Genomic DNA, 57,671 nt, shown 5'->3' on the forward strand with positions numbered 1-57,671 from the left:
GGCCTGACGGCCCGTCAAGGGAACCGTCGTCGTGCCTGACGGCACGACTGTGCATCACGGAACGGGTTGGCCCTGGCGGGCCAACTAGGTTGGCTTCTGTGGGAGTTGGCAGGCCTGACGGCCTGCTGCAACAAGGGAGTGTGTCCTGCCTGGCGGCAGGACTGAATTGAGTTGAGGCCTCTTCCCCTGACGGGGAAGCACCCGGCGCCTGCCGGCGCCGGTGATGTCAAAACTGGGTGGTTGCGCAGATATTTGAGTTGTCTCCACTCCCCTGCCGGGGAGCCTCGGTCCGCCTGGCCAAGGCCGCCGTGCCTGACGGCACGGCTGTGTACTGGGTGAAGGGTTGGCCCTAGCGGGCCAACTTCCTCGGTTTCTGAGGGGGTTAGGCAGGCCCAGCGGCCTGCTGACTTCGCGTGATGTTCATCCTGCCTGACGGGCGGGACTGTGCCCGGCTGCGCCGGACGATGGGTTGGGTATCTGCTTGGTTGATCGCCAGCACGCTTCTACTGGCTCGAGTTTGTCGTGTGTGCCGCTTTTGGTTCGGAGGTTGCCGCTTAGGTGCATGTTTATGACATGAATCAATAATTGACTGTTATATAGGCTTACTTGATGATTGCCTCCTGTTGTCCTTGTGCAGTATTCCCGTCATACCGGCATGGTGACGGGGATCGGGGGCTCACGTGAACGAGTCGGTGCGGGTTGAGATCGATGGCGGGGCTTCGGGCGATCTCTTGCGGTCGCTTCATACTGCCTTGTCCGGGGAACCTGAGTGGCGTGGGCGGGTTCGCCTCGTGGAGGGTTCCTCTCGGCCGGAAGCCTTGGGGAGCCTGCTGGAGGCACTTGCTGTCGCACTGGCGCCTGGCGGGGTGGCGGTGGGCCTGGTGAGTGCGGTGGTGGCATGGGCTCGGCGGCAGTCTGTCGGAGATGTGGTGTGCAAGCTGAGCCGGCCGGACGGGACATCGGTGGAGGTGTCGGCCCCGCTGGCGCGGAGCCTGCGCGGGGCGGATGAAGTTCGCGCCCTGGTGGAGGATCTCACCGAGAGGCTGGAGAGCGGTTCTTCGGGTTCTGATACCCCCTCCGGGGAGTGATGGGGTATGGGCACTCTCAGTGCGGCTGGGACTCGGGTGCTTGTGGCGGGGTGTGGCACGTACGCCGCCGACTCGGGGCTGGAGGATGTGGGGGCAGTTGCCGCCAGTGTCCGCGATCTCGGGCAGATGCTGGTGGAACGGTGCGGACTGGATGAGAGCAACCTGCGCCTGTTGTTGGATCCTGCTGATCCTGGGGAACTGGGCCGAGCAGTGGCTGAGGAGATCGAGCGGGCCACGGGTCTGCTCTGGTTCCACTATGTGGGGCACGGCCTGGTCAGCCCGAGCGGCCATCTGCATCTGGCGACACAAGGAACACGTGCGGAGCCCGGGTGGCTTGCCTATACGGCGCTGCCGTATGCATCAGTGCGTGATTCGCTGCTGCAGAGCGGGCCGAGCGCCATGGTGGTGACGCTTGACTGCTGCTTTTCTGGGCGGGCTGTCGGGTTCCTGGGACCGAGTCCGGAAGGGCTGGAGGCTGAACTCGCCCGGATCCACGGCGGATTCGTGCTGGCAGCCGCAGCGCGGGAGGAGCTCGCGCTGGCGCCGAAGGGAGCCGTGCACACCGCTTTTACCGGTGAGCTGATCCGGCTGCTGCGCCAGGGAGATCCACAGGCCGGGCCGCAGCTGACGTTGCTGGGTGCATCGAGGTATCTGCAGCGGTCGCTGGGCGAGCGGGGACTACCCGTCCCCCGCCAGCACGCCAGCGGGCGGGCCGGCGAGCTGGTGCTGTGCTCCAATCCCGCCTACCGGCCTCCGGCGGCCGCCGAATCCAAGGATGAGATGTGGGAGGCAGCCGAGAGCGCGGCGGCCGTGTGTCCGTATCCCGGGCTGGTGCCGTTCGGGCCTGAACAGGTGCAGTGGTTCTTTGGTCGAACGGCGTTGCTTCACCAGCTTGCTCGTCGGCTGGCACAGCGGATGGATGTTCCGGAGCCTTTGGTCGTCATCGGCCCTTCGGGGGCGGGAAAGTCGTCCTTGCTCGGTGCCGGTCTGCTGCCGGCTCTGGGGCGGGGTGAGCTGGATCTGCCCGGTTCGGCCAGCTGGCCTCATGCCCGGCTCACTCCGACGGGTCGGCCTCTGGCCGCTCTGGCTGCGGCGCTGGCCCGTCTGGGCGCAGGTGAGGACGTGGAAAGGATTGCCGCTGTCCTGGCGGCGCAGCCTGATCGAGTGTGTGGCTTCGTCACGCGGGTGCTCGAGGCCAGGGCGGGCGGGCAGGGCGTTGAGCGGGCGCGTCTGGTGGTGGTCGTTGATCAGTTCGAGGAGGTCTTCGCGCTGTGTGAGGACCGTCGTGAGCGGCAGGCCTTCATCCGGGCGCTGAGTGCGGCCGCGGGTGGTCGTGGTGGTGTGCCGTGTGCGCTGGTGGTCATCGGGGTGCGGGCCGACTTCTACGCCGACTGTCTGGCACAGCCCGACTTGCAGCGAGTGCTGGGGCAGGCCGTGGTCGTCGGGCCGCTGACAGCAGTCGGCCTGGCCGAGGCGATCACCGGGCCTGCGCAGCTGTGCCGCTTGAAGCTGCAGCCGGGGCTGGTCGAGGTCATGTTGCGCGACCTGGGACTGAAGGCGGAGGGTGACGGGGCCGAGGAGGCCGCGGATGCGGGGGCACTTCCTCTGTTGGCTCATGCCCTGCGGGCGGTGTGGGAGCGGCGTGAGGGTCTCACACTCACGCTCGCGGGATATCGGGAGTCCCGGGGGGTTCATGGCGCGATCGCTGCCACGGCGGACGCCTGCTACGTCGGTCTGGGAACAGAAGCTCTTCAGGGGCTGGCACGGACACTGGTGCTGCGGCTGATCCAGGTCGGCGACAAGACCGATACCCGCCGCCGCGTACACCCTGCCGACCTGCTCAAGGACCTGCCCCTGCCTGATGCCTCGATCGTGCTGGAGGCTTTGACGGAAGCGCGGCTGGTCACTCGGGACACCGACTCCGTTGAGATCGCCCATGAGGTCCTCATCCGCGCCTGGCCGCGACTGCGGACCTGGGTGGAGGAAGACCGGGCCGGACTCCTGATCCGCCAGCGCCTAGCAGCTGCTGCTGCGCAGTGGGAGGCAGCCGAGCGCCAGGACATGGATCTGCGGCAACAGACGGCACTGCTGGGCCAAGAGGTTGCCTGGGCGGCGACCGCCCCCGCTCATCTGCGGCCCACCGCTGTCGAGCGGGACTTTCTGGACGCGTCGGTGGCTCTCGGCCTGCGCCGCACCCGCAGGCGGCGCTCGCTACGGGCCGCGATCAGTGTGCTGTCGGTACTGGTTCTCGTGGCCGGCTTGCTGGCCTGGCAACGGTCTCAAGCCCTGACAGCGAACCAGCGGCAAGCCACAGCACGCAACATTGCCGCCCGGGCCGACACCCTGCGGCAGTTCGATCCCCAGACCGCGATGCTGCTGAACATCGCCGCGTGGAAGACCGCGCACGTCCCCGAGGCACACTCCGGGCTGCTGACCGCCACCGTTCAGCAGGACCAGGACACCTTCCCCCTGCCGGATCGGCCCACCGCAGATCGGAACCTGTCTGAAGACGGGAGCACCGTAGTCAGCGTTAGCGGCGACGGCCCAGGCACGGTGCAGGTCTGGGACGTCAGGTCCAAAATGCTCATCAAGAAGTTCAAGGTGCCCGTGCGGCAAAAAGACCAAGAATCGTGGGGTTCAGCGCTCAGCGCCGATGGAACAGCTCTCGCAGTACCGTCCGGGGATGGAGTACGGCTGTGGAAGACGTCAACGGGCCGGCCTGTTTCTGCTGCTGTGGGTGACAGAGGCAGCCGGCCGCTGGCGTTGCGCGGCACAACGCTCGTGCTGGCTATGCCAGACCGTGTCGAGGTGTGGGATATGGAGTCACACCATCGGATGGCCTGGATCGGCCAGACGGCAAGTGCGGCAGAACTCGGCGGAACGGACCGGGTGGCTCTGTGTCACTGGCCGTCTGAAGAGTCCGGCCGCGGGGCCCACTTGGCGTTGTGGGATCTGCGAACCGGGCGCAGGGTCGGGAAGGAGCTGAGCTCTTCCCCGGGCAACGCGGTCTGCGACCAGGGCTCATTACGCTTCAGCCCTGGTGGAAAACTCCTGGCTGCTCCGGTGTTCACCGGCCTGAGCACAGGGACGGTCCGTATATGGGATGCACGGACGGCTAAGCCGTCCCATCAGGACATCCAGGCCCCGTTCACTGTCCAGGCACCCGGTTTTCCTTTCACCACATCCGTCGCCTTCAGCCCCGACGGAGAGAGACTGGCGGTGGCCGACGACACGGCCATCATCCAGTACAGCGTCGGGTCGACAGCGACTGGCACTCTGCTCAACTACCCACTGCAGAACGAGGGTGCGGAGTACCTCAGTTTCACGCCGGACGGACAGACGCTGGAGTTCCTGCGCGGCAGTGATGCCGGCGCTGCCGTACGATCGATCCGCCCGCTTGCCGGCACACCACCTACCTCTACGAGCTCCAATGCGGTGGGCACCATCAGCGGCGACGGAACGGTTGTGGCGGCACAGAGCACAGACGGCGACCGCAACAAGGTGCGGATCATGGACGGGGACACGGGGAAAGCCACCGGTTTCGTCGCAAGGACGCTGCGCTGGCCCGACTCGCCCAGGCCTGATGCCACCTTGGACAGCCCGATGGCGCTGAGCCTCAACGGAGAGATCCTGATCGTCGGCGACCCCCAGGCCTCTACCGCGACGGTCTGGAACACCCGCTCGCATGAGATCGTGCAAGAGCTGGTCTTCTCCGCACCGGTCAGTCAGCTGTCGTTTGCAATGGGCGGGGGCTTGTTGCTGAGCGCCGACGGCAAAGTCGTGGCAGCCACCGTCGGTGACGATAAAGTCGTTGAGGCGCGCAGCGTCACCACCGGTAGATTGATCCGCACTGTCCGAGGCACCTCAGGCCAGCTCCTAGCGATCAGTGCCGACGGGCAACTTCTGGTGAGCGATGACGGGAACATCACTAACCTGAAATCAGGCAAGCGCCGGCACGTCGTCCTTGCCCACTACACCACAGCCACTCAGGCAGCCTTCAGCCCGGACGGACGGTTCCTCGCCGCGACCGACTCTGCAGGCGGCCTGGCCCTGTGGAACGGCAAGGCCACCAGCCGGCTCACCTACCTCGACGGGGGCAGCGGCTACGCCTACGGGCACGGAACACGCAATCGCGGAGGCGTCCTTGCCTTCTCAGGCGATGGCAGCCTGCTGGCCGTTGAGCACCCTCTCGCTCCCAAGGTCCAACTGTGGGATACCCATACCCTGCGTCACATCGGTGCCGCCCTGCCTCTGGCTCCGCACGGTGAGGACTTCCTCGTCTCTCTTCTGGCCTTCGGTCCACAGGAGAAGACTCTGCGAGCGGTCGGAGGTGCTGTTAGTGCTCCGGACGACCACGCATCGGACAGTAGTTCGGCCTTCTACACCCAGTCGCCGCTGGACCCCGCCACTCTCATCGAGGGTCTGTGCACACGCGTGGGACGGAATCTCACCAGAGCAGAGTGGGCGCTGTACATCCCGGAACTCTCCTACCGGCTTGTGTGCGCATGAACGGGTGGTGGGCGGGACATTGCCGTGAGGCGAGCGTCGTGGGGTCTGGGTGCCCGAGAGCTGCGTGAGGCCAGGCCAGCGCTGCCGGGCTTGTTCAGAACAGTGCGCCAAAGAACATCCGGGGTGGTCAGGGCAGAGACGCCCATGGCCGAGAGCGGCTCCCGGCCGGGGCGTCACCATCAAGACGCGTCGTTCCCTTCTGGCGCGGTGTGTCTCGCCAATGACGGTGAGGCTTGGACCTCGCTCAGCGTGCGACCGCAGGGCCTGAGGGCTCTGACCGTTGGTGCAGCGACGGTGCGTCACGCCGCTGGGTAGCTGGCCAGTGTCTCCAGGAGTCCTCAACCTTGTTCCTGATCTGGTTGCTGGGGCAAAGCCATCTCGAACCAGACGAGTTTTCCGGTGGCGAGCCGACTGGCGCCCCACCTCATGGAAATCTTGTCGACCAGGAAGATCCCTCGTCCGCCCTCGTCGAGGAAGCGTGAACGGCGCAGCCGGGGCAGTTGCGGCGCATCGTCGGTGACCTCGCAACGCAGCACGTCCGAGCGCAGTAGCCGCACCGTGACCTGCCACGTTGCGTAACGCACGGCGTTGGTCACCAGCTCGCTGACAAGTAGTTCCACAGAGTCCGTGAGCTCCTCGAGATCCCAGCGGGACAGTGCCTCGCGAGCCAGCCGGCGGGCCCGGCCCGGCGCCTTGTCCTCCGGGTCGAGGGACCAGGACACCACGTCGCTGGAGGCGATCCCCTCGAAGCGGGCGGCCAGCAAGGCGACGTCGTCGTCCCGGTCACCGGGGCCGAGTATGTCGAGTACCTGATCGCACAACGCCTCCAGCGGCGGCGGACGATCGGGGCCGGTCAGATGTGCGATGGTGCCCAACTCCTCACGCAGCTGCTCCATCCCGGTCCACACGTCACGCAGCCGCGACTCGACCAGACCGTCGGTGTAGAGCAGCAGGGTGGCACCGGCGGGCGCGTCCAGCTCGACCGCCTCGAAGTCCACCCCGCCCACACCGATCGGGGCACCCGGCGGTACGCGCAGGACCTCGGCCCGGCCGCCCAGGTGGAGCAGGACGGGCGGCGGATGGCCCGCGTTGGCAATGGTGATGCGGTGCGCGACCGGGTCGTACACCGCGTACAGGCAGGTCGCCATCCGGTTGCTGCCCAGCCGCTGGGCCTGCTCGTCCAGATTGTGCAGGACCTCCTGCGGCGGCAGGTCGAGCCCGGCGAGGGTCTGCGCGGTCGTCCGCAGCTGGCCCATGATCGCCGCCGCCGTCATGGAGTGGCCCATGACGTCACCGACGACCAGCGCGACCCGGCTGCCGGGCAGCGGGATCGCGTCGTACCAGTCGCCGCCGACCCGGGCCGTCTCCGCGGCGGGCAGATAGCGGGACGCCAGCCGCACACCGGTCGGCCGGGGCAGCGTCTCGGGCAGCATCGTGCGCTGTAACTCGCCCGCGATGTACAACTGGCTTCGTTCCAGCAGGGCCCGGTCGATACCCAGCGCGCTGTGCGTGGCCATCTGCGCTGCGACCAGCACGTCCGCGTCGTCGTAAGGCTCGTGTTGATAGCGGATGAGGACGGCGAACCCGAACAGTTGCCTCTTACGTTGGAGAGGAGCAATGATCGCGCTGAACTGCCCGGGAAGCGGCCCTTCAGTGATCTCCGCGAGCGCGGCCTGGGACAGAACGTCATTGATGGCGACGGGGCGGACGTTGGCGAGGATTTCTGCCAGTGCACCGTCTGCCGTAAAGGCGAGGTTCTCTTCGGGGGTCAGCAGGATCAGCGGAGCCTCGGCGGCGGATTCTGCTGGAATGTGCGTGCGGTGGGCGAGGCGCAGGTTGTGCGGGCGCAGCGTTTCGTAGTCCTGCAGCGGCGTCCTGAGGTAAACGAGGATTCCGTCGGCGAACTGTGGCACCGCGGCGTCTGCGAGGGCGGTGACCACTTCGTCGACGGTGGTTCCGGAGGCGATGCGCTCGGTGGCGGCGCCGGCCAGTCTCATGCGGTCCAGTGACAGCGCTACAGCGTCCGCACGCCCAACCGGTGTGGTGGAGTCGCTGGTCACGGGGTTGTTCGTAGTTGTTGCAAAGTATTGTCCGTCAGGTTGCGTCCGGGCCGATTCGCTGTCCGCAGGGGGCGTTGGCGGTACCGTCTCGCCGGGGATGGTCCGGCTGTCTGAGTTCTCCCCCTGCGGCACGGTGACGTTCAGGCCGAGGTCCTCGGCGGCCTCCTGTACCGCGCTGTGCTCCCGGTCCAGTGCAAAGCGCACCTTCTCCAGGGTCTCGTCGACGGCGTCGAGGGTGGCCTCGTCGGGCTCCTGCTGCGTAACAGGAGCGGGCAGTGGGCGGCTGCGGATGTCTTCTCCCCGCTCGCCAGTGGCCGTTTTCGTTCTGAGTTCCTGCAGTTCGGCTTCCAGTTGCTGGATCCGGCGTGCCGCGTGATCGGCGACGGTCTGGGCCGTCTGCCGCTCGCTGTCTGCACGGGTCAGCTGAGTGCGCAGTTGGTGCTCTTGGGCCTTGGCTCGGTGTCTCATCCGCTCGAGGCCGGTGACTTCTTCCGGATCACCCGGCGTGGAATGGTTCAGCGCGTCGATACGCCGGGTGAGTTCCACGACTTTCGCCTGAGCCTGGCCCAGCATGCCGAAGAGGATCGTGGCGATCTGCAGGGCCTGTTGCCGTCCGTGCTCGCTGGCTTCGAAGGCCTGACGGGCACGGTTGAGCTCCTCATAGGCGGTGAGGGCCCGTTGCTGAGCGTGGAGGACTTCCCGCGCAGTCACTTGAGGGCCGCTGCCGTCCGTGGCGGTGGGCGCTTTCTCGGCGGCCTCCCATAACTGCCGCGGTTGCTCCAGTCGCTGCTGTACGGCCTCGTGGTCATCATCCGGGAAGCAGACGTCGGCCACTGCTTCGACCAGGTCCCACGCCAAGCCCTCGCCCGCCAGCTGACTGCGCAGTCTGCGCAGCGTAGGAATCTGACCGTCGCCGAAATGGTCGCTCGTGAGCCGGTGATGCAGCTGTTTCACGGTCACCCCGGCCGTGCCCAGCCATGACCGCAGCATGCCGACGACTTCGTTGGTCTCCGCACACGAACCACGCGCCGGTGACCACGGACGCCCGGCCCGAGTCTGCTCCCCCACGGCTCGGCCCTTTCACGCGAGTTGTTCCGGCATAAACACCGGCTTGTTCCTGTAACAACATCCAACCGCTCGCACTCGTCCGTGCGCCGGGAAACGGTGGGTTCGCTCTCGAACTTGACTACTTCGGCTACAGGCGGTGTTACGTGTGTCTCCTCGCTCCGTGATGGTGCTGGCTCTGCTCGCCACAGTTTTGGCGCTGTCCCTGGCGGCAGGCGCTGCAGCTGCCGCACTCGCGCGTTGGGACGGAGCCACGGTTCCCACCGCCATCACCCGTGCTGCCATGGCTTTTGGCGGAACTCTCTCGCTGGGCATCGCCCTCATAGCCTTGTTTGTATCCGCATGGGGCTGAGACCGTCGCCGGGCAGCCCGAGAGGGCGCAGGCAGGAGTGGCCGCGTCGGGCGGCTGCACGGCGCATCTTTTCCTGCCGCCTTGCCGATCTGATCAGCGAAGCCGCTCCGGTGTGTCCCCACCGGCTGGTGGTAGAGAGCCGCCAGGGCGGCGGCCGGGTGGCGCCGGGCGTCGGTCAGGGGCGTCGCCAGCCGGCATGAGCCAGTGAACGAGGTGCCGTCCCGGCTGGTCACACCGATCTGTGCATCGAGCCCAGCTCATTCTGACCGGCGCGCGGGAGCCGGGGATGCTCCAGATGCCCTCGGGGTGGCCTCTGCACCCGGGTTGCCGCGGACGGCAGATCGTTCGGGTGCCGTCCACGCCAGCTGGCCGTGTTCAGGCGGCGACGCCGAGGTCGGCGCGGGTGCGGTGAATAAACGCGCGGACGGCCGGCTCGCGCCGCCAGGGGGCGAGGGCAGCGTTGAATTCGCGGACGTAGTCCTTGGCGCGGGAGGACTGGACGCGGGCGAGGATGTCGACGGACCGGTTGCCGAGTTCCAAGCCGTGGTCGAGGTCGCGGGCCTGGAGGTGGGCGGTCCCGACGATGGCGAGCCGCATGCCGACGGAGCGGGTGAACACCCCGGTCGGCATCGCGGTGGCCTGCTTGTTCCAGCCGAGGGCAGCCTTGGGGTTCTTCAGGTCCCGGAAGACCTCAGCGGCGTCCGCCGAGAGGCGGGCGTGGTGATAGAAGTCGATCCAGGCGGGCTCGTCGCCGCTGTCGTCCTTCGTCTGACCCAGCAAATCCTCGGAGGCTTTCAGGGCCCGGGAAGCGGCCCGGGGGTCGTTCTCGCGGGCGTGAGCGCGGGCTTCGATCAGCCTGGTGAACGCCAGCACCCTGGGGACGGCCTGCCCCTTGGCCCGCTCGAAGGCGCCCTGGGCCATGTCCACGGCCTCGGACGCGAAGCCCCTCATCAGGGTCTGCATGGCCATAGTGGTCAGTACGTAGCAGCCCAGCTGCACGTCGCCACCCGCGCGGGCGAGGCGGAGGGCCTGGATGAAGTGGCGCTGGGCGGCATCGTGCTGGCCGACGTCGAAGGCTGTCCAGCCAGCGAGCCGGGACAACTGCGCGGTGACGGAGAAGAGTTCACGGCCGATCTCGTCGGAGAAGCTGCCCTGCAGCAGCGGGCTGGCCCGGTGGTCCAGACAGTCGGTGACGGAGTTGGCTTTCCAGTTCCCGCCGCCGTATTTGGAGTCCCAGCGGCGGGCATCGTCGGCGGCCTTGCGCAGTTCGTCGAGGTCGGCCCGGCCGACCTGCTGGCCGCCGCTGTGGTCGGCGGTCTCGTCGGCGGGGGTGACGAGCCATCGGGTGACGGGGGTGGTGAAGGCGGAGGCGGCGAAGCCAGATCCGGCCAGGAAGTCGCGGCGGTTCACAGAGCTCCAGAACGAAGTGGCGACGCGGACAGCGTCGGCGGGGTCCCTGGGGAAATCCAACCCCACGTCCACGTCGGTTGTCTCCGCCTCGCCCATGCCGATCTCGCCCAGGTTGACGGGCCGGCCGAGCCGTTCGCCGATGGCCTGCGCTAACAGCTTTGGGACCGGCCATTTCGGCGTCATCCCACGCCTGCACCAGTTCGCCACCGAAGTATGTGAATAGTCCGTCTCTATCCCGGCGGCATGGGCGAGCTGATTGACGCGCAGGGCCAGGGACTTATGGCTCGCGCCGCTGGCTTCGATGAGCCGGGCCAGGTCCGCGTTCGGCGGACGGGTCCGGCGGGTGGTCGGTGCCACGACCTCTCCCCTTGCCGGTCTCCCGGACCGCGGCCGACTCGAACAGATGGCTGAGAACATTTCTGTACTCGCCTGTGATGAGGAGTCGTACACGTTCCGTGTGTTGGGTCACCGAGGGTATTGCCTTCCGGCCCGCGGTGGACCCCGTCTGCGAGTTGTGAGCCCCCCTGCGAGCCCTCCCTGCTCATCGTCCGGGCGGCTGTGATGAGAGTTCAGGCTGCCGCCGGGACTGGATGGATCTTCTTCTGGCGGCGGCCGCCGCCAAGGCACCACCTGACTCGGGGGTGAACAGAGATGTGCGGAATCGCAGGGCTGGCCGGAGCCGACGCCGTCCGGCACGAGCGCACGGTCGGCGCCATGGGGGCCTCGCAGGCCCACCGGGGCCCGGACGGCACCATGCACGCCGCTTCCAGCGACGGGCGGGCGGTGCTGGCCATGAACACGCTGCTGATCGTCGGCCCGCAGGCGATGCCCGGCCCTTACCTTGAGGATGAGTCGGGGGTGCTGCTGGCGTTCAACGGTGAAATCTACAACTTCCGTCAGCAGGCCGCTGCTTGGGGCATCGCTCTGGCAGCCCGGGAGAGCGACGCACACTTCCTGCTGCGGGCCTGGGCGAAGATCGGACCGTCCTGTCTGGAGGGGCTGGACGGCATGTTCGCCATCGCCGTCTATGACCCGCGCGTTGGCGGGCTGTTCCTTGCCCGCGACCGGCTCGGTGAGAAGCCGCTCTACTGGCGTCTGGACGGCGGCCGGCTCGCGTTCGCCTCCGAGGTCACCACCCTGGCCGGCTACGGCGCCGCCCCGCTCGTCTTGCGGCCCGAGGTGATCGCGATCGAGACGCCAACTGGTGTCGACACTCCCTTCCAGGGCATCCAGCTGCTCGCCCCGGCCACGCTGCTGGCCTTCGACATCGCGAGTGGCTCCCTGGACCAGCACACCTACTGGAAACTCCAGGACTGCCAGCCCTTCACCGGCACCTACAGTGAGGCCCTGGCGAAGTTCTCCGTCGTGCTGGCCGAGCAGATCCCGCTGCGGGCCCCGGGCTGCGACTTTGCGCTCTTACTCTCGGGTGGACTCGATTCGTCGGTGCTGGCCTATCTGCTGCGGCCGCCGGTCTGTGTCACCGTCCGCTACCCGGGACAGGATCGGCTCGACGAGTCGCAGATCGCGGCCCAGATCGCATCCGACATCGGGGCCGAGCTGGTGGTGGTCGAGCCGGACCACGTCGACTTCACCAAAGTGCTGCCGCACATGATGTCCGCTCTGGACTACCCGATGGGCAACGCATCCACGTTCTCCGAGTACATGGCGTACCGAAAGGTCGCCGAGCTGGGGCTGCGGGTCGTGGCCGGCGGGCTGGGCCCGGACGAGTTCCTGATGGGCTACGTCCGTCATTGCCTGGTCCTCTTCGGCCCGGACGCGGTCCTGGCCGCAGGGATGGACGCCTACCGGCCACTGGCCGCGAAGCTCATGCACGCCGCCGGTGAAGTCCTGGATCCGGCAGAGGCGGCGACCCGGCTCGTCCTGCGCGGCCCCGACCCCGAGAGGCGGATCCGCGACCTCATCGCCGCCGCGATGGAGCGGGCCGGCGGGGATCTGGCCCGCGGCCTCACGCTCGCCGACCTGGCCACGGCCTGGCGGCCGCTGGTGATGACCAGCGACAAGCTCGCCTCCGCCTACGCGTTGGAACGCCGCTCCCCCTACCTGGCGCGGGAGCTGGTCGAGCTGTCCTACCGGCTGCCCGTGGAGCACAAGATCTGTCACCCCGCCGAGGGCAAGCGGATTCTGCGGGACGCGGCGAAGGCTCTCGGCCTGCCCCGCGAGGTCTGGGGCAGCCGGGACAAGCTCGGCTTCGCCAGCCCGGTCCCGTCCTGGCTGAACGGGCAGCTGGCAGCCTGGGCGGACGCGCAGATCCATACCGCCCTCACTGAGGCCCCGGCGTCTTGGAGGCCGCTGCTGGAAAGCGGGCTCAAGCCGGGCGGGCGGTTCGACCGCACGAGGATGCAGGCCCTCATGGCGGCCGCCTGGTTTTGCGACCAGACGGTGAGGGCTGCCGCGTGATCCTCAACTTCCTTACTACGGTGTCCGAATGCACCAGATCACCACCGCCGAAAGCCCGGCCACCGCCCGCGGCGCCGTCGCGATCATCGCCAACCGCCGCAGCGAACTCCTCCTCCACCTCCGCGACGACCTGCCCAACATCGCCTGGCCGGATCACTGGAGCGTCCTCGGCGGCGGCTGCGACCCCGGCGAGACCCCGCGCGAGACGATCGTCCGCGAGCTCGACGAAGAAGCCGGCCTGACCATCGACGGTCTGACCGAGCTCTTCGAGATCCGCGACGAGCACGGCTCCGGGCAGCTGATCACGTTCTTCGGCGCCTCCTGGGACGGCGACGAGAGCGCCCTGCCCCTCGCGGAGGGCGTCAAGCTCCAGTTCCTCGCCCCTGAAGACCTCGAATTCCGCACGATCCCGCCGTTCATCCGGGACGGGATCAACCGCTATCTGGCCGCCCGGCCCGCCTGAACACCCGCCCTTCGGGGCGGGGCAGAGGTGAGGGCCGGCCCTCACCTCGTAAAGGAACCCCGTCATGAAGCTCACCGTCGTCGGCTGCGGCTACCTCGGCGCCACCCACGCGGCCTGCATGGCCGAACTCGGCCACGAGGTCCTCGGCATGGACTGCGACATGGACAAGGTCACCGTCCTGGGCTCCGGCAAGGCACCGTTCTTCGAACGCGGCCTCGACGACCTCCTCGCCAAACACACCAAGAGCGGAAGGCTGCGGTTCACCGCCTCCTACGCCGAGGCCGCCGCCTTCGGCGATCTGCACTTCATCGGCGTCGGCACTCCGCAGCAGCCCGGCGAGCACGCCTACGACCTCACCCACCTGTTCACCGCCGTCCGCCAGCTCGCACCCCATCTCAAGGACCCGGCCGTGGTCGCGGTCAAGTCGACCGTCCCGGTCGGCACCGCACCCCGCGTCCGCGATCTCCTGCACGAATACGCGCCCGCCGGGGACGCCATCGAGGTCGCCTGGAACCCGGAGTTCCTGCGCGAGTCGTTCGCCGTCGAGGACACCCTCCGCCCCGACCGCCTCGTCCTCGGCTTCGACACCGAGCACTCCTGGGCCGAGACGGTGCTGCGGCAGTGCTTCGAGAAGATCATCAAGGCGGGGACGCCGACGATCGTCACCGACTTGGCCACCGCCGAACTCGCCAAGGCGTCCGCCAACGCCTTCCTCGCCACGAAGATCTCCTTCATCAACGCCATCGCCGAGGTCTGCGAAGCCTCCGGCGCCGACGTCACCCAGCTCGCCGACATCCTCGGCCACGACGCACGCATCGGCCGCCGCGGCATGCGGCCCGGCCTCGGCTTCGGCGGCGGCTGCCTCCCCAAGGACATCCGCGGCTTCATGGCCCGCGCCGGCGAACTCGGCGTCGACCAGGCACTGACGATCCTCCGCGAGGTCGACACCATCAACAACCGACGCCGCGAGCGCATGATCGACCTCGCCCGCGAACAGGTCGGCGGCAACCTCGGAGGCCAGCGGATCACCGTCTGGGGCGCCTCCTTCAAGCCCAACACCGACGACATCCGCGACTCCCCCGCCCTCGCCGTCGCCCACAAGCTCCACGAACTCGGCGCCAGCGTCACCGTCACCGACCCCCAGGCCCTCGACAACGCCCGCAAGCTCCACCCCGAACTCGACTACGCCGACGACCCCATCGCCGCCGTCCAAGACGCCGACCTACTGCTGCACCTCACCGAATGGCCGCAGTTCTCCCACGTCGACCCGCACCGCCTCGCCGCCCACACCGCAACCCCGAACGTCATCGACGGCCGCGGCACCCTCAACCCCGCCACCTGGCGCGAAGCCGGCTGGACCTTCCGCGCACTCGGCCGCCCCTGAGCCCCTCACCTCCACTGCCGGCACGGCCAGGGAGAACATCCGTTCACAGGCCTTCAGTTGGCCGCGGCAGGCAGTGCCTCAGGGGGCAGCTTCTTGGGGCTTTGAGGGGGAGGCGTTCCTCCCTGGGCATCTTTGTCGTGTAGAGCCGTGCATGAACTGACCCCAGACAGAGCGGCGGCCTCGGCGGATAGTCCGCCTACGCGGCAGAGCGGTCTTCGCCGATCACGGCGTACAGATGCTCGCCCTGCGCCCAACTCTCCAGTGCTGCCCGGTCGATGAGCGTGATGTCGTGACGGGCAGCAAACTCGGTGGCGATTTTGGTGAAGCCGTTCAGGCCGACCATCAAGGCGAGGCTGGCACCATGTTCTGGCCGCGCCGTGCCATTGAAAGTCTGCGCCTCCTTGGAGCCGACCGGCCGACTGTACTGCTTGCACTGCACGACGATCTTGTCTCCGGTTCCGGTCCAGGCGATGACGTCTGCGCCCAGGTCACCGGCCCCACCGATACGCCGAGGCCGAATGAAGCCGTCCCGGGCCAGCAGGTCGGCGCAGGCCTGCTCGAAGCCCGCCGGGCTCATGGCTGCCAGCTGCCCGAGGCTGTAGGTGAGTGCCGTCTCCTCATCCTCGGCAACGTCGTTGCCGCCGTAGTAGACCTCGAAATCCCCAGGAACCGACCTTCGCGCCGCCAGGACGAAAAGAAGGAGGGTGGCGATGATGAGCGAAGACCACCACAGGTGCCCGGTGATCCACCCCCATGCATCCGCGGTGACCCACTGCGCGACATCCTGGGTGAGCCACCGCCAGAGCATCTTGGCCGCGACCACAGCAGCGATCACGCCGAGCACGAACTTCACCAACGGGTCGAGCGATCCATCGTCGTACACCAATCCCCCTTCAGTGGCGCGGTCATCGGATGAGGCGAGCACGTCTCAGGCAGCCCGGCGGAAAGCCGCCCGGCGCACAGGCCGACTGGGCAGACGGAGCAGGTCCTGCAACGGGGTGCCGTGCTCAGCCCACCTGCGCAGCCGGTCACGGTCGACCCAGTACACGTGGTGCCGCTCGCCCCAGGCCTTGGCGTCGCGGGTGAAGGAGCCATTGGTCACCACGACCGCGATGTTCGCGCCGTGAACGGGGCCAGCGGTTCCCTTGACCTGGTACATCACCGACGAGCCCACCTTGCCGGCGACTTTGGTGTGCTTGGCCTGCAGGACGATCCTGCCCCGCTGCCGGTCCTGCCCAATGACGTCCGCGGCCTGGTCACCCTGCTGTCCGACTCTCTCTGCCGTCCAGCCGTCCCGGATGAGCAGATCCCGCAACGCGAACTCGAAAGCCACATCGTCCATGGCGTCGACCTCGGCCAGCGTGAGCCGCAGCCGGGCCAGCGTCTGGGCCCGCACCCGTCGGGCACGTGCCGCCCGCAGCATGCGCCACACCCCGACCACGGCAGCAGCGGCAATGAGGGCGACGAGCCATGGCCAGGCGCGGGTGGCCGCATGCCAGGCGGCCAAGGCCATACGAGCCAGCAGCCACAATGCGGTGCAGGCGACGACCGCTGCCGCGGCCTGCTCGCCGCGGCCTCGGGGTTTGCGCAGCCGGAGTGTACGGCGGGCCATCAGCGCCCCGTGCTCGCGGATACCGACGGCTGCGGCGCGTCCGGCTTAGCCGGGGCAGCCTCGCCGAAACCGATGAGCTGGCTCCATAACCACACCGCCGCGATCAGCGCGGCAATGGTCCAGCCGCTCATCTTCTTTCCACCTGTGCGCGGGTTGCGCCGGATGTGACCGCGGACCGTGTGATACCCCTCAGGCGGCTTCGCCACTGTTTCCTCCCCTGTTCGCCAGACCGCCAACTGCGGTCTGGTCCCTGGGAATTGGTGTAGCAGCGGGCACTGACAAAACCGCCCGGACGATCACCGGCGAGTGCGATCCTTGCTCTGAAACGCGCCGTCGAGCTCGTTCACGTCCTGCGGTGTTCGAATGGTGGCCCGGATTAGCGTCCAGGGCTGCGGTAGTCCTCCCGCTACCGCTGGTCTATCAGCGCCGAGGCAGATACTTATGCTTCACAGCACTGCACCTACGCCTCATCGGACGCCACCTGAAATGGCGGAAAGCAGCAGCATGTTCGATACCGGCTGCCAGGCACCCAGAGGCCGGTTCGCATCAAGGGGGCCCGTGCCCAAGCCAGCCGATCAGCGCCTGCCGGACGGCCGCCTGCATTCACGGCCCTTGGCAGATCGTGGGAAGAAGCGGGCTACTGCAGTCTCGGCGCTGCCGTGGCCGTTGTCCGCCGAGCGCACCGCCACACTGGGCGCGCTTGGGGAACTGACGGTCAGGGCGGCTGATTGCTTCCGACGGACTGTCGCCCTCCTGCCCGTTCGTCGCCATGACTGGCCAGTTGGGAGGCCAGGAGCGGCGCCTCAGGACACCCTGTTCGGGCTGGTCGGCTGCCATGGCGTTCCGGCTCCACCTTGCACTCGCTTTGCCTCCTCGTCCGCTCATAGGCCGAGCTCGGCGAGGGCTGCCTGACGTTGGGGGCCTAGAGCGGAACGGCGGCGTCGCACGTTGCTCAGCCACTGCCCCAGGCGCACGGGGTCGCCTTCGAGGGTCTCGATGTGCCGTTGGGGCACGTTGAGGTGGCCCTCCCGTTCGAGGTAGGACCGTGCGGCGGCCAACCCGCGCTGGAAGGCGCGTTCACGCACGGGCTGCCGGCTGCGCTGTGCTGAGGTGCCGGGCTCACGCGCCCAGTCGCATCCCAGCTGGGTGAGGAGACCGAGCTGGCTGGGGTGCAGGTCGTCGCCGCGGGTCCGCTGGGCGTCGAGCCACTCTTCCGCTTTCGCTGTCCCGGCTCCTTCCAGATTCCGACGCGCATCGTGGTAGGCCCGTTGCCAGGTGAAGGGCCACGGCGGATTCCACCACGGGTCCAGGGCTGTGAGGGCAGCAGTGCGCTCCGCGGCGAGGCGGCCGACACGTGTGCGCTGCGTGGCCAGCCAACGCCCCAGCGGATAGCCGTCGTTGACCTCGTCGACGGGGACGGCGAGGTGGCCGTGGCGGGCGGCATAGGCGGTGGCGTGGGCCAGGCCCCGGTCGAAGGCCTGCTGCCGGGGGTCCCAGATAATGCCGAGACGTTCCAGGGCATGGATGCGGGCCGGGTCGAGTGCGCCGCTGGTGTGCAGGTGGCGCTGCCAGGTCAGCCAGCGGCCCAGGGGGTAGCCGGAGGGGTCTTCGTAGGTCTGGGGGACGTCGAGGTGGTGGTGGGTGCGGTGGTAGCGGCGGGCTGCGGTGAGGCCGCGGCGCCATTCGGCACTCTTGGGCGCCAGCACCCGCAGGGACAGGGCGAGGGCGACTTCCTCGGTCCGGGTGGGGCGGTCGAAGTGCAGCCAGGCGTCGGGGTCCTCGGGCGCCATGGTGGGCCGGTCGGTGCGCGGGTCGGCGAGGCGGGCGTCGAGGCGGTCGTCGTGGGCGCGCAGGGCCTGGACGGTGCGCCACAGCGGGGTGTAGGCGTCCGCGCCGAGGAGATCGTCGGGGTCTTCGCCGGGGGTCAGGTAGACGGGGACGATGAGGGTGGCCTTCTTGCCTGCGCCGGGGTCCTGGCGCAGGGCGCGGCCGACGGCCTGGACGGTGTCGACCGGGCTGTTCTTGGGGTCGGCGAAGACGACGGCGTCGATGGCGGGGACGTCGATGCCCTCCCCCAGGACGCGGGCGTTGGAGAGGACCGCGGGGGTCTGCGGGTCGGTGTGAGAGGCGAATTCCAGGAGCAGGTGGCGGCGTACCTGGGGTGCGTGGCTGCCACTGATCCAGTCCGCCCACAGTTTCTGCGGGCGCAGTTCGGCGGGCAGCGTGGCGGCGGTGTCGGCGAGTGAGGTGGCGAACGCGCGGGCGTCGGCGACGCGATGGTGGAACGTGAGGATGCGGCGCAGCCGGTGGTCGTGAATGGCGCGCAGGACGGCGACCTGACGGCCAGCCAGGCGCAGACCGTCGGCGCCTGCGCCAGGTCCGGTGGCGAGCCAGTCGCGCAGGTCGGTGTTGTCGACGACGGGGACGAGGATCTGGTAGTCGGCGAGCAGGCCAAGATCGATGGCGTCGGAGAGGGTCAGCCGGTAGGCGACGGGGCCGAAGAGGCTCTCGTCGTCCATGGAGGCCACCGCCTCCTCGCCCTGGTCGCTGTCGGGGTCCCAGATCCGGGGGGTGGCAGTCAGGTAGAGGCGGCGCGCGGCGGGAACCTGGTCGTCGTGGTGGATCGCCGCCCAGGCCTTGCCGAGACGGCCGGCCGTGCGGTGCGCCTCGTCGACCACGACCAGGCCCCAGGCGGGCAGTCCGTAGTCGTGGTGCGCGGTGACCACGGCGGGCAGGGAGGCGTAGGTCGCATAGACGGTTACCGGGCTTGGCCCCGTCTCGCGGATGTGGGCGGCCAGTTCACCGGGATCGGTGGTCATGGGCACATCGGCGCTGACCGGTTCGTGGTCGAGGGCCTGCCGGGCCGAACACACCGCTACCGCCAGCCCTTTGCGGCCTGCCGCACGCCAGGAGCGGATCGTCTGCGACAGCAGGTCCAGCGTCGGCAGCAGCACCAGAACCCGTCCGCGTATAGCAATTCGGGCCGCGGTGCGGGCGGCGATCAGGGTCTTGCCGGTGCCGCAGGCCGCGATCACGCTCGCGCGGGAGTGCTGGGTCAGGGTCCGGGTGGCTGCGGCAACCGCGTCCTTCTGGTGAGGGCGCAGCGTCAGCTCGGTGGGTGCCATGGGCAGTGGGCGGCTTCCGGAAGGAGGGGTGGTCAGGCGGCGGGGACGCGGTGCTTGGAGAGGTGGTCGAGGACGTACTGGTGGGCTTCCCAGCCGTCGGGGAACTTGGCGGGGACGCCGAGGGGGACGGGGTCGTTGGAGGGGTGGCGGTCGAGGAGGTCGGTGATGCCGGCGCGGGCGACCATGATGCAGGCGTGGCGGTGGCGTGAGGCCAGCACGCACAGGCGGCCGGCTTCCAGGTGGAAGGCGGAAGCGTCGCGGCGGCCGGAGAGCGGGTGCAGGACGATGGTGACGGCGAATTCGCGGCCCTGCAGGCGGTTGGCGGTGTCGGCGCGCACTCCTCGGGTGTGAGGGGTGCGGTTGATCAGCTGCTGGATGTGGCGGGCCTGTTCGCGGTGAGCGGTGCCGATGGCGATGTCGGCGGGCTTGAGGCGGCGGCCTGCGGGGTGTTTTTCGCACACGGCATCGGCTCCGCGGGCCAGGAGGCGGGATGCCAGGGCGACGGTGGCGTGGGCGGCCTCGGCGTCGATGCGTCCGGTGTGCCGGGGCGGGAGTTCGTGCAGGGCCCAGCCGGTGGTGGCGGCTTCCTCGACGGTCGCGTCGAGGGGGTTGTGCAGGCCCTTGGTGGTGAAGGCGAGTGTGCGGGTGGCGGGGGCTGTGCCGGGGTGGAAGGGGGTGAAGGGGTAGAAGGCCCGGGAGACGAGGCTGGCTGCTGAGGGGGGAAGGCGCCAGGAGACGGGCAGGGTGTGGGTGGTCGCGTCGTTGTGGTTCGTCAGGACGGTGACGGCGTTGTTCAGGGGATCGTGAGGCAGTCCGGTCCACCGGGGGGTGCTGACGACGGAGAACGGGTCGAGCTGTCCGGGGTCGCCCACGAGGAGGGCGCGGTCGAAGAGCTTGGCGATCAGCAGGAGGGCGTCGGAGCGCATCTGGTAGGCCTCGTCGATGATGGCCCACTGCCAGCGGGGTCCGTCGATGTAGGCCCATTTCATGGCGGTTGCAATGATCACGTCGCAGGACAGGACGTCTTTGATGTCCTTGCTGATGATGATGCCGGAAAGGGCCAGGACGTCTTCGGGTGCCTCGTAGTTGCCTCCGGCGAGGCGTCCCAGGCGCAGTTGGGGGGCTGCGGGGTCGGCGAGGCTGATCAGGAGGTCGTCGACCTGGTGGTTGGTCTGGGCGACGATGATGCAGCGTTCACCGGCGGCGGCGAGGGTACGGGCGGCGCGGACGACGAGGGTTGATTTTCCCGCGCCTGGCGGTGAGTCGACGACGAGGGGCTGGGTGGTGCCGCTGGTGAGTGCGGTGAGGATGTCGTTGACGGCGGCGTTGGCCAGTTCCGCGGGCGGGATCGAGGGCTGGGTCATGGCTGGGGTTCCTCGGTGGTCTCCAGGATGGCGGCGGGGTGGTTGTGTTGGGGGCCACCGTGGGTCCAGGGGGTGTTCTCGCGGCTGGGGAACGGGGGTCGTCGGAAGAATTCGGGGGCGAAGGTGAGCTCGAGCAGGTCGTCGACGGCGGGGACGGAGTCGGTTCGGGGTTTTTTCACTGTGCCGGTGAGGGTGGTGATTTCCAGTAGGAGGTCCGTGCCGTGGTCGCGGGGGGTGATGGCGCGTACGGCGAGGTGTACGCGGGGGTTGTGGGGGCCGGCGAGCAGGCTTCCGATGTCCAGGCGTACCGGGTCGGTGGTGTGCAGGGTCAGGCGGGGACGCAGCAGGGGCCCTCTGGCGCCGGGGATGGTGTGGTGGGGGTCGGTGTCGGTGACGGTGCCGGCGAGGGCTTCCCCGGTGGTGCGCCGTTCGGCCATGAAGAAGCGGTCCTCCAGGGCGCGGTGGGCATTGAAGGCGCCTTGGGCCAGTTCCATGCGGGCGAGCCGGCGGGCGGCGGAGACGGGGTCGTCCTTGGCGGGCTGGGGACGTCCGTCGTCGGCGAGGTAGCTGCGGTAGGCGGTGAAGCGGTCGCGGTCTGCGGCCCAGCGGCGCTGGGAGTCCTGGGTCGGGGTCAGGCTGCGCAGCAGGCCGAGGGCGTGCCAGGCGTCGTCCCAGGTGGGCGTGAGGTAGTTGCGGAGGAGGGTGTGCAGCCGGTCGGTGAGCCGGGCCATCACGGCGGTGTTGCCCTCTTTAGCGGCTTCGTCGTAGGCCGTCAGCAGGGGGTCGAGTTCGAGGCTGTCGAAGGACGGGTCGGTGGCCGGGCCGGCGGGTCGGCGCAGTTGCCCGTCGGGGCCGGGTACTTGGGGGTTTTCGGCCTCGATGGCGGCGCTCAGGCCTGTGGTGCCGGGGGGCGGGTCGATCCAGGCGAGGAGAGCGGCCAGGTGTTCGTCCTCCAGGCTGCTCTGTCCGGTGATCCAGCGCGTGGTCAGCAGGTCGGTCAGGGCCAGCAGGAAGGCGGAGCCGGGGTGTTCGGCGTGGTCGGCGAAGAAGGTGAGCCACTGTCCGAGGCGGCCGACGCTGCGGGCCGGGTCGCTGCCCTCGGGCGTGTCGGTGAAGCGCAGGGAACGGCCCAGCCGCTGGATGTAGGGGATCGACTTGCGGTTGGCGACCAGGAGCTGAGGGGCATGGGTGTGACGCTCGCGGGCGGGCTTGCCGCCTTTCGCGGGCAGGCGTTCGGTGTTCTGGAAGCTGTCGATGTGGGTGAGGATGCGGTCGGCCAGTTCTTCCAGGAACGCGGTGGGCCGCCCGTTGGGCGGAGCCACGAGGAGGTGGGGGCGGGCCGGGTCGTCGCCGAACATGACGGCCAGCAAGGTCGCTTCGGTGCCGGAGCGGTTGAGCGGCAGGAAGATCAGTGGCCGCTCGGTGAGGTGGAAGTGGCCGACCAGGCTGGCGTCCTGCACCGTTTGGGTCTCGGCTGCCTCAAGGCGCAGCAGGGTGGACAGCCGACTCATGCGGACTCCCCCAGTTGGGTGCGGACGGCGTGCGCGTGTCTGAGTGCGGCGGCCAGGTCGGCCTGGTCGGCGGCGGGGGCGCGGGTGTTGTCGGCCAGGCGCAGGGCGGTGCCGATGTGGTCGACGCCGCCGAGGTCGTCACGGATGTCGCTGCCCAGGACGTCGATCAGTCCGTCGTCGCGGGCTTCGCCGCGGCATACGTAGGCCAGGTCGCAGAAGTGGCGGCAGGCGGGGGTGTAGCGGGTGGTGGTGGCCTGCAGGGCTGCGGTGAGTTCCTTGGGGTCGCGGGTGGGCCGCTCGTCCTGGTCAAGGGCGAGGTCGAAGGTGGTGTGGGCCGGCAGTGCGTCGAGGAGCGGCTCGATGCGGGTGAGCCGGTCGAACTGGCGGGTGAGGGCGGCGATCTTCTTGCGGGCGTCGACGACGCTGGCGGTGGGCCGGCGGGTGAAGTTGGTGGGCGTGACGAGGATGACGTCGTGGGAGACCCTGTCTGCGTCGATGCCTTCTTTTCCAAGGAGTTCGCGCAGGGCGAGGATGTAGACAGCGGCCTGGGTGACAGCGGCGGCCACCTTCGCCGGACTGGCCTGGTCGTCGACGACGGCGAAGGACTTGATCTCGATGACGTGGAAGACGCCGTCGATCTGGAAGGCGACGACGTCGGGTTCGAGGTAGACGGAGTGGCCGGCGACGGTCAGCTGCAGGATGGGGTGGTCCAGCAGCGTGCGGGCGGGGCTGGTGGAACGGGCTGCTTCCAGGACGGCGTTGCGGGTGTGGGTGTAGCGCACCTGGTGGGAGGCGTCCTGGGTGCCGACAACGGCGAGGTCGGTGTGGGCGGCTTCGGGCAGCGGCAGGCCAAGGACGTCGCGCAGCAGGCGCAACAGTTCGGCGCAGCCGTCGGCCTTGACCTGCTGTTCGAAGATGGCTCCGCTCCTGAGGGCAAGGGAGGATTTGGCGAGCGGACGGGCTTTGCCGAGGTGGACGGCGATGGCGTCCTTGTCGACGCCGGCGGCGTCCAGCAGGGCCCGGCGGTTGCAGCCGGGGTTGGTGGTCAGGGCCGCGAGGGTGCGGGCGTCGTGCCCTTTGGCGGGGGCGGGGCCGCGCAGTGCGTCGAGCCGGTCGTTGAGCAGACTCACGAAGTTTCCTTGGCGGGACGAGGCGCGGGCGGTCAGGGCACGGAGCGCAGGCGGCGGGCGGACTGGAAGGACCCTCCGAACAGCAGTGCCGCGTCGTCGAGTTGGCTGCGCGCCCGGGCGGCAGCCTGAGTGCGGCTGGTGGTGTCGCTCTCGGTGTGCAGGGCGAGTTCGTCCTCGGCGGCGCGGCGCAGCAGTGCCAGGTCGACAGGTGCGCGAGCCGGGTTCGACTGCTGTACGGAGGGCTGGGCGCCGGGGATGTTCTGGGCGTAGCGCACGAGGAGTTGGCGGGCGGGCAGCGGCAGTGCCTCTGCGTCGAGGCGTTCGGCGGCGTCCGCGATGTTCAGGGCGCTGGTGAGGAAGTGGACACGGGCGCTGAGGGGACCGACGATGCGCTGCTCCAGGGACCAGGTGCTGACGGTGAGCAGGCCGCGGGCGGGTGAGAGCAGGTCGGAGGTGAGTGCCGGGCACAGGTAGTAGGGGCGGGCGCCGGGGGCACTGCGGTAGGAGCGTTCCTCGTCGCGGCGCAGGCTGGTCAGCCGGGAGGGAGCCAACGCGCCGGCGAAGAAGGCTTCGTGGACGGTGCTGATGAGTTTGGGGGCGGCGGGTACGGCGAGCAGGGTCAGGACCTGGTGGACCTGTTCGCGGGCGGGCAGCAGGGTCTGCGGCTCCGCGGGGGCGGCCTGCGCGGGAGCGGTGTTCTCGCCGGGGGCGCCGTTCTCCTCGTCCTCTTCGGCCTGCGCGAACAGGGCGTCCCAGGCGCGCTGGATGCGCCGTAGTTCGTCGCGGAGCTGTTTGACCTGGTCGCTGTCACGGGCCAGTTGGGCGCGCCGCATGGCCTGCTGCAGCTGTTGCATGCGTTGTTCGAGTGCGTCCAGATGCTCGTGCATGGCAACCACTCTACCGCATTCCAAGGTTTTCCAGTTTTCTCCTGTGATTCCTGTTGTAGAGTTCCTGGCACTTCGTCAGCTGCCCCTGTGGCAGGTGGCGTCGGGCGGTCCTGTCTGCGCTGAGGAGAGGCGTTCATGAAAGCCCTGCACACATCCGACTGGCATCTGGGCCGCACCCTGGGCCGCCGCTCCCGGGACACGGAGTTCGACGCCGTTCTGGCCGAGATCATCGCCATAGCCGAGACGGTGCAGCCGGATCTGATCGTGCACAGCGGCGACCTTTTCGACACCTACCGGCCGGCGCACAAGGACATCCTGCGCGCGATGCGCTGCCTCGACAGCCTCACGCGCATCGCGCCCACCGTGGTGCTGGGCGGCAACCACGACTCCCCCGAACTGTTCAACCTGTTGGGCTACATGTGCACGCTGCGGCCGGAAGCCGAGCAGGGCCGCCTGCACTTCGTGCACAGCCGGGGCGACACAGAACCGGGCACCGTACTCGACTTCGACAGCCGGGACGGACACGAGCGCATCCGCCTGGCCGCCCTGCCCTATGTGCACCCCAACCGCTACCTGCATCTGTTCCCCGGTTTCGGGACCACCGCGGGCGCTTACGCGGCCGGCCTGCGCGAACTGCAGGAGCAGCTGTTCACCCGGCTCAGCGACGGCTACGACGCCGGCCGTGACGTGCTGCTGTTCACCGCCCACCAGTACGTGGCCGGTGCCGAGCCCGCGAACAGTGAGCGGATGTGGGAGGTCCGCGAGCCCTACGCCACCGCCGCCGACGCTCTGCCGCAGGTCGCCTACTGCGCGCTGGGGCACATCCACAAGCCCCAGTCCGTCGGCATCGGGCGGCGCTTGGCCGGCTACGCCGGCAGCCCCCTGCAGATGGACTTCGGCGAGAGCGAGGAGACCAAGAGCGTCACCGTCATCGAGGCGTGCCCCGGCCGGCGCACGCTCACCACTCCGCACACCCTGCACTCCGGACGGCGCCTGGCCCACTTCCGCGGCACCCTCGAGGAACTCGGCGCCTCAGCAGCCCAGTACACCGGCTCCTACCTCAAGGTGCTCATCCACAGCGGCGAGCCGATCCCCCGGCTCGGGGAGCGGGTCGCCGACCTGGTGCCGGACGCCGTGCTGGTGGACGTCGAGGAAGAGTGCGCAGCCACCCGGGCCGCCGTTTTGACCGGCGCCGACGTGAGCGACGACGGCCAGCTCGACGTCACCGCCACGTTCAGCTCCTATCTCGCCGAGGCCGGCACCCCCGGGCAGAACGCCGACGAGGTCGTGGCCGCCTTCGCCGACCTGCTGAACACCCCCGACACCGAGCTGCCCCACTCCCCCGCCGAGCACCTACTCGCCCAGGCCATCGCCACCCCCTGGACCAGCACCGTACACAGCAAAACGGAGACAACCCCATGAAGATCGTCCGCCTGACCTTCTCCGGGGTCCGCAGCTACCCCGGCACCTGCGAGATCGACTTCACCGGCAAGAACCTCGTCGGCATCCTCGGCGACACCGGCGCGGGCAAGACCAGCATTCTGGAAGCCATCTCCGTCGCCCTGTACGGCAAGTGCTCCTTCACCGACCGGGTGGCCCAGCTGCGCTCCGACGACTGCCAGACCATGACGGTCAACCTCGTCTTCCTCGTGGACGGCCGCGAATGGCAGGTACACCGCGTCTTCCACGTCAACCGGACCCAGGCACGGCTGACGGACCCGGACGGCAACCACACCGACAACACACGCCCCGTCGACCAGGCCGTCCGCGATCTCCTCGGCATCGACTACGCGACCTTCAAATCCTCCGTCCTGGTACCTCAGGGACGCTTCGACGACCTGCTCAACGCCCGCGACGCCGAGCGTTCCCGCATCCTGAAGTCCCTCTTCGGCGTCGACGAGCTGCAGCACGTGCGCCAGCTCGCCGAGAGGGCCGTCGGGCGGATCAAGGACCTCCTCGGCCAGGCGCGGGAGGAAGACGCCCGGCTGCTCGCCGACCCACGTGCACAGGCCGCAGCGGACAGGGAGTGGCACGAACGCGCTTCTCTCGGTGCCACCGACCTCGGCAACCGGCTGGCCGAACTGCGCCGGCTGCAGACCGAGGCCGCACAAACGTCGCAGCACGCCCGACTCAGCGCGAGCGCCACAGCCGAACTCACCGAGCGGCGTGTGAGCAACTACGACCGCGCCACCACCGCGATCCGGCAGGCCCAGGACGAGCTGCGGCACCTGCAGGCCGCCAACGCCGCGGCCGAGACCGACGCCCAGACCAGCCTCAAGGACGTGACCGCGAAGAAGGAAGAAGCCGCCGCAGCAGGCCTGACACCCGACACCCTTGGGGCAGCAGCCCAGGTCCTCAAGGACTTGCCCGGCAGGCTCAACGCCCTCGCCGAAGAGCAGGGTGCACACACTCAGTTCCTGGCCGAGCTCACGGACGAGGAAGACGCCCTGGCCCGGCACGCCGACGACCTGCAGAAAGCCGAGGAACGCCTTGGCGAGCTCCGCGGGCAGGCACAAGACGCCGGTGAAGAGGCGGCCGAGGCCGCCGGAGTCCTGCAGACTCTGACAACTGCCGTGCGGCTCGCCGGGGAAGCAGCCAGCGTACTGGCGCAGCAGCGTGTGGACCGGGCCGCCACCAACAGCAAGATCAGCACGCTCCTCCAGGCGCCTCCGGACAGCGACCTCGAGCAGGTGCGGGTCGAAGTGGCTGTCGCGCAGGGTGTGCTGGAGGGTATCCGGCGCAGGGAGGCGGCCCACTCGGCGGGCGATGGTCTGGCTGCGGGAGACGGCTGCCCCGTCTGCGATCGGCTGCTGCCCCAAGGCTATCGGCCGCCGCAGCCGCAGGACGCCGACGCTCTTGCGCAGGCCGAGGCGGTGTTGCACGAGGCCTCCGCCGTGCTGAGCAGCGCCGAGCGGGAACACGCACGCCATGCCCAGGAGGTCGACGGCCTTCAACAGGCCCTGGAAGAACAGGACCGGCAGGTAGCACAAGCCGTCGCCGGGCTGGAGGCATCCCTGCTCGCGGTGCGTACGCAGACGCTGGAACTCGCCTCACGCACCGCCCATCCCCAGCCGCAGGCGTACGCCAAGGAGCTGGAGAGCACCGCCTCGGCGGCCCTTTCCCGTGTGGCTGAGGCGCTACCGCCGACGGCCGCCGAGCGCGAGGAGCTGACGGATGGTCTGCTGCAGTGCGCCCGTAGCCACGTCGTCCAGCTGCAGGAGACCGCAGCCGCCTGCGCTGACGAACTGACACGCTCACAAGCCCAGCTGGACGCGGAACGCACCTCGCTGGAATCGGCCACACGAGCCGCGCGCAAGGCACGCAAGCAGGCGGACCAGAAGAGCGAAGGTCTACGCAAGGAGCGGCGCGGCCTGCTGACGAGCTGGTCCTCGTTGCCCGCGCCCGTGCGAGTCTCCCTCCCGCTGCCTTCGCAGCTCCCCACGACCGGCCACCTGGAAACCGCAGTCGAGGCGGTACGCAAGGAGCAGGACCGCCACAAGGAGCTGGCCAGCCGACAGGAACAACTGCGTGAGGCTGTGCGGCTACTGCTCACCGAGCGGGGCGAGTTGGCCCAGCGCCACCAGCGCGAGGTCACCGATCCCCTGCACGGTCTTGAAGCACGGCTGCAGCGCTGGGCGGACAGCGCCAACAGCGCAGCAGCCCTGGTCAAGGAGTCCGAACGCCCAGCCCTAACCTCCCCGATCACGACGAAGGACCCTGCGGCTGCCCAGGAGTACGCCGTGGCTCTAGACACTGCCAGCGCCTCGCTGCTGACAGCACTGGACGGACACGGCACCGAGGCGCGTGCGGCCATGTCGAAGCTGACCGCGCAGCTTTCCGCGGATGCCCAAGGGGTGAGCGACCTCTACCCCGGCGCCGTAAACCTGCAAGTGACCGAGGAAACGGATCCACTGGACTCCACTCTCCTGGACAGCCTGGGCAGCCAGGTCGGCACCCTGCGCAGCGAAGCCGCGAACGCTTTGAAGGACGAGGAACGAGCCCTGTCCCAGATCCTCCACAAGGAGCAGTTGGCGGCCGCGCTCACCGCCGGCGAGCGCCAGCTGGCAGCCTGGCAGGCGGTGTGCACGCACCTGACGGACGGGAAGTTCCTCGGCCACCTCACCGACCTGCGTACCCACGCCCTGCTCGCGCACGGCAGCGAGCTGCTGCAGCAGCTCTCCGGCAAGCGGCTGGGCTTCGCCGACAACTTCGACATCATCAGCCTCACCAGCCACACCCGCCGCAGCTCGCGCACCCTCTCCGGCGGGGAGACCTTCCAGGCTTCGCTCGCGCTCTCCCTCGCGCTGATGGAGATGCACGGCCGCAGCGGCACCCGGATGGAAAGCCTCTTCCTCGACGAAGGCTTCGGCACCCTGGACTCCGCGTCCCTCGACAGCGCCCTGCAGGTCCTGCGCACACACGTCGGCGCCGACACGCTCTTGGCCGTCATCAGCCATCTGCGTCCGGTCGCCGAAACCGTCAACGACGTGCTGTGGGTGGAAAAGGACCACCTCGGATCTCAGGCCCGATGGCTCACCGCAGGCGAACGCGACAGCCTCGTCCGCGACGACCTGCACAATCTCACGGACCCGACATGAGCGTGTACCCCAGACTGACCGGCGTACCGCGGCCCGTGCAAGATGGGACTGCCGAGAAGGAAGTGGCATTGACCGGCGGTCGCCTCACTCCAGGTGTCGTCAAAGTCGGCGACACGGTCAGACGGCCGGCAAGCTGTTCTTCCCCGTTCGTTGCAGAACTCCTCTGCCACCTCGACGGTCAGGGGTTCACGGGCGCGCCTCGCTATCTGGGCTCCGACGCTGTTGGGCGCGATGTCTTCAGCTACCTCCCCGGCTGGATACCTGCACGTTTCCAGCGGTGGAGCGACGACCAGGTCGACGCTGCCGGACGGCTGCTGCGAGCACTGCACGAGGCGACCTCCGGCAGCCGCCTATCCGGTCGGTATCCGGTGGTCTGTCATCACGATCCCGGTCCCAACAACGCGGTCTTCTCCGGTGGTATGCCGGTCGCGTTCATCGACTTCGCCATGGCAGCTCCTGGCCACCCGCTCGAGGACCTCGGCTATACGGCATGGACGTGGTGCGTTTCCTCCAAACCCGGTGCTCCGTCCCCCACTGTTCAAGCCGCGCAGGTTCGGGTCCTGGCAGACGCCTACGGACTCAACGCCGCTAGCCGCTCCCAGCTGCCCGACGCCCTACTCGAACGGCAGGCCCGCAACGCCCGTTGGTGGCAGAAACCCCTCGATCAACCGGATCCACCGGTCGGCGAAGCGTCCCGGATCGCGGAGCGCATCCGCTGGTCCGAGCGAGAGCACGCCTATACCGCAGCCCACTTCGAGGTATTTTCTGCCGCCCTCGGCTGATCTCTTTCGGTGAGATCTCCAGCAACCTCGCCTCAACGGCGCAGATTTCTCCCACTGAACACAGGCAGAGTCAACACTCAGGGCTAGCCAGCCACTCCATCGTGCATTCACGGGCCAATCCCTAGCCCTGACGGGTTGATCCACTCCCTCTTCGGGCAACACAACCGCGGGTCACCTCTCGATCCCCTGCCGGGACGATAAGTGCTCGCCGGGCAGATCAATCTTGCCATTTCCCATTGAAGCCGTGGGATCCAGTGCTGCACGGATTGAGAAAGTGCCGACACGAACCGTCCTTCGGGGGGGGGAACCCAAGTGGGCCGCCCTAGGTGCGCAGCACGTCATGCCAGCCATCAGTGAACAACAATGCAATCCAGCGCGCATAAAAGGACTGGCCACCATTCATGCGATGGGTCACCCAAGCAGTGATGAACTATCGAGCACTCCCGCATAGATGATTGCACTCTGCCATCAGCGCGGGGGCGGTTCTCAGAATCTGCAGAATATTTCACCATTCAACAGTCTTGGGCGGGCGGATCGGTGCACAGCCGACTCGCGGGCGAGGAGTACTCCAGGGGCCCGCCGCCACGGTTACGGAACTCCCTGCCCGGCAGTGAACCGGCCACAGGGAGCGCAGGCGCACTCGGCCCGGAGCACTCGCGAAACACGCGCCCCTTTACGCGCCCCTAAGCTCCAGGTTACTTCTTACGGAACGTAGCGACAGCAACTGTGTTCGCATACTGGGAGTAAGAAATATGGCGGTTCATCGTCAAGAATCACCGTCGGGTGATAGATACTTGCACGCTTGATTGCCGACGCTCCACGCGGCAGGACAACGCATAAACGGGGGCCGAGTGACGACAGAGTATTGTCAGCTCACGGCCCGCCGTCAACCGGTAAGGAGGTGCCATGTTCTCTGCCCGCGATCCTACGGATCCAAAGGACGGAGATCAGCTCTAGGCGCTGCCCCCGCGGCAACGGGGAACAGCAGTGCTGTGGAGTGGTCACCAGACGTGGGGTCCCGTGTCGCTTGGAGAGAGATGCGGGGCCTCGCGTCGTTCGGCAGGTCGCTGCCGCCTTGCGTAGGTCCATACCGCCAGCAATGGCTGCCTTGTTGAAGAGGCTACCCAGACAGCTTGCACGGCGCACCTGGTCAAGAGCGTTCGACAGACGGGAAGTTCCCCCCACACGACCCGTTCAGCGGATATAAAATGGACCTCGCCAACGACAGTAGGGGGCGTTGTGGGACGGGGTATGGCTCGGATGTTCAGCGGTCAGCAGCTACGGGAAGCACGCCTCGCCGCCCGCGACGGCCGCGGGATGACGGCCGAGGAGCTCGCCCACCTCACTGGGACCAGGAAGCCCCAGATCCTCGCCTACGAGAACGACCTGCGGATTCCCGAGCCTCCTCGAATCAAGGACTTAGCACAAGCATTAGGAGTTCCGCCTCTTTCACTGGCCGACCAGTCCCAGATTTCCGAATGGACACTGGCTTCCTTACGCCGAGCCAGTGGTCTTCGTATGGCAGACGTGTGTGAAGAGCTGGGAATGAAGCCGCACGTATACCGGCGCCTTGAAACCACAGGGATCTCGGGTCAAGACTGCCATGGCGTCGTCCCTCGCCTGGCCGCCATGCTGAACGTTCGGGTCCAGGACGTAGAGAACGCAATCTCCAATGAACATTCCTTCCACTCCCGGTTGACTGATATCACCGCGCTGGTATCGAAATTGTTGCACAACTTCGTAAAGCCAGGAGCTTCGGATCTCCCCCATGCCGACGACGCCCTGGTACGTAAGATCAGTGCCGGTCTCGGCCGCCACACGCTGGCCGTGTCAAAGATTCTTACGCACGAGATTCTCACACTCAGGGAGACAAACAGACGCGCCATGACGGAAATGGCAACTGCCTATTATGGTGCGACTCCCGAGGAACAGGCGCGCGCTATCCGGCGAATGAACGCCGAACACCGCCATCTGGCCAATGCAGAAGCAATACTCGCACAACGTCTGGACATATTCTTTCGCTCTCAATTGTCCGTAGAAGCATGGCACCTGCTGACAAAGCTTCATCTACTGCAATCGCGAAGGCCTTCCAACCCGACTCTTTTCTGCAGTGCGGCCGACATCCAGGACATCGGCGCGTTCGCCAGAGCTCCCGGAAGAGACGATCAGGAAATCTGCATTACACCGGATGGGCAGCGGCATTTTGCATCCTTCAGGTCGTGGTATGAACTGCAGTATCCATGGGTGCGGAACCAGAATGTGACTTTCGAGCAGTCATTAATGACAGACCGGTCGGAACTGACAACCCAGTTGCAGCAGCGGTTCACAGAGGCAGAGACGGTTCTGTTCAGTTTCGATGGTGTCCTGTGCCGCCTGTTCACCGGTGACGGTCACGCCGTTACAAGTCACCTTGCGCAGGCGGCCCGCAGTCTGCAGCTGTTCACCAGTCCTGCGACCCCGGCTGATCCGGTCGCCCTACTCCGGTCAGTGGTCGATCAAGGGTCGGTTCAGCAGATCCGTGAACTGGACGACATACTGGCTGGCTACGAGCTGGAAGCAGCACGGCGTGCAGTGCCGCTGCCTGGTGTTGTCCAGCTTCTGGACTCGCTCTCCAAGGGACCGTGGCGTATGGCTGTGGTGACCGACCATGCCAGTTCGGCGGTGGAGGCCTTCCTGTCTCCTCTGCAGACGAGGCGCTCTGCCGGGACTCTGGAGGTGTTCGGGCGACCACGTGATCCTCGGCTAATGAAGCCGAACCCGCATGCAGTGGCCCTCGCAGCAAGCCAGTTGGGGGGTGCGCGGACGCGGACGCTCCTTATCGGAGAATCCGTGGCGGACGCGCTGGCCGCGCGTGCCGCAGGGGTGATCTTCATTGGCGTCGCGGCTTCCCGAACCAGGGCGCGCATGCTCCGGGAAGCCGGTGCGACACGCCTCGTGGCTACGTTGTCAGAGCTAGCCACGGTCGTACAGCAGTGCTCATCGGCACCGGACGATGCGTCAGCCAAGCATCCCTTGGCTGCGCCCGGCGGGTCCGGTCAGGCACCAGAGGATGCCTGACCGGAGGACGAGCACGAGGCGACAGCCGTGGCGGCCCGCTGACTGTGCGGATGATTCGCGCCAAGGGTGTCCGACATCGCCTGTTGGACGGTGCTGAGCAGGGAACGAGCCTGTTCCGGCTGGCCGTTGTCGCGCATCGCGCATCCGATCCGGTAGGCAGTGTGCAGGGTCTGGGGGTGCCGGGGGCCCAGGATGCGCTTGCGTGCGCTGTGGACATGTTCGTACTCGGCCAGTGCCTCGGTCAGGTGTCCCCGGTCGTGGACCAGGCATGCGAGGTTGTGGCGGGCGGTCAGCGTGCGAGGGTGCTCTTCTCCGAGATGAGTGCGGCGCCAGGTGAGGACGTGCTGGTACTCGGTGTGCGCGTCGTCGAGGCGCCCCAGGTCATGCAGGACGCGTGCCAGTTCATGGCGGGCGGTCAGGGTGTGTGCATGCTCATTGCCCTGGGTGGCACGGCGCAGAGCCAGTACGGCAGTGAGTTCGGCCTCGGCATCGTCGAGGCGCCCCAGATCGTGCAGTACGCGCCCAAGTTCGTGGCGAGCCGTCAGCGTGTGAGGGTGGCGGTCGCCCAGGAGGAGCCGGTAGTCGCGTTCCACCTGCCGGTAGGCCGATTCTGCCTGGCCGAGTTCTCCGAGCTCGTGCAGGACGCCAGCGAGATTGTGGCGTACGGAGAGGGTGTCCTCGGTGTCGTGGCTGTGCAGGTGCTGGTGGAGCTCGAGCAGACGGGCGAGTTCGTCGCGGGCCGGTCGCAAAAGGCCGCGGGCCAGGAGATAGCGGGCGGCATTCTCCGAGCTTGCCGCAACGGCTGTCTGCAGGAACCTGGGAAGGGACGCCAGGGCTTCCTGCTGGCGGATGAGGAAGAGGGGATGCGGCGCCAGGAGATGCCAAGTGGGCCAGTTGTCCGGTTCCTCGGGATGTCCGGCATGCTGCAGGTTGCAGGCCTGCTGCAAGAGTTGGGCTGCCAGCGGCAGGTAGCGCACCTGGCGGCTTGCATCACGGATGAGAGGGTGGACCCTCAGCGCGGACGGCCCCTCGGGGTCGTCGGCCGTCTGCCGGTTGTCGGCTGGCTCGCCGGTGGCCAGGTCGACCAGGTGCAGAGCGACCAAGGCTTCGAGGGTGCGCCACAGAACTCTCCCGTCGATGCCCTGGAAGTCCGGGTGCCTGGCCAGTGTGGCCGGGTGCAGCAGAACGGTCGGGATCGGTGCTTCGGCAAATACCGACAGCAGGCCCAGCAGCGGGCGGGCGTAGACGGTGCCGCGGTGGTGCAGTAGGTCGAGTGACAGGCGCCAGGTGCTGGAGATGGCTTGAGCGGGGTTGAGGGCCTCTGCCTGAGGGCCGTCCAGGGCTCGTCTGAGGGCGGCGAAGTCGTCGGGTGCACCAGGTTCACGGAAGGCGCGGGGCATGGCGTTCACCTCGGCTAAGTAGGCGCCCGCCAGCTTGAGAGCCAGAGGCAGTCCTCCCAGTCGTCGGGCAAGACTGCGTGCGGCGGGGCGCGTTCCGGCGTGGGGGCCGGCGTGGTCTGTCAGGATGCGGGAGGCGTCGTCGTCGCTCAGCGGATACACGGGGTGGAGGGTGGAGACGGTGCCCCAAGAACGGGGAGTGCCGTCGCTGGTCGTGACAAGGACCAGTCCGCAGGGGCTGGTGTGGGGACGGGCCCATCCCGTGCCGGCGGCAAAGAGTCCGGGCCCGTCGAGGACGGTGGGGTCATCGGCACCGTCAACGATCATCATCCAGGGGGTTCGGGAACGGCTGAGTGTCTGCCACAGGACATCGACGAGCTCGTGGGCGTGGGCCTGGCGACCGCGCAGGCCCAAGCGGCCGGCCAGGGCGCGCAGGCCCTCTTCGAGGGGCTCCGCCCGGTGGGCGCTGAGCCACCACAAGGAGAGCCGTTCGCCGAGGTGCTGCTGCGCGCGGTAGGCGGCTTCAAGAGCGATGGCCGTCTTCCCGCATCCGTTGAGGCCGTGCAGGACGTGCACCAAACCGTCCGGCAGACCACCGAGATGGACGCGGGTAAGGGCGTCCACCAGTGCCTCCCGCCCTCGCAACGGCAGCACGGGGTCGCGCAGTCCCAATGGGGCAGCCAGGGTAAGAGGGCGGCTGACGGATGCACTGCGCAGGATGGTCTGCTGAATGTCGATACGGCCGGCGGCCAGAGACCCGTTCTGAGCCACGATTCGCGCCTGCTCCAGAAGTTCGCTTCCAGCAAGCGCCGTCAGGGGCGCCGGGGCGGTAAAGGGGAGGCGATGTTCACCCCGCCTTCGACGTTAACAACAGCACCGGCCACGCCGTGGTCGGCCCTGATGCTGATGTCGCCGCCGGCCGCTACTCCCCCGGCGTGGGCGACAGGGCCGTGGGCATCATGGACGGTACGGATGACGGCGGCCAACTGGTGTGCAGCGGTGGCGCGGACCTCCTCGTCCGTGATGCTGCTCAGGAACACTTCCAGGTGGGTCCGCCAGACGTCTTCCAGGCGGATCCGGTCAGCGAGAGCAGCTCCCGTCAGAGCCGCGCGAGTGCGTTCGAGGTGCTCGAGTTCGGCGGTTTCAGTGCCGGTGTCACCGCGTGAGAGCAAGCGGGCCAGCGCCGCTTTGACTGTGTTCCAGGTATCGGTGCCCGCTGCCTGGACGACGGCGGCACCGCCTGCCGCCGCCAGCGCAGCAATCGCCTCAATGCTCATGCTTCCCCCTCATGACCAGCGTTCCGCGTACCAGGCAGCCCCAGGTGGCGGCCCCGACAGGACAACCATTCCTCAAGGACGTACAAGCCACTCTCAATCTTCGTTGATCGAATTTCCTTTTGAGTCATCTTCCCTGGGCGTGCGTATGTCTCAGGAGACACAACGGTCAAGGACCGTGGGACGGCGGAGCAGTAAACGGGCCAAGGGCCCCGCACCGCTACTGTCGTTCCCACAACACGAAGTGACGGTGCCTCCGAGCGCCGACACCGACTGCGGATGCCTCTGAAGGGAGGGGTCTCCTTGATCGGTTCACGGCGCAACGTCGGCAGGCCGCCCGAGCAACAGGCGGAAATGCGCCGCCTGTACAAGTTTCACGTGGGGCAGCTGCGTCTGTTCCTGCTCCTGGAATGCGCACCGCTGATCATCGACCCACTGGAAATCGCCGACCAGGCGTTCTTCCAAGTGTTCGACGAGAAGGGCGAAATCTTCGGTTTCTGTGACCTGCGGAAAGCAGCAGAAGGAATCGTCGGTGCACTCAAGGAAAGCGGAGACGCGCGCACATATGCCGAGTACCGGCTCGAAGACATCTTCGACCCGTACTTGACTGAAGATCTTGCCCCAGTACGCCAGGCACTCAAAGCCATCGACCGACTCAGCCTCGCCGAGCGGCGGGCAGTGGAAGCCGAATGCCTTCACCTCCTGACCATAGACGGTCTGACTCAGACAGTGGGCGGAGCAGCCTCGACAAGAAGGGTGCAGAAAGCAAAAGGGCTCGCCAAGTTGGCTGCGGAAGAAGTCAACCTGGACGCACTGAAGCCCTTTTTCATGCAAATGGGGAGGAATGCACAGTGACTACTACTAAGAACGGGTTCGCCGTCACGCTCTACCGCCACTACCGCACGCTGCAGCGGCGACTGGCAAGCGACGAGCGCGACCTCGACCAGCGATTCGACGCGATCATGGCTCGCCTCGACGCGCAGGACCGGCAGCGCGCCGAAGGGTGCAGCCCATCACGCCGCTCACGCTTGGCTGCTGCTGTCACTCGCCACCGGACTCTGGGGGCCGCACGCGGAGCGTTGGCCGGCGGGGCGGCCATCGCCGTGGCGAAAGTTGCCCACGTGGCCCACGGAGCCCTCAGCCTTGTCATCGCCATCACCGCCGGATCCGCTACAGCCGCCCTGGTCGTCGCACTCACCGACGTCAGGAGCGCCAAGCAACTCCCTCGCCGCCAACGCCGCAAGCACGGCGACGTTCCCGCGTCCGCGCCCTAAGCGGACCGCACTTGAAGCCAGCCGCCCAACCATCGGTGGCGCATCAGCCGAGTGGCGAAATCCGTGCGGTCAACGGCCGCCGAAGGATGTCCAACCGGACCGCCGCGCGGCTGCGGGCCAGGTATGCGTTGACAGCGACCGAACTCGCAGTCGTCGGCGCTAGTGGAGAATGCATGATCGTTGATGGTTCGCTCCACGGCGCGCATGTACAGGCCCGTGGCGCCTTCTTGGGCAGCATCGGCTCCATTGCGGAATGTTTCGGGGGTACCGACGAGGGCTTGCGGGCCGATGAGAACGATGGCGGAGGGGTTGAACAGGTTGATGAGCGTGGCGATGGCGCGTCCGAGTGCTTCTCCGGCGCGGTCGAAGGCGGTGTGGATACGGCCCCCTGAGGTGGTGACATCAGGGACGGCGGCGTCGAATGCTCCGGAGATTCCCTCTTCGGCCAGCTTTCTGGCGATGGCATAAGGAGCTGTCGCGCCTTCCAGGCAGCCCGGGCTCTGGCAGCGGCATTTGATTTTTGAGTTCGGGTGGCTGAACCCGACGGGGATGTGGCCCAACTCCCCGGCCATGCCGTGGGTGCCGCGGTAGGCCCTCCGTTCAGGATGAGGGATGCTCCCGGTTGTGGTGCACGTCTGGGACTGCGAGGAGGCCCCCGGGAGGCGGAGAAGGTGGGCGTATTCGCAGCGCTCAAAGTGCTGCGCCGCCGACGACTGCAGCCTGTTGCAAGTCCAGGACGGACATTTGCCCTCGGGCCGCTGGCAGACAGAAGCGGCGGCCAGTTCATCACCGATGAGCCCGACAGCCCCTGCAGCACTCTTGCATCGAGGGCCGGAACTCGGACGTTCCGGCCCTCGATGCGAGGGATCAAGCGTGTTGCTCCGATGTTGGCGCGCCGAAGAAGGCTACTTCCGGTGGTTCTCAACCGACCACCGGACTTGAGGGCAAGGGAGTCTCCACGACGACGGTGTACCGAACCGACAGGGCCCCCGTGGGGTGCTCGATCTCATGAAACCCTGCACCGTATGCGTCGCTCAGGCTGTGGTGGAGCGGCAGGATCCTGTTGAACCCCATTCGGAGTTCGACGGCGTGGCGTGGCGAAGACGGGGCCCGGAAGATGTCGAGGAAAAAGGTGCCCTTGTCTGGCGGAATCGCAGTCCACTCACCGTTCCTCGGGGTGCTGAAGCGGCGCTCTACACCCTGGTGGTCGCTTTGGAACTTCCAGAGCGTGGCGGCCACCTTGTAGTCGCCGCCGCCGCTGTCGGCTTTGGCCTTCACCGCGTCGATGGTCACCTTGAGGCGGCGGTACGGCGAGGCCGCCTGGTCCCGCACCACGGCGCGACGCAGGATGCTGCTGAAGGCCACATGGCCGCTGGCATTGGGGTGCGCGGCCCCCCGTTCGTCTCCCTGGGTGGCCAGCGACTCTTCCAGACTGGTGAACCAGGTGGGCTTGTCGCAGTAGGCATGGGGCAGGAACTCCCGCGTCAGGCTGTCGACGAAGTTCCACCGGAATTTCGGACCGCCGAGAATCCGGGCCATGCTCTCGATGTGGTGGTTGAGACGGTTGCCGTAGATGTTCATCTCGCTCTCCTCCACCTTGTCGATCCCCTTGCCCGGCAGGTGCTTGTTGCCCAGGGTGCCGCCGAGGAGGCCGCATCCGCCGCCCTCGAAGACCTCAATCGGATAGTCGTTGATGTAGACCTCCTTGGTGCCTGGCAGTTGGTGGTCGATCGCGCCCGCAAGGTTCAGGTACTTCAGGGGCAGGGTCTCGGCTGCGTCCGCGATCCCGGTGCGTGTCACGCAGTCCTCGTAGTGACGGCCGACGTTGGTGTTCTTCGCGCAGCGCCGGATGACGGAGCTGACGAACAGGTCGTTGATCCCCGCCGAAAGCAGCAAGGAGTCGATGGCCCGCCTCTCGTGGTCAGCACTCGGACGAAGTAGCTCCGCTACCGCCTTTACCTGTGCGGGCGCCCCATCTTGGGACCAGGAGGTGAGGTGGTCTATTCTCGCGCCCGAGCAGGCGACGCTGACGAAGGTCACTGACGTCTTGGGATCGGCGTCCTCGAATGCCTTGGCTGCCAGTGACGGGCCGCTCTTGGCCGACCTGTGGCATCGTCGGTCCTTCCACTGGGCAGCCCGGTTGGTGACTACATGAGCGGGCGGCCAGTCGAAGTCGAGGTTGTAGGAGTACGAACCGGGGACGTCGGGGTTGCCCTCGCCTGAGGCGAGCGAGTCGCCCATCGACACGATCAGGTAGTCGCGGATTCCGACGTTCCTGGTGGTCGGGGCGCTCACGCCATCGGCTGTTCCCCAGTCGGTGTGCAAGGTAAGCGTCGCCTTGTACAGGCCCTGAGCTGGGAGAACTTTGGGCAGGCGGAATTTGCAGCGTGAGCTGTGGAACGTCTGCTGCCAGGACGTGCCCACCTGACGCACAGTGAACGTGTACTTCTCGATCCGACGCACGGCGCTCGACGAACAGCCGTCGAGGTCCAGGCTCCACAAGCTAGGGTTCACGAAGTCGCGGTCATAGCTCGAGCCGGCCTCGTTGTAGGCAGCCCAGCTGTCCTCGAACCGGCGCGGGACACTCCAGTCGAGGACCGCCTTGGCATCCACGTCGAAGATTACGTCGCCCGGAGGGTCTGCAGACGTGGGTGATGCCATGGCGGGTACGACGGGCAGGGCGGCGACGCCGGTTGCGGCGAGCACGATCCAGCGTGCCCACCTGACGGAGCGGCCGACGTGGTAGGCAGCTCGCGTTTTGCGAAGGGTAGTTCCGTCCATGAGGTCCTCCGTCAGATGGTGCCGTCTTGGTGAGTGCGCGTATACGGGCTCGTCCGGACCCGATGTAGTGCGCGTTGAGGCAGACCCGGGTTCCTTAGCCCTGATGGGAGTGCGAGCGGCGCGAGAGGCGTATGTTCATGAGAGAGCCGCTGCCTGCCGTGACGGGAGTGGGCGCCCCGCACGCATGGGAAGCGATCCGCACGCGCGGAGGGGTTTGCCCTCGCTGCTTCTGTGTCGGCTTCCGCTGCGGCGGTGATGTGCAGGCACTGCTGCCGGGCAGTGTCAGTGCGCACCGGCCCCTCACCCCCCGATGGGCGGAGGGTGAGTGCCAGCGATGGTCCGCTTACAGAGCTTCGGGTGGTGCCTGCGACCCGTGCCCGCTAGGGGTTTCGGTGTGGTCCCCGGGGCAAGGCCTTCTGTCATCTGATGGCTGGCTAATGGCCCTGCGGTTTGTTGCTCAGCTCGCAGCCGGTCATGGTGTCGTCGGGGAGGATGGGGCGGATGTCGATGGTGCACGTGTCCCAGCCGGAGCGGCCGCGGACGATATCGTTGGTCTTCCCGTCGTGTGCGTACAGCTTGTCGTTGCCGGCGTAGCCGTCCATCAGGTCGCGGCTTCGGTTGTCTTCGGCGGACGTCATCAGGTCCGCTCCGGCGCTGCCTCGCATGGTGTCCTTGCCGCTGCCGCCGATCAGGGTGTCGTTGCCCCAGTTCGTGTTCCGGTTGTGGCCGTCGCCGCCTTCCAGGGTGTCATCTCCCGGGCCGCCCTTGAGCGTGTCGTTCCCCCAGAAGCCGCGCAGGCGGTCCTTGCCTGTCTTGCCTTCCAGGAGGTCAGCGCCCTCCTCGCCGGCGATGAGGTCGTTGCCCGGCCCGCCCACCAGAAGGTCGTTGCCGGTGTCACCGCAGATGATGTCGTTGCCCCCGCCGCCGTAGATCTTGTCGCTGCCGCCGAGCCCGACGATGACATCGTTGCCTGTCGTGCCGAACAAGGTGTCGTTGCCCGACCCACCCCACTTGGTCGCGTAGGCGCCGTAGCAGCGCGGCGGGGCTGCCGCATCGGCGTCGGTCTGCGTGATTGTGGCAGCGATCAGGAGCAGCCCTCCGGTGGCCACGATCAGGAGATTCCGCCGCTTGGACGTGGACGCGACGGACGGGACGGTGTGGCTGCGGTCGGCGGCTGAGGCGGCTAGAGCGGGTGCGATGGCGCGGTGCGCCAGGTGGCTGTGCTTCATGCTGTCTCTCCCATGGGCTTGTGGGCACGGCGTGTGCTGGGCTCGTGCCACGGCTGGGTGGTACAGCAGCCACGGTGCTGTCCCGGTGTCCTGGTCCGCATGGGGCATGGTGTCCTGGACGGTCGGGCTCTTTGACGGGGTGTCGGAGCCGGTTCAGTCGGAGTGGTGGGTCAGGCCGGCGTCACGGGCTTGCTGCCCGGCTTGTGTGCGGTCGCGGGCGGGGAGCTTGGCCAGGATGGCCGAGACGTGATTGCGTGCCGTCTTCCCGCTGATCCCCAGCCGCTGCGCGATGACCTGGTTGGGGCAGTTCGTGGCCAACAGGGCGAGCACCTGGTGCTCTCGGTCGGTCAGCTGGGGGAACAGATGGAGCCGCCGGTGGTCTGAGGAGAGACGGGCTCGGATCCGGTCGCTGAGCCGGGGGTCGAAGAACATCGCGCCGCGGGCGACGGTGCGCACGGCCTCCAGGATCGTGGCCGGCTCCGCATGCTTGGACAGGTAGCCCAAAGCGCCCGCGTCCATCGCGGCCGTCAGGCGCTGGTCGTCGTCATAGGCCGTGAGGATCAGTACCTGGACCGGGGGCTCCAGGCGGTGCAGCAGGCGGGCGGTCTCGATGCCGTTCTGGTCGGGCATCTCGATGTCCAGGACAGCCACGTCGGGACGGTGTTCCACGACGAGCTGCGCGGCCTGCCGCCCTGTGCTGGCGGTCGCCACGACCCTCATGTCCTCGGTGGCTGCAAGCCGTGCGGCGAGCCCTTCGAGGAAGACAGGATGGTCCTCAGCGATCAGGACGGTGATCGGGCGTGTGCTCATGGCGCCTGCTGGGCAGAGTGGCCGGGCGGTGGACAGGGCAGGACAGCGTGCACGGCGGTCCCACCGCCATGCCGGATAAGCACGGTGCACCGGCCACCCAGTTCCTCGGCACGTTCGCGCATCGACCGCAGCCCGAAGCCGGGGCCACGGTCATCGATGACGACTGGCAATCCGACGCCGTCATCGACCACCTCAAGCTGCAGCAGAAGCGCTTCCCCATCGAAGGTCGACAACCTGGGCGGATCGGACGGCGCGGCGAAGCCGATGCGGACCAGGCAGTGGGAGGCGTGCGCATGGCGGATGCAGTTGGCCATTGCCTCCACCGCGATGTGGTAGGCGGCGACTTCGACGGCGGCCGGCAGCCCGGTGGTCCGGGCAGGGCCGACCACCTCCCAGTGCGGAGTGCCGGCCGTATCCGCCGCCAGGTCGTGCATCCTGAGCCGGATCGCCTCCATGAGACCGAGGGAGTCCAGCGCCGGGGGTCGCAAGCCTTCCACCAGAAGGCGCAGATCATGGGCGGCGGTGCGCATGCCTGCCGCGCTATCGAGCAGCAGGCGATGGGCGCTGTCGAAACGATCCGGGTCGACCCGCGGCAGGACCGGCATGTCCTCGCCATCAGCAGGCGTCGGCGGGGAGGTGATGTGACTGCGCCAGCTGTCGAGCAGGGCGAGGGCTGCCTCGGTCTTGAGCGACAGTCCGGAGAGGGTGGGGCTGAGCCCGTCATGAAGATCCCGGCGCAGCCGCCGACGTTCGTCCTCACGGGTGGCGACGGCTGCGGTGCGTGATCGCAGCACCTCTTCATGGAGGGCCACCGCCTGCATGGCGGGGCCGAGCTGCGCGGCCACCTCCCCCAAGAGGGCCAGATCGGACGCGGACAACGGCTCGTCGACCTCGCGGGCGGAGACGGTCAGGCGGCCAACGGCCCGGCCGTGGTGGTACATCAACTGGCTGTAGCGGGCACCGACCGAGGCCCCCGAGTGCTCGACCGTGCGAAAGCCACCGGGCGCGGTCGGATCCGTGAACTCGACGGCTGCGTAGGGCAGTCGCAGAGCCTGGGTGACAGCGACCACCACATGCGGCAGCGCCTGCTGAGGAGAGGGAATCTGCGCCAGGGCCCGCCCCAGCGCCCGCAGTGTCTCGGCGGGCTGCTCCCGTCCGCCGAACAACCGCTGGGCGGCACGGCTGCGGATCGCCTCGCGCACCGGCAAGGCAATCACCGCAACCGACACTGCTGCGGCAGCCGCCACCGTGGTGTCGGACGCCGCCGTGGTCGCCGCCGCTACGGTGACCGACAGGTAGCAGCCGAACAGCACGGCCGCCAAGGCGGTGTAGCCCAGGGCTCGGCTGATGACCCGCTCGATGGCGTACAGGTGGTAACGCAGTATCGCGACGGTGATGCCGACCACGATGGGCAGGCCGGCCAGGCCGACCCACCGGATGGTCGTGGGCCGGTAACCGACGACGATGTCGGGCACGAGCCAGAGCGCGAACAGGCCGAGTCCGGACAGCAGCCCGCCACCGAGCACCCAGCGCAGGGGACGACGGTGTCGGGGCACGGCCCGGCGGTACACCTGGAGCGAGAAAAGCCCGGCAGCGATCCAGCAGGCCACGGTGATGGCTTCCTGACCCGCGTGGATCCACCCGATCGCCGGGATCCCCGAAGGGCCCAGGACGAGTACGCCCCCGGTCCATCCGGCGAGCAGCAGCAACGGCGCGCCATAGGCGGCGGCGCTCAGCCACCGATAACTGCCCGGCCGGTGGGCTCGCAACGGGACCAGAGCAAGCGCGACCATGGCTCCCCAGGCGAGTGACCCGCCGCCCAGAGTGGCCATGTGATACAGCCAGAACAACGAACTGCCCGTCGCCGCATCCAGCGCTGTCATCCCGACCGCTGGTCCAGCGGCCAGCCAGGCGAACGTGCCGGCGAAACCGAGCAGCAAGGGGGTGCCCGTGGGGGCAGCCGGGCGGCGGGCACGCAACCACAGGGCCAGCACACCGAGGATGCTCAGGTAGAGCAACGGGCCGGAAAAGGTGACCAGCTGCCTGCCCAAGGGCGGTCGGGCTAAGGCTACTTCCACCTCCATCGGCGCCCCGTCCCGTAACAGCTCATAGTGCAGCACAGCACCGGAACGCAGGGGCTGATCCGGTACCGAGCCCACGCCCTCGGCCAGGGAATATCCCTCGATCGCGATGACTACATCATCGTTCCTGATCTGCTTCGCATGGGAAAACCACTGCCCCACCACGAGCCTCGCAGGCAGCCAATCAGCACGCGAATAACGCACATCGGTACCGTCACAGGGTGTATCCAAACGGAGTGCGAAACCCCAACAACCCAAGGCGACAAGGGCTCCTGCCAGCACTGTGGCGAATGGAACCCGGACAGGCAGCGCCAAATCCCTGAGCGCCCGCACCCTTCACATCATGAGGCGCCCCGCCTGCCGCGGCAACAGCCGTACAGCCGCGGCAAGAAGGGACGCGACAGCGGTATCACGGACGCGAACGGCACCCTGGCCCCGCACTACGTTGTCCAGCTGCGCAGAAGGTTCTCTGACCGCACTCCTCAAAGAGCCGGCCAACGCGGTGCACCACGCCCGCAGCTCCGGCCCGGCGCTGCCCCCAAAGGATGCGCCGTAACGCACGAAGACCAGTGCCGCGTCCTCGAACTGCCCCAGGCCGCAGAGCCGTGCGGTTCACGCGGAAGGTACCGCCGAAGGTGGTCCGGTCGGCGAATTCCCCGGCTTTGGCCAGCTCGATCTCATAGCGCGGATCGAACTTCTCCTCGGTGACCTCCACGTTGTTGATCTTGTAGTTGAGCAGGCCCTTGATGCCGGGGCCTGAACGCCCACCGGTCCGGTCGTAGACGTAGAGATATTCCTGGGCCACGCCGTCCTTGCGGCGTTTGAAGTGCAGTGAGTAGGGCTCCACCATCCGCAAGGTGCCTTCGTAGGTCAGGCGCAGCAGGGTGCGGCTGGCGCCCGCCTCCATGACGGGGGTGCGCAGTTCGGCGGGGAAAGAGGCGAGATGCCCGCGGTCGCCGTAGCGGAAGACGGAGAAGAGTGAGTCGAGTTCGTCCTTGAACCGTTCGACTGCCGTGGGGAAATCCAGCAGGCTCTCCGCAGCACAGATGATTTTGTTTTTCCCAGAAGTGGCACATCGCGTCGAACGGAACAGCCAGCAGCAGAGACTGGGACACCCCCGAGAACGTCTGGCTCAACGGTGCCCGGGTCGTCGACGCCCTCCGGTAGAAGGTGGCGCTGGAACCCTGCTCTTCTGCCATCCGGGGCCCGGCTGGTTGCCGCCGGCCGGCGGTCGCCCCGGCCCCGTCCGTGATCTGCCCGTCGCCTCGACCATGCGGTGCTCGGGGCGCCTCTCCGCGCAGGCTGAGCCCGGCTACCGAGTACAGGCCCCCTCCGCACGGGCGGCACGGAAGCCCGTCTGTTCGACGCGGTCATGCAGCGCCAGACTTCAGGCCGCAATGCCTGCGCCCCACTCCCCCTGGCCGCGCCTTGCGGGACGGCTCCTTCGGTTCAGCTCACCGCGCTGACGCTCGCCGCCCGCACTTACGACAGCACCAGAAGCACGGAACTCAACGTGGCGTATGCGGGGCACGGTGAAGGAGACTCAACCAGGCCCTGCGTCGGGCGGGGAGAAGTCTGCCTCGTGAGAGGGTGAGGCATCGGATGCCGCACGCACGTCGGTGCATGCGGCGGCAGGCTGTCGCGGTGACAGGGACGACGGAGCGCGGGTGTACGTCACACGGGTCCAGCTCACGGATATCAAAGGCTTCAGCGGGAACCGCGCTGTGGATCTTAAACTGCCCGGGCGCGGCGGCTGGACGGTGCTCGCCGGGCGCAACGGTTCCGGCAAGTCCAGCCTTCTGCAGGTCATTGCTCTGGCGCTGGCAGGCCCGGATGCAGCGCTGCGTCTGAACGTGGACTTCACGGGCCTGATCACCAGAGATACCGAGACGGGACACGCAGCGGTGGAGGTCCGTCCCGACCCTGAAGTCGACCCTGTTGTCGCTACGGACCCGGTCGTGACGCTGAGCGAGGAAATCCGGCTGGAATTGGCGTGGAGAGCCGTTCGTCTCCCGGGGCCGGAGGACAGCTGGCCTCGTCGACCGACCGTCATCATGGACCACTGGCGCGATCCAGTCCTTGCCCAGACCGCTCTCAGTGGCCCGTGGCACCCCGGTGTACCGGGCTGGTTCTGTGCCGGATACGGGCCGTTCCGGCGGCTGACGGGTCCCATGCGCCGTGCGTACAACAGCAATGTTCCCCTGCCCTCGCCTTTGGCCACGCTCTTTCATGAAGACGCTGGCTTGACCGAGAGTGTGTCGTGGATGATCGATCTCCACCACCGATCGCTCCAAGAGTTCGGTGCCTCTCACCAGAGCGAGGTCCCGCCGGACATTCCTGCCACGCTGCTGCTCTCGGCTGTGATGGGTTTGCTGGACGACGGGCTCCTGCCGCACCAGTACCGGCTCAACGGGGTTTCGCCCGACGGACTGATGGTGAGCCTGCCCGGAAGCGAGGATAGTTTCCCGTTGCGCGAAATGAGTGACGGCTTTCGCACGCTGACCGCTCTGGTGCTGGACATCATCCGGCAGATCCACGCCGCCTACGGGCGGTTGCATACCGAACGGACCAGCAGCGGACGCATCGTTGTCCTGCAGCCCGGTGTCGTTCTGATCGACGAGGTGGACGCGCACCTGCACGTGACGTGGCAGCGTCAGGTCGGGGGCTGGCTTAGCGAGCACTTCCCCAACATCCAGTTCATCGTCACTACCCACAGCCCCTACGTCTGCCAGGCCGCCGACGAGGGTGCTCTGATCCGCCTGCCGGGACCGGACGAGGACGAGCCGCCTGCTGTGGTGGACGAGGACCTCTACCGCCGGGTGGTCTACGGCAGCGCCGACGACGCAGTACTGTCGGAGCTCTTCGGCCTGGACACGCCCTACTCCAGTCGCGCCGAAAAGTACCGCCGGCGGCTGGTCGCACTGGAGCGCAAGGTGTACGCGGGCACCGCCGATGAGGAGGAGGTGAACGAGTACCGCGAGCTGAGCCGGCTGCTGACCAGTTCGCTGCAGAGCCGGGTCGCCGAAGTCGCGGCGCGACTGGAGCAGGAACAGTGATCCCGCTGCGACGTGTGCCTGTTCCCGCGAACACCCAAGGCCTGCTGAAGAGCTGGACCGGCAGGGTTCAGGCCGCGGGGGCGACCACCGAGGCGGCACGTGCCGAGTGGACAGCGGCCAGGGCGCCCAAGAGGCATGTGAAGGCACTGCTGGAGTCGATGGCGCACGGGGCGTTGCGGTGCATGTACTGCGACGACAGTCGCGGCACCGACATCGACCACTTCCAGCCCCTGGCCGTGGCGCCGTTGCGGGCTTTCGTGTGGGACAACCACTTGCTGGCCTGCTCGTTCTGCAACAGCAACGTCAAGCGGGACGCGTACCCGGTGAACACCGACGGCGCCTGTCTCCTGGTCGACCCGACCGTCGAGGACCCCGCCGAGCATCTGTTCCTGATGCTGCGCAGCGGTGAGTACGGTCACCGCACGGCCAAGGGCGAACACACCATCCGCGTCTTCGGTCTCAACCGCGCCGACCTCATCGCGGGCCGCAAGGACGCCTTCTGCTTGGCCTGCTCCAATCTGCGGGACTGGCACGGGCTGCGGCAGGACGATGACCTGGAAGCGGACCGGGTGGCACAGGCCCTGCTCGACTCCCCGTTCGTCGACGTCATCCACGCCATGGTCCGGCTTGATCCCGGCCTCGCCGCCACTGTGGTCGGTAAGCGGACTGTTGCTGCTCTTGAGCACTGGCGCAGCGTGTACGGGAGTTGAGGGGTTCTCTCGTCGGTCAAGAGCGATGAATCTGGGCATGTGCCGGTCGGAGTGGCGCCGTTGCTTGCGCAGTCGTGTCGGGTGCGCAGCACGTTCGGGATGTCCCCGTGGCTGCTGCGCCGTCGACGGCGCAGCAAGAACATGGTCAGACTGGTACCGCTTCACGCGCAGGTACAGGTCCGCCGAGGCCCTCGGGCGGTCGACGGCACAAAGAAGAGGCCGGGACAGTCGCACCGCCTCGGCCTCTTGTCGTGGATTCCTATGTCGTTGCAGGGACGCAGAGGCTGCGGGGCGGCAGTCAAGCCCGATGACGGGTGTCGAAGTGCGCGGAGTGCGCGGAAGGGGACGGCCCTTGTGGCCGAAGTGGAGGTGCTGAATGGCTCCTTCACCCGCGACGTGCCCGTCGGCAGGTACACCCTCACCGCCGAACACGGCGGTGCCCCGTGCCACCCGGCGGTCGTTACGGTCACAGCTAGTGCTGTCGCTCCCGTACAGGTGGTCTGCGACGTCCCCCTTGAGAGGCGTGCCTGCGCTCGGGGCGCAGGCACCGTTTCTGGAGGGCTCGCTCTAGCCGGTGAGGGTGGCGTCGGGGTGGTCGTGGATCCAGGACAGGCCGCCCAGGTCGAGACGCTGGCGGGTGCGGGTGACGGCTACGTAGGCCAGGCGGGCTTCGGCGTCGTCGACGGGGTCGGGTGATGGTGTGGTGCCTGTTTGGTCGTCAGCGTTGGTGTCCTGGGGGCGGGCGAAGTCGTCTGCGATGAGTACGCGGGGCCATTCACGTCCCTTGGCCTTGTGGGCGGTGGAGACGGTGACCTGGGCGTGCGGCTCGGGAGCCAGGCGGGCGACGGCCGTGAGGATGACATCGGTGCCGTGGGTGTCGACCAGGTTGACCAGGGGCTGCAGATCACGTCCGGCCGGGTCGTGGGCGGCGTAGTCCTGCAGATCGCCCCAGCAGGCGAAGAGGACCAGTTCGGGGTGGTGGGTCTGGCGGCCTTCTTTCAGGTCGCGGGCGGCCAGGGCCAGGGCGCGCAGGCTCTCTCCCCCGCCGGCCAGGGCGACCCTGTATCCGGAGGCCATGAGGGTCATGACCTGGGCCATGGCGCCGACGTTGGTGCGGCACAGCACGGCGTCCGGCTGGGTGACAGGGCCGAGTTCGGTGTCCAGGGCCGGGGTCCCGGTGAGGCGGATGGGGGCGTCGGCAAGGCGCAGCCAGCGGTTGGCTTCTACTGCGAGGGCGGGGCCAAAGCGGAAGGACTGGGACAGGGCCAGCTGGGTGCCGTCGAAGCCCGTCATAACGTCTTTGGCGCCACGCCAGTGGTAGATGGCCTGGGCGGAGTCCCCGACCATCACCAGCTGGGCATGGCTGCGCTGGCTGAGGAAGATCTGCTCGACGACGGGGTTGGTGTCCTGGGCCTCGTCCAGCAGGAGGAAGTCGGCGTCGATCTTCGGCCTTGTGAGGGCCCAGATCTTCAGGTAGTGGTCATGGTCGAAACGGACAGCTCCCTCATCGGAATGCTGCAGGTCTGCCCAGGCCTTGCGGGCGAACGGCACAATGTGGTCGGCGAGTTGGGCGTGCAGGTCGCGGTCTTCGAGGCCGCGCAGGTGCGGGACGTGGTGGCCTGTGATCGCTGGGTCGGCAGTGTGGCAGAAACGGGCCACGGTGCGCAGGGTGGCGTTGGAGAGGGTCTTTTGGGACAGATCGCGCTCACCGATGCGAATGGCTCTGGTGACGCCAAGGGCCTGTCCGGTCTGCCAGGCCGGGCGGCGAGGGGCGTTCAGGCGGCGGATGTAGCGATGGCCGGTGGCCGCGTATGCCAGGGCGTGGGCGGTTTTGCAGGTGACGGTGGGCGGGAAGCGGGTGCGGGCGTCCTGGGCGATGGCACGGTTGTAGGCGAGGTAGCGGCCGCGGCGCTTGGTGGTGCGGGCGAGTAGTTCCAGGGTGGTGGTCTTTCCGGTGCCGGCTCCGGCCTGCAGCGCCAGGTGGCCGCCAGTGTGGAAGGCGTCGGCCGCGGCGGTCTGTTCGTCGGTCGGGTTCACGGCTGAGGTACTCCGGGGGTCTGGGTGAGAGCGCGTCCGACGGCCGACAGGAGGTGTGCGGCGGTGGTGTGGGTGAGGAGGTGCCTCACCTCCCGGTCGAGGCGGTCGGCCTCGTCGCTGGCGTGCTGGGCCAGGGCGCCGTGCAAGGCCAGCTGTACGAAACGCTTCGGGCTGTGGCCGACGCGGTCGGCGGCAGTCTTCAGGGTGGTGCGGGTGGCGGGCGGGAGGGCGACGTTGAGCAGGACCTGCCCGCTCGCGTCCGGGTAGTGGGTGGTGATCACGTCGATGGGCAGCTGTGTGTCGAGGAGCCGGCGCAGGCGGTGCGCGGACCTGCCGGGGGTCTTGGCGGGCAAGAGGGCCATGAGGCGGGTGGTGTCGTGGTTTGCCGCGAGCGGCATCACGCGGGTGGCGTGGCGGAGTTCGGCGGGGGCGAGGGGCCGGGTCAGGGTGATTTCCAGGGCGTGGTGCGGCACCGTCACGCCTCCCTGCGGCGGCTTGGGGGGTGTGGGAGGCGAGTGTGGAGGTGTGCCGCGTGCAGCAGAGGGTCGAAGACCTGCCATCCCGCCAGGGTGAGGTCGGCGGCTCCGGGGGGGGGCAGCGTGGGCGGGGCAGCGCTGGGTGCGCCAGCGCAGCTGCTCTGCATAGGGCAGGCGGCTGAGGTCATAGACGGCCATCAGGGCGTCGGGCAGAGCGAGTTGGCCGTGCTGCGGGCCAACGGGCAGGAGCGTCCAGACGCCGGCCGGAGTGCGGGAGTCGAGGACGGGGTGGGGGCAGCGGCGGCGCTGGCGTGTCTGGGCGACGCAGCGGATGCCGTCGATGGGGCCCTCGGCCAGGTAGCGGCCGAGCAGGAGCTGTACGACAGCCCGGTCCGGACAGTCGCTGTCGGCGGGGGTCTCGCGGGGGGTGGGCGGGGCCTGGGTGATGGCGCCGGTGTCGATGAGGCGGCGGGTACGGACGGCGAGTTGGCGGCGCATGGCCTCGATGTGCGGGCTCATCCGGATGGTTGCGGTGCGGCCGGGGCAGAGCACGGCGTGCGGGATACGGCACCAGGGGCTGCCGTCGCCGTGGGGGTGGGCGATGCCGCTGCTCAGGTGCCAGCGGCAGGGTGGTGGGACGTCGGCGCTGGCCAGTTCGGCAGGGTGCAGGGCGATGGGCCGCTGGTCGGTTCGCTGGTAGAGGTCGATGCGGTGACCGCACTGACGGCAGCTACTGCTCTGGCCGGCGCGCAACAGGCGGCTGGGGCTGGCGGCGGCCACGCGCAGCGGGCGGCGCGGGTGCATGGTGCGGGGGCTGCCGTCCCGGTGGCGGCTGGTGGAGGCGGTGTTGGGGCACATGGCCCGGACCGTGCCAGGTGCCACGCCATGGTGGTGGGGGCGACGAGGGCCGTGTCCCACGGACAGCCCAGCGGCGTCGAACGCAAGTCTGCGCAGGCGAGCGTGCGTTCTGCCTCTGCTCGCCGGTTCGGGTGATTCATGTGGCGCGCCAGGGTGGGTGCGGCCGGGTCAGGAGCCCGTGGATCCGGGCGGGGTGTGGTCGTCGCAGAGCGGGCCCAGCAGGTGCTCGATGGAGACATCGAAGGTGTGGGCGAGGGCGTGCCAGGTAGTGATGCTGCCGGTGGTACGTCCGTGTTCGAGGTCGATGAGGGTGCGCCGGGCCAGGCCGCTGCGGTCGGCGAGTTCATCGAAGGTCCAGCCGCGTTCGCCCCGCAGGCGCGCCAGCGTCACGCGCAGCGCGGTGAGGTCGGGGTCGGGCGGCAAGATCGTCACCCCACCATCCGACGGTGCAGGACCCTGCCCCGTCAGTGCAGACCTCTGCACTATTTGCTAGGGAAGGGGTGACATTCGACGGTGCAGGATCAGCACCGCAGCGTGCCTGGCTCCCGTGACCAGACGTCTGGGACACGGAAGCTCAGCGGCACGGACCAGATCGGAGGACGACGAGCCGGATGAGGCTCTCCACGCATGACACGGTGCAGCGCATCTGGACCGTACGGCTGCACCCGCAGCCGGGAGGACCGCTGTTGAGCTGCCCTCACTGCGCACTTCACGGCTACCGGCTGCCGGCCTCCTCCGCCCGGTCGGCCGCGCTGACCCATCTGGCCCGCCACGCTCAAAACGACGCGCTGCCGGGACATTTGCGAACCTGCCAGTGCCGAGCACGGGGCTGCTCATGGCACCCACGCCGCCGCGGCTGCGCCGGCCCGGTGCTGCTGACCCTGACCTGTGACCGCAGCGGTCGGATGTGGCGCCTTGCGGATGCCTGTGCCGCCTGCGCGGCCGCCACCAGTTACACCGCCGTCGTGCCCGACATACTGCCCGGTCCGGCGCCCACGAAGTCGACGCGTCGGACAGCCCGGCGCCGCAATCCCCTTCACGGGCCGGGCGAGCGGCTGTGCGTGAGGGAAATGCTTACCTACCTTGCGGTGGCCCTGCCCCGATACTCCTCCCCCGCCGCCCGCCTGCTGGCCCTGCAGTGCGCACTGCGCGCCGACCACCAGGGGCATGTCCGGCTCCCCAACGGCTTCCTGCGCGGCATGCGGCTGCGGGGCCGTACCGAACTGTGGAGTGAACTCGAACACGCCGGATGGCTGATCTGCCCTGCTCGGCCGCACGCCCCCATAAAAGTCCGTCTGCTCGATGCGGCCATGCAGAGCCAGGACTCCGGCCGCAGCATCCGTGCTCGCGCGGCCCACTGGGCTCTGCACCCCACTCCCCTGGCCGCGCCGCGCGGGATAGCTCCCACGATGCAGCTCACCGCACTGACACTCGCCGCCCACACCTGCGACAGCACCGGAAGCGCGGAACTCGACGTGCTCACCCGCCTGTGCGGCCAGTCCCCGCAGCAACTGGAGGACCTCCTCGACCAACTCGTCCGCTCCCGCCTCCTGGCCGGCTGGCGGCACATCGGCGACGAGGAGATCTCCTGGCGCCTGTCACCTCACGTCGGGGTGGGCCGGGCGGCGGTTCAACGATGACGGCACGGCTGCCAATTTCTGGGTGTGGCGCATCCCGTATCCGCTGACTGTCTTGCCTTCACGGGAGAGTGATGTGTCACTCAGCAGGAACATCTGGTTCCGCTCGTGCGTACTATCTCTAAATTCCGGCAGGCTGCCGCAGTGGTGTCCTGCGGGCCATCCGGTCACCACAGACGGAATACCTCCATCCCCTGGCGCACACGGTTCCTACTCTTCACCACCGTGCCCGCGCACTGCAGAAAGGCCCATGTCATGTCTCAAAGCCAGGCCAGCAGTACAGAATTGACATCGCAGTACATCACCCAGATCACAGGTGACCTGGAGCGCAACACCAAGGAGCAGGAACGTATCGGGGTGGAAGTAGAGGCCCTCCAGGAGCAGCTGCGCACTCTGCAGCATGACCACACCGTGCTGGTGAACATGCAGCAGGCGCTCGGCGGGGCGAGCCCCGCCGCCGAGGCGGATACCAAGGCCGCTGTGTCCGTGCCCCGCCAAGCTGCCGCCGAGCCCAAGCAGAGCAGGCCGAAGAAGACGGCCGCCGCGGGTGCGGGCAAGGCGGCGCCCAAGAAGCCTGCCGCCAAGGCCTCGTCCGCCAAGACACCCAAGGCAGCCGGCAAGCCGTCCCTGGTCGCTCTGATCCGCAACCACCTCAAGCAGCAGAACGAGCCGCGGTCGGCCGCCGAGATCTCCTCCGCACTCACCCAGGCCCACCCCGACCGCACCATCAAAACCACCGTCGTGCGCACCACGGTCGAAGGGCTGGTCGCCAAAAGCCACGCCCACCGCACCAAGCAGGGCTCATCCGTCTTCTACACCGCCGCCACCGCCCCGCAGTCCACCGAGGCCGAGCCGCAGCCGAAGGCAACAGCCAGCTGAGCAGCCGCGGGAGCACCCACGGCACAACCAGCGGGCCCGGTACCGGTGCCCCGGGCCGGAACGTCAGCGCACAGGGGCCAGACGGCGGTCCGGGACTGCGGCGGGTGCCGAGCACACCAGGCGGGCCTCCCACGGGCCCTGCCCGGCCGCTCTACAGCGGCTGCGCTGAGGCACACAGCAGCACCACTCCCTATCCCGGACGTAACCCGAGCCCGGGTGAGACGGTTGAAAGGACATGGACAACGCCTCTCTCGACGAGATTCTCGAGCTCACCGGAACCGACTTCGCCCCGGCAGAGGCGTTCGCGGAGCGCCTGCCCGTTCTGACCATCGAGGAGGCGCACGAGGTGCTGAAAATTCTGCTGCATGTCGGCATGGGCACGAACGACCAGGCCGAGTCCGCGCGACGGCTGGCCCACGAACTCGCCGCGCGCATCCCCTCAGCCGCCTGACCGACGGAGAGCAAGCGGGACATATCTGTAGGCAGTCGGCAGCGAGAGGACCGGTTTCATGGACCAGTTTCGGTCATTCGCCAGCGAACGCACTGAGACGCCCCGGGACACCGGCGGACACACTGAGACACGCCCGGACCCGGTAAGCCCCCGTCCGGCTGGCCGAGTTGCGGCCTCCTCACGTTTCGCACTGCGGACGCTGCGCCACGCTCCCTGGCATGGGGAGCTTTCAGCAGCGGAAAGCGATAGGCGACGTACACGAGGCATACGTCAGCAACCGTCTCACTCAGCGCGGATGGGACGTCAGTCAATGGGGGCAAGGCACGCTCACGGACAACGTCCGTCGCGTCCTGCGCTCGACGGACAGTTCGATTCGCTGGATGCCCGACCTCATCGCAGCGCGGGGTGACGTTCTTGCCCTGATCGACTGCAAGAGCCGCATGACGAGCACCACAACGAACCGGCATGCGGTCGAACGGGCGGCAGTGCGGGCGCATTTGCAGCTCACCGCCTGGACCTATCTTCCGGTCTACTACGTCTTTGACAACCTCGACGTGCTCACGCCGCACGACATCCTCACCGAGGGCCGCGCAGGCCCGCGATCCCGGGCGGGATCGGGCTCCGCGTACTACCTGGTCGGCGTCGGCACCGGCCGGTCCTTCGACACCGTCTTTGGCCCCCTTCACCACCACGCTCCTCTCAGCAGCGCAGCCTGACGAGGAGTTGGCACGGCCCTGCGCCAGGTGCGATGTCAGCGGATGCCCGGCTGCGGCGGTACCTGCAGCGGCGACCCCGGCCTGGGGCAGCAAGGTGCCCGGTGCCTGCTATCTGGCCAGAGTGACCTCGATCAGAACGTCCGGGCAGCGAGTCAGCGCTTCGGAGAGCACAGCTTCCTCGGCGGAATCGATGGCCAGCTGGTAGCCGGTCTTGTCAGCGACCCAGTCAGTGACGTACCGGCAGCGGTAACCCTCAAAGGGAGGCAGTCAGGTACTCGACTCCACCCAACTCGGGACAGTCCGGAGCCTCCATCAGACCCGGAGCGGTTCATGGTGACGCCGTGGGCCGTGTAAGGGCTGTGGCCTGTTCAGCAGTGCAGGTGGTTTGAGCCGGTTTCACTCGTTGGGCATGAGCAGTGTGGCGTTGTCTTGTGTACGTGATCACCGATAGCGGTCTGGACGACGCACAGCCAGGTCATCCCGTTATGCCTCAGACCTGCGAAGGGTTGGAGCCAAGGGCGGTGCAGGCGCAGTTCGTTGGCCCGGACGGTGGGCTCGTGACGCGCCGCTGGTGCGAGGCCGCCGTCACCGTGCGCTTCGAGCAGTTGGCGCCGGCGGTGGCGTTCGAGGTGCTGCCGGGCCGGCGATGGGGTCCGGGCTGGTGGTGGTCGGCCACGACTGGCGGCCATGTGGCCGTCGACTCGAGTGCGATGCGCAGCCAGTTGATGGTGTTGGACCGTGATCCGCGGGTGGCGGGTCTGGCCGGACGGCCGGTTCGGCTGATCTGGCGTGACGCGGGCAGCGGGCGGATGCGCTCGTGGGTTCCGCAGTTGTTCGCCCGCTACACCGACGGCACGGCGCTGGTGGCCGACTGCCCCGGCCGCGCCGGGGCGGGAGGAGAGCGTGCGGCAAGGGCCGCGGCGGTAGTGGCCGGGGCGTGTGCGTACGTCGGCTTCGTCTACCGGCGGATGGCGCCGCTGGGTGAGGTGGCGGCAGCGAACCTGAAGTGGCTGGCCTGCTATCGCCACCCCCGCAATGCCGGTGGCCCGTTGCTGGCGCAGGCTCTGCGGGAGGCTTTCGCAGCGCCGGTGCCGCTGTTGGAGGGGGCGGCGCGGGTTGGGGATTCGCTGGTGGTGCTTCCGGCGGTATTTCACGCCCTGTGGTCGGGCCGACTGTCAGCTGACCTGGCGGTGCCGCTGCACGAGCGGATTCCGGTGTGGGCGGTGGGTGTGTGAACACCTCTGTTGGCGGTGTCTGCGGAAAGAGCGTGGCGGTGGCCGGCCGGGTGCGGTGGGAGGGGCGGTCGTGGACGGTGGCTGGCTTGGCCGATGGTCAGGTTCGGCTGGTCGCCGATGACGGAGCAGTCGCAGTGCTGCTGCTGTCGTTGCTGTTCGCCGCTGCGGACTTCGAGGTTGTGGACGGCGTCCCGCCGCCCAGGGTGGCGCCGTCGGGGCTGTTGGAGACGCTGCCGGCGCTGGTGCGAGAGCGGGCGCTGGCGTGGGAGCGGCATGTGCGGGAGGTGGAGACCGGCCTGTCTGAGGAGGGGTCTGGGCAGGCTGCCGTGATGCGGCCCGAGTACGACCCTGCTCGTCGGACGTTGGCTCAGCGGGAGGAGGCAAAGGCCGCGGAGTTGTCGGCGGCCGGGGTGGCAACGAGTGCGGTGACGGTGCGGCGGATGCGGGCCCGTTACCGGCGTCAGGGCGTGTGGGGGTTGGTCGACGGGCGGGCGAGGCGGCCCTACCGGGCATACGGGCAGGCGGATGAGCGTGTGGTCGCCGCTCTTGATGAGGTGCTGGAGGCCGGCAGGGAACGGTCGGACGGGACGCTCACTCGCCTGCGGGTGTACACGGAGCGGCTGCTGGAGCAGCGTCATGGCCCGGGCGTGGTGGCGCTGCCGTCGGTGTCGGTGTTCAACCGGCTGGTGCGCACGCTTGCTGAGGAGCGGGGAGTGCAGGGCAGCGCGCGTCAGCGCCGATGGCGTGCGGCGCGTCCCGCTGTCCCGTTCCAGTCCTTGTCGGTGATGGTGCCGGGCGAGGTGGTGATGGTGGACAGCACTCTGCTGGATGCCTTCGTCGTGCTGGACGACGGCGTGGTGGAGCGGCCGGAGCTGACCATTGCCTTGGATGTGGCGACCCGCAGTATCTGTGCGGCTTCGTTGCGGCCGCGGGGAACGCGCAGTGTGGATGCGGCTGAGTTGCTGGCGCAGATGATGGTGCCGGCGCCGATGCGGCCGGGCTGGCCCCAGGCATTGGCCATGCAGCACTCGGTCATCCCGTATGAGCGACTGCTGAGTGTGGATACGCGGCTGGCGGGGGCCGCGGCGCGGCCCGTGATCGTGCCGCAGACCGTGGTCGTCGACCAGGGGCGGGTGTTCGTCTCGTCGTCGTTCGTCGCGGCGTGCGCGAGTGTGGGGATCTCGGTGCAGCCGACGCCGCCGGGCGCGCCCGCGGCCAAGGGGCAGGTCGAGCGGACGTTCTCCTCGATCAACACGCTGTTCGTGCAGCATGTGGCCGGCTACACCGGCGCGCACGTCGGTGCACGCGGCCGCGGCGCGCGAGGGGAAGCGGTGTGGACGCTTTCCCAGCTGGCCGAGTTGTTCCAGGAGTGGGTGATCTGCGGGTGGCAGGTGCGCGAGCATGCGGGCCTGCGGCATCCGATGATGCCCGCGCGTGCTCTGTCGCCGAATGAGATGTGGGCGGCGCTGATCGGTGTGTGCGGCTACGTTCCCGTTCCGCTGGGCCGCGAGGACTACATCGAGCTGATGCCGGTCAAACGGCAGAAGATCAACGATTACGGCATTCGGATCGACTACCGCACCTACGACCATGCTGCGCTCAATCCCTACCGCGGACGGCGCTCTGCGGCTGCGGACGGCTTGTGGGAGATTCACTACGACCCGCACGACGCGGGCCGGATCTGGGTGCGTCTGCCCCGTGTCGGGCAGGAACCGGACTACGTCTGGCAGGACGTGCCGTGGATCCATCAGAGCCTGGTGGCCGGCCCGTTCACCGACTTCGCCTGGCAGCACGTGCGGCAGGTCGTTGCCGGGCGTGCCGATCGCGCGGGGCGCGAGCACGATCTCGCGCTCGCGCTGCGGGACCTGCTGGAGCGCACCGCCGCCGGGCACGGCAGCCACCGGGAGAAGACAGTCGCCGCCCGGGCGAGGGCCGGGCAGGACCGCGGCCCGGTG

General features: G+C 68.2%; 40 protein-coding genes and 1 pseudogene (1 of these 41 running past the window's edge). 19 read left to right on the forward strand and 22 right to left on the reverse strand.

The genetic code is table 11. The annotated features are described in order from the left end of the window. The first annotated feature begins 692 nt into the window (after nt 1–692). Both ACN20J_RS50100 and ACN20J_RS50105 read left to right on the forward strand, forming a co-directional pair. Entirely contained in the window at nt 693–1,088 is a 396-nt protein-coding gene (locus ACN20J_RS50100) for an effector-associated constant component EACC1 (RefSeq protein ID WP_419669133.1), read from the forward strand. Nucleotides 1,089–1,094: 6 nt separating this feature from the next. Next, nucleotides 1,095–5,597: a caspase, EACC1-associated type gene (locus ACN20J_RS50105; RefSeq protein WP_419669107.1), complete on the forward strand. Its 4,503-nt coding sequence runs from the start codon at nt 1,095–1,097 to the stop codon at nt 5,595–5,597. Between the two features lie 338 nt (nt 5,598–5,935). On the opposite strand, the gene ACN20J_RS50110 is transcribed toward ACN20J_RS50105, so the two are convergent. Beyond that, nucleotides 5,936–7,801 carry a SpoIIE family protein phosphatase gene (locus ACN20J_RS50110; protein ID WP_419669134.1) on the reverse strand — a complete coding sequence of 622 codons (1,866 nt, stop codon included), beginning with the start codon at nt 7,799–7,801 and terminating at the stop codon, nt 5,936–5,938. A 1,648-nt stretch (nt 7,802–9,449) separates the two neighbouring features. Continuing rightward, nucleotides 9,450–10,841 carry a sporulation protein gene (locus tag ACN20J_RS50115; RefSeq protein ID WP_419669108.1) on the reverse strand — a complete coding sequence of 464 codons (1,392 nt, stop codon included), beginning with the start codon at nt 10,839–10,841 and terminating at the stop codon, nt 9,450–9,452. A gap of 294 nt (nt 10,842–11,135) precedes the next feature. Here ACN20J_RS50115 and ACN20J_RS50120 point away from each other — a divergent pair, with 294 nt between their 5' ends. The 3 genes from ACN20J_RS50120 to ACN20J_RS50130 all read left to right on the forward strand — a co-directional run bounded on the left by ACN20J_RS50120 (nt 11,136) and on the right by ACN20J_RS50130 (nt 14,749). Continuing rightward, nucleotides 11,136–12,902, forward strand: coding sequence for an asparagine synthetase B family protein (locus tag ACN20J_RS50120; protein WP_419669109.1), 1,767 nt, complete (start codon nt 11,136–11,138; stop codon nt 12,900–12,902). A 28-nt stretch (nt 12,903–12,930) separates the two neighbouring features. Continuing rightward, nucleotides 12,931–13,365 carry an NUDIX domain-containing protein gene (locus ACN20J_RS50125; protein ID WP_419669110.1) on the forward strand — a complete coding sequence of 145 codons (435 nt, stop codon included), beginning with the start codon at nt 12,931–12,933 and terminating at the stop codon, nt 13,363–13,365. A gap of 64 nt (nt 13,366–13,429) precedes the next feature. After that, nucleotides 13,430–14,749 (forward strand): UDP-glucose dehydrogenase family protein, encoded by a 1,320-nt coding sequence (locus tag ACN20J_RS50130; protein ID WP_419669111.1) that lies wholly within the window; start codon nt 13,430–13,432, stop codon nt 14,747–14,749. 196 nt (nt 14,750–14,945) lie between these two features. Here the strand turns inward: ACN20J_RS50130 and ACN20J_RS50135 are convergent, their stop codons facing one another. The 8 genes from ACN20J_RS50135 to ACN20J_RS50170 form a co-directional block, all read right to left on the reverse strand. Next, nucleotides 14,946–15,632 (reverse strand): restriction endonuclease, encoded by a 687-nt coding sequence (locus ACN20J_RS50135; RefSeq protein WP_419669112.1) that lies wholly within the window; start codon nt 15,630–15,632, stop codon nt 14,946–14,948. Between the two features lie 45 nt (nt 15,633–15,677). Beyond that, nucleotides 15,678–16,361, reverse strand: coding sequence for a restriction endonuclease (locus ACN20J_RS50140; RefSeq protein ID WP_419669113.1), 684 nt, complete (start codon nt 16,359–16,361; stop codon nt 15,678–15,680). After that, a complete protein-coding gene (locus tag ACN20J_RS50145) occupies nt 16,361–16,492 on the reverse strand; it encodes a hypothetical protein (RefSeq protein WP_419669114.1) in 132 nt (43 codons plus the stop codon). The genes ACN20J_RS50140 and ACN20J_RS50145 overlap by 1 nt, the downstream gene beginning before the upstream one ends. A gap of 750 nt (nt 16,493–17,242) precedes the next feature. After that, on the reverse strand, nt 17,243–19,486 hold the full coding sequence (locus ACN20J_RS50150; RefSeq protein ID WP_419669115.1) for a Helicase associated domain protein: 2,244 nt from the start codon (nt 19,484–19,486) through the stop codon (nt 17,243–17,245). Nucleotides 19,487–19,518: 32 nt separating this feature from the next. Further along, complete coding sequence (locus ACN20J_RS50155; RefSeq protein WP_419669116.1) at nt 19,519–20,850, reverse strand: AAA domain-containing protein; 1,332 nt, start codon at nt 20,848–20,850, stop codon at nt 19,519–19,521. Further along, nucleotides 20,847–22,361 (reverse strand): hypothetical protein, encoded by a 1,515-nt coding sequence (locus ACN20J_RS50160; RefSeq protein ID WP_419669117.1) that lies wholly within the window; start codon nt 22,359–22,361, stop codon nt 20,847–20,849. The genes ACN20J_RS50155 and ACN20J_RS50160 overlap by 4 nt, the downstream gene beginning before the upstream one ends. After that, nucleotides 22,358–23,491: a hypothetical protein gene (locus tag ACN20J_RS50165; protein WP_361997476.1), complete on the reverse strand. Its 1,134-nt coding sequence runs from the start codon at nt 23,489–23,491 to the stop codon at nt 22,358–22,360. Before ACN20J_RS50165 ends, ACN20J_RS50160 begins: the two co-directional genes overlap by 4 nt. A gap of 32 nt (nt 23,492–23,523) precedes the next feature. Beyond that, nucleotides 23,524–24,378 carry a hypothetical protein gene (locus tag ACN20J_RS50170; RefSeq protein WP_361997478.1) on the reverse strand — a complete coding sequence of 285 codons (855 nt, stop codon included), beginning with the start codon at nt 24,376–24,378 and terminating at the stop codon, nt 23,524–23,526. 135 nt (nt 24,379–24,513) lie between these two features. Between ACN20J_RS50170 and ACN20J_RS50175 the strand changes: the two genes are divergently transcribed. From ACN20J_RS50175 to ACN20J_RS50190, 4 genes are all read left to right on the forward strand, one after another. After that, nucleotides 24,514–25,800 carry a metallophosphoesterase family protein gene (locus tag ACN20J_RS50175; protein WP_419669118.1) on the forward strand — a complete coding sequence of 429 codons (1,287 nt, stop codon included), beginning with the start codon at nt 24,514–24,516 and terminating at the stop codon, nt 25,798–25,800. Continuing rightward, nucleotides 25,797–28,976, forward strand: a complete 3,180-nt coding sequence (locus ACN20J_RS50180; RefSeq protein ID WP_419669119.1) for an AAA family ATPase — start codon at nt 25,797–25,799, stop codon at nt 28,974–28,976. Before ACN20J_RS50175 ends, ACN20J_RS50180 begins: the two co-directional genes overlap by 4 nt. Then, nucleotides 28,973–29,758, forward strand: coding sequence for a phosphotransferase family protein (locus tag ACN20J_RS50185; protein ID WP_419669120.1), 786 nt, complete (start codon nt 28,973–28,975; stop codon nt 29,756–29,758). The genes ACN20J_RS50180 and ACN20J_RS50185 overlap by 4 nt, the downstream gene beginning before the upstream one ends. A 1,260-nt stretch (nt 29,759–31,018) precedes the next feature. Beyond that, the gene (locus ACN20J_RS50190) at nt 31,019–32,815 is read left to right on the forward strand and encodes a helix-turn-helix domain-containing protein (protein ID WP_419669135.1); all 1,797 of its coding nucleotides are present in this window, start codon (nt 31,019–31,021) and stop codon (nt 32,813–32,815) included. Here ACN20J_RS50190 and ACN20J_RS50195 read toward each other — a convergent pair. Next, nucleotides 32,794–34,983 (reverse strand): tetratricopeptide repeat protein, encoded by a 2,190-nt coding sequence (locus tag ACN20J_RS50195; protein ID WP_419669121.1) that lies wholly within the window; start codon nt 34,981–34,983, stop codon nt 32,794–32,796. The genes ACN20J_RS50190 and ACN20J_RS50195 overlap by 22 nt on opposite strands. Before the next feature lie 41 nt (nt 34,984–35,024). Continuing rightward, nucleotides 35,025–35,489 carry a hypothetical protein gene (locus tag ACN20J_RS50200; RefSeq protein WP_419669122.1) on the reverse strand — a complete coding sequence of 155 codons (465 nt, stop codon included), beginning with the start codon at nt 35,487–35,489 and terminating at the stop codon, nt 35,025–35,027. A 300-nt stretch (nt 35,490–35,789) separates the two neighbouring features. Here ACN20J_RS50200 and ACN20J_RS50205 point away from each other — a divergent pair, with 300 nt between their 5' ends. Both ACN20J_RS50205 and ACN20J_RS50210 read left to right on the forward strand, forming a co-directional pair. Continuing rightward, nucleotides 35,790–36,341 (forward strand): hypothetical protein, encoded by a 552-nt coding sequence (locus ACN20J_RS50205; protein ID WP_361997490.1) that lies wholly within the window; start codon nt 35,790–35,792, stop codon nt 36,339–36,341. Then, complete coding sequence (locus ACN20J_RS50210) at nt 36,338–36,760, forward strand: hypothetical protein (RefSeq protein WP_361997492.1); 423 nt, start codon at nt 36,338–36,340, stop codon at nt 36,758–36,760. The genes ACN20J_RS50205 and ACN20J_RS50210 overlap by 4 nt, the downstream gene beginning before the upstream one ends. Here the strand turns inward: ACN20J_RS50210 and ACN20J_RS50215 are convergent. From ACN20J_RS50215 to ACN20J_RS50240, 6 genes are all read right to left on the reverse strand, one after another. After that, a complete protein-coding gene (locus tag ACN20J_RS50215) occupies nt 36,757–37,554 on the reverse strand; it encodes an ROK family protein (protein ID WP_419669136.1) in 798 nt (265 codons plus the stop codon). The two genes, ACN20J_RS50210 and ACN20J_RS50215, sit on opposite strands and share 4 nt — an antisense overlap. Before the next feature lie 127 nt (nt 37,555–37,681). After that, nucleotides 37,682–39,541, reverse strand: a complete 1,860-nt coding sequence (locus ACN20J_RS50220; protein WP_419669123.1) for a hypothetical protein — start codon at nt 39,539–39,541, stop codon at nt 37,682–37,684. Between the two features lie 434 nt (nt 39,542–39,975). Beyond that, a complete protein-coding gene (locus ACN20J_RS50225) occupies nt 39,976–40,770 on the reverse strand; it encodes a calcium-binding protein (protein WP_361997496.1) in 795 nt (264 codons plus the stop codon). Between the two features lie 153 nt (nt 40,771–40,923). Continuing rightward, complete coding sequence (locus ACN20J_RS50230; protein ID WP_361997498.1) at nt 40,924–41,580, reverse strand: response regulator transcription factor; 657 nt, start codon at nt 41,578–41,580, stop codon at nt 40,924–40,926. Further along, on the reverse strand, nt 41,577–43,865 hold the full coding sequence (locus tag ACN20J_RS50235; RefSeq protein WP_419669124.1) for a histidine kinase: 2,289 nt from the start codon (nt 43,863–43,865) through the stop codon (nt 41,577–41,579). The genes ACN20J_RS50230 and ACN20J_RS50235 overlap by 4 nt, the downstream gene beginning before the upstream one ends. Before the next feature lie 205 nt (nt 43,866–44,070). Next, nucleotides 44,071–44,568, reverse strand: a complete 498-nt coding sequence (locus tag ACN20J_RS50240; protein WP_419669125.1) for a hypothetical protein — start codon at nt 44,566–44,568, stop codon at nt 44,071–44,073. Nucleotides 44,569–45,328: 760 nt separating this feature from the next. On the opposite strand from ACN20J_RS50240, the gene ACN20J_RS50245 reads away from it, so the two are divergent. Both ACN20J_RS50245 and ACN20J_RS50250 read left to right on the forward strand, forming a co-directional pair. Then, nucleotides 45,329–46,717 (forward strand): AAA family ATPase, encoded by a 1,389-nt coding sequence (locus tag ACN20J_RS50245; protein ID WP_419669126.1) that lies wholly within the window; start codon nt 45,329–45,331, stop codon nt 46,715–46,717. A 14-nt stretch (nt 46,718–46,731) separates the two neighbouring features. Then, nucleotides 46,732–47,427, forward strand: coding sequence for a hypothetical protein (locus ACN20J_RS50250; RefSeq protein ID WP_419669127.1), 696 nt, complete (start codon nt 46,732–46,734; stop codon nt 47,425–47,427). Between the two features lie 567 nt (nt 47,428–47,994). Here ACN20J_RS50250 and ACN20J_RS50255 read toward each other — a convergent pair. From ACN20J_RS50255 to ACN20J_RS50270, 4 genes and pseudogenes are all read right to left on the reverse strand, one after another. Beyond that, nucleotides 47,995–49,464 (reverse strand): UvrD-helicase domain-containing protein, encoded by a 1,470-nt coding sequence (locus ACN20J_RS50255; RefSeq protein WP_361997508.1) that lies wholly within the window; start codon nt 49,462–49,464, stop codon nt 47,995–47,997. Then, nucleotides 49,461–49,943 carry a hypothetical protein gene (locus ACN20J_RS50260; protein ID WP_361997510.1) on the reverse strand — a complete coding sequence of 161 codons (483 nt, stop codon included), beginning with the start codon at nt 49,941–49,943 and terminating at the stop codon, nt 49,461–49,463. Before ACN20J_RS50260 ends, ACN20J_RS50255 begins: the two co-directional genes overlap by 4 nt. Nucleotides 49,944–50,456: 513 nt before the next feature. Further along, a pseudogene (locus ACN20J_RS50265) lies at nt 50,457–50,798 on the reverse strand (DUF6083 domain-containing protein); the annotation flags it as partial. A gap of 168 nt (nt 50,799–50,966) precedes the next feature. After that, complete coding sequence (locus tag ACN20J_RS50270; protein WP_419669128.1) at nt 50,967–51,230, reverse strand: helix-turn-helix transcriptional regulator; 264 nt, start codon at nt 51,228–51,230, stop codon at nt 50,967–50,969. Between the two features lie 656 nt (nt 51,231–51,886). Here ACN20J_RS50270 and ACN20J_RS50275 point away from each other — a divergent pair. The 6 genes from ACN20J_RS50275 to ACN20J_RS50300 form a co-directional block, all read left to right on the forward strand. Next, nucleotides 51,887–52,438 (forward strand): hypothetical protein, encoded by a 552-nt coding sequence (locus ACN20J_RS50275; RefSeq protein WP_419669129.1) that lies wholly within the window; start codon nt 51,887–51,889, stop codon nt 52,436–52,438. Nucleotides 52,439–52,720: 282 nt separating this feature from the next. After that, nucleotides 52,721–53,314: a hypothetical protein gene (locus ACN20J_RS50280; protein WP_419669130.1), complete on the forward strand. Its 594-nt coding sequence runs from the start codon at nt 52,721–52,723 to the stop codon at nt 53,312–53,314. 235 nt (nt 53,315–53,549) lie between these two features. After that, on the forward strand, nt 53,550–53,765 hold the full coding sequence (locus ACN20J_RS50285; protein WP_361997520.1) for a DUF6417 family protein: 216 nt from the start codon (nt 53,550–53,552) through the stop codon (nt 53,763–53,765). A 380-nt stretch (nt 53,766–54,145) separates the two neighbouring features. After that, nucleotides 54,146–54,481, forward strand: a complete 336-nt coding sequence (locus ACN20J_RS50290) for a hypothetical protein (protein WP_419669131.1) — start codon at nt 54,146–54,148, stop codon at nt 54,479–54,481. A gap of 521 nt (nt 54,482–55,002) precedes the next feature. Beyond that, the gene (locus tag ACN20J_RS50295) at nt 55,003–55,716 is read left to right on the forward strand and encodes a TnsA-like heteromeric transposase endonuclease subunit (protein WP_361997524.1); all 714 of its coding nucleotides are present in this window, start codon (nt 55,003–55,005) and stop codon (nt 55,714–55,716) included. Nucleotides 55,717–55,793: 77 nt separating this feature from the next. Continuing rightward, nucleotides 55,794–57,671: the 5' portion of a transposase gene (locus ACN20J_RS50300; protein ID WP_419669137.1), read on the forward strand. 177 nt of this gene lie beyond the right edge of the window; the window shows 1,878 of its 2,055 coding nt (coding positions 1–1,878); it begins with the start codon at nt 55,794–55,796; the stop codon falls past the right edge of the window.

Source organism: Streptomyces sp. 2-1 (assembly GCF_048564895.1).
Taxonomy (GTDB): domain Bacteria; phylum Actinomycetota; class Actinomycetes; order Streptomycetales; family Streptomycetaceae; genus Streptomyces; species Streptomyces phaeochromogenes.

What these genes read in the sequence shown, in the direction of transcription:
- ACN20J_RS50130 (WP_419669111.1), top strand. Translation starts at nt 13,430, where the DNA reads ATGAAGCTCACCGTCGTCGGCTGCGGCTACCTCGGCGCCACCCACGCG.
- ACN20J_RS50125 (WP_419669110.1), top strand. Translation starts at nt 12,931, where the DNA reads ATGCACCAGATCACCACCGCCGAAAGCCCGGCCACCGCCCGCGGCGCC.
- ACN20J_RS50290 (WP_419669131.1), top strand. Translation starts at nt 54,146, where the DNA reads ATGCCCGACCTCATCGCAGCGCGGGGTGACGTTCTTGCCCTGATCGAC.
- ACN20J_RS50105 (WP_419669107.1), top strand. Translation starts at nt 1,095, where the DNA reads ATGGGCACTCTCAGTGCGGCTGGGACTCGGGTGCTTGTGGCGGGGTGT.
- ACN20J_RS50160 (WP_419669117.1), bottom strand. Translation starts at nt 22,361, where the DNA reads ATGAGTCGGCTGTCCACCCTGCTGCGCCTTGAGGCAGCCGAGACCCAA.
- ACN20J_RS50170 (WP_361997478.1), bottom strand. Translation starts at nt 24,378, where the DNA reads ATGCACGAGCATCTGGACGCACTCGAACAACGCATGCAACAGCTGCAG.
- ACN20J_RS50225 (WP_361997496.1), bottom strand. Translation starts at nt 40,770, where the DNA reads ATGAAGCACAGCCACCTGGCGCACCGCGCCATCGCACCCGCTCTAGCC.
- ACN20J_RS50140 (WP_419669113.1), bottom strand. Translation starts at nt 16,361, where the DNA reads ATGGCCCGCCGTACACTCCGGCTGCGCAAACCCCGAGGCCGCGGCGAG.
- ACN20J_RS50220 (WP_419669123.1), bottom strand. Translation starts at nt 39,541, where the DNA reads ATGGACGGAACTACCCTTCGCAAAACGCGAGCTGCCTACCACGTCGGC.
- ACN20J_RS50175 (WP_419669118.1), top strand. Translation starts at nt 24,514, where the DNA reads ATGAAAGCCCTGCACACATCCGACTGGCATCTGGGCCGCACCCTGGGC.
- ACN20J_RS50155 (WP_419669116.1), bottom strand. Translation starts at nt 20,850, where the DNA reads ATGACCCAGCCCTCGATCCCGCCCGCGGAACTGGCCAACGCCGCCGTC.
- ACN20J_RS50145 (WP_419669114.1), bottom strand. Translation starts at nt 16,492, where the DNA reads ATGAGCGGCTGGACCATTGCCGCGCTGATCGCGGCGGTGTGGTTATGG.
- ACN20J_RS50285 (WP_361997520.1), top strand. Translation starts at nt 53,550, where the DNA reads ATGGACAACGCCTCTCTCGACGAGATTCTCGAGCTCACCGGAACCGAC.
- ACN20J_RS50185 (WP_419669120.1), top strand. Translation starts at nt 28,973, where the DNA reads ATGAGCGTGTACCCCAGACTGACCGGCGTACCGCGGCCCGTGCAAGAT.
- ACN20J_RS50240 (WP_419669125.1), bottom strand. Translation starts at nt 44,568, where the DNA reads ATGGAGGCGGGCGCCAGCCGCACCCTGCTGCGCCTGACCTACGAAGGC.
- ACN20J_RS50150 (WP_419669115.1), bottom strand. Translation starts at nt 19,486, where the DNA reads ATGGCACCCACCGAGCTGACGCTGCGCCCTCACCAGAAGGACGCGGTT.
- ACN20J_RS50120 (WP_419669109.1), top strand. Translation starts at nt 11,136, where the DNA reads ATGTGCGGAATCGCAGGGCTGGCCGGAGCCGACGCCGTCCGGCACGAG.
- ACN20J_RS50180 (WP_419669119.1), top strand. Translation starts at nt 25,797, where the DNA reads ATGAAGATCGTCCGCCTGACCTTCTCCGGGGTCCGCAGCTACCCCGGC.
- ACN20J_RS50200 (WP_419669122.1), bottom strand. Translation starts at nt 35,489, where the DNA reads ATGAGCATTGAGGCGATTGCTGCGCTGGCGGCGGCAGGCGGTGCCGCC.
- ACN20J_RS50230 (WP_361997498.1), bottom strand. Translation starts at nt 41,580, where the DNA reads ATGAGCACACGCCCGATCACCGTCCTGATCGCTGAGGACCATCCTGTC.
- ACN20J_RS50190 (WP_419669135.1), top strand. Translation starts at nt 31,019, where the DNA reads ATGTTCAGCGGTCAGCAGCTACGGGAAGCACGCCTCGCCGCCCGCGAC.